Annotated in this window: 53 protein-coding genes and 1 pseudogene (1 of these 54 only partly in view); 26 read left to right on the forward strand and 28 right to left on the reverse strand. The window is 73.1% G+C overall.

Annotated elements, in window-relative coordinates; all coding sequences use genetic code 11:
- Window positions 1-126 precede the first annotated feature (126 nt).
- On the forward strand, window positions 127-750 hold the full coding sequence (gene idi / locus ACE1OA_RS05925) for an isopentenyl-diphosphate Delta-isomerase (protein WP_356600371.1): 624 nt from the start codon (window positions 127-129) through the stop codon (window positions 748-750).
- 112 nt (window positions 751-862) lie between these two features.
- Here the strand turns inward: idi and ACE1OA_RS05930 are convergent.
- Both ACE1OA_RS05930 and ACE1OA_RS05935 read right to left on the reverse strand, forming a co-directional pair.
- Window positions 863-1,351, reverse strand: a pseudogene (locus tag ACE1OA_RS05930) (ATP-binding protein); the annotation flags it as partial.
- A gap of 95 nt (window positions 1,352-1,446) precedes the next feature.
- Entirely contained in the window at window positions 1,447-2,094 is a 648-nt protein-coding gene (locus ACE1OA_RS05935; RefSeq protein ID WP_384866350.1) for an HdeD family acid-resistance protein, read from the reverse strand.
- A gap of 65 nt (window positions 2,095-2,159) precedes the next feature.
- Here ACE1OA_RS05935 and ACE1OA_RS05940 point away from each other — a divergent pair, with 65 nt between their 5' ends.
- Entirely contained in the window at window positions 2,160-2,903 is a 744-nt protein-coding gene (locus ACE1OA_RS05940; protein ID WP_386544676.1) for an enoyl-CoA hydratase/isomerase family protein, read from the forward strand.
- 174 nt (window positions 2,904-3,077) lie between these two features.
- On the opposite strand, the gene ACE1OA_RS05945 is transcribed toward ACE1OA_RS05940, so the two are convergent.
- The gene (locus ACE1OA_RS05945) at window positions 3,078-3,722 is read right to left on the reverse strand and encodes a DJ-1/PfpI family protein (protein WP_356600377.1); all 645 of its coding nucleotides are present in this window, start codon (window positions 3,720-3,722) and stop codon (window positions 3,078-3,080) included.
- Window positions 3,723-3,799: 77 nt separating this feature from the next.
- Complete coding sequence (locus tag ACE1OA_RS05950; protein ID WP_356600379.1) at window positions 3,800-4,774, reverse strand: GlxA family transcriptional regulator; 975 nt, start codon at window positions 4,772-4,774, stop codon at window positions 3,800-3,802.
- Between the two features lie 171 nt (window positions 4,775-4,945).
- On the opposite strand from ACE1OA_RS05950, the gene ACE1OA_RS05955 reads away from it, so the two are divergent.
- Both ACE1OA_RS05955 and ACE1OA_RS05960 read left to right on the forward strand, forming a co-directional pair.
- Entirely contained in the window at window positions 4,946-5,803 is an 858-nt protein-coding gene (locus ACE1OA_RS05955; protein ID WP_386544681.1) for an SCO6745 family protein, read from the forward strand.
- A 195-nt stretch (window positions 5,804-5,998) separates the two neighbouring features.
- Window positions 5,999-8,428 carry a Tex family protein gene (locus ACE1OA_RS05960; protein WP_432752417.1) on the forward strand — a complete coding sequence of 810 codons (2,430 nt, stop codon included), beginning with the start codon at window positions 5,999-6,001 and terminating at the stop codon, window positions 8,426-8,428.
- 79 nt (window positions 8,429-8,507) lie between these two features.
- Here the strand turns inward: ACE1OA_RS05960 and ACE1OA_RS05965 are convergent, their stop codons facing one another.
- The 3 genes from ACE1OA_RS05965 to ACE1OA_RS05975 are packed head-to-tail and all read right to left on the reverse strand — an operon-like array spanning window position 8,508 to window position 11,151.
- Window positions 8,508-8,915, reverse strand: coding sequence for a hypothetical protein (locus tag ACE1OA_RS05965; protein ID WP_386546169.1), 408 nt, complete (start codon window positions 8,913-8,915; stop codon window positions 8,508-8,510).
- Window positions 8,912-9,514, reverse strand: coding sequence for a 2-phosphosulfolactate phosphatase (locus ACE1OA_RS05970; RefSeq protein ID WP_432752418.1), 603 nt, complete (start codon window positions 9,512-9,514; stop codon window positions 8,912-8,914). Before ACE1OA_RS05970 ends, ACE1OA_RS05965 begins: the two co-directional genes overlap by 4 nt.
- Entirely contained in the window at window positions 9,514-11,151 is a 1,638-nt protein-coding gene (locus ACE1OA_RS05975; protein WP_356600389.1) for an ABC-F family ATP-binding cassette domain-containing protein, read from the reverse strand. Before ACE1OA_RS05975 ends, ACE1OA_RS05970 begins: the two co-directional genes overlap by 1 nt.
- 187 nt (window positions 11,152-11,338) lie before the next feature.
- Between ACE1OA_RS05975 and ACE1OA_RS05980 the strand changes: the two genes are divergently transcribed.
- Window positions 11,339-12,295, forward strand: coding sequence for an FAD-dependent oxidoreductase (locus ACE1OA_RS05980; protein ID WP_432752419.1), 957 nt, complete (start codon window positions 11,339-11,341; stop codon window positions 12,293-12,295).
- Between the two features lie 91 nt (window positions 12,296-12,386).
- Here ACE1OA_RS05980 and ACE1OA_RS05985 read toward each other — a convergent pair whose 3' ends face one another.
- From ACE1OA_RS05985 to ACE1OA_RS06000, 4 genes are all read right to left on the reverse strand, one after another.
- A complete protein-coding gene (locus ACE1OA_RS05985; RefSeq protein ID WP_356600393.1) occupies window positions 12,387-12,689 on the reverse strand; it encodes a hypothetical protein in 303 nt (100 codons plus the stop codon).
- 77 nt (window positions 12,690-12,766) lie between these two features.
- Complete coding sequence (locus ACE1OA_RS05990) at window positions 12,767-14,431, reverse strand: BCCT family transporter (RefSeq protein ID WP_356600396.1); 1,665 nt, start codon at window positions 14,429-14,431, stop codon at window positions 12,767-12,769.
- 216 nt (window positions 14,432-14,647) lie between these two features.
- Entirely contained in the window at window positions 14,648-15,946 is a 1,299-nt protein-coding gene (locus tag ACE1OA_RS05995) for a M14 family metallopeptidase (protein WP_432752420.1), read from the reverse strand.
- The gene (locus tag ACE1OA_RS06000; protein WP_432752421.1) at window positions 15,943-17,943 is read right to left on the reverse strand and encodes a Xaa-Pro dipeptidyl-peptidase; all 2,001 of its coding nucleotides are present in this window, start codon (window positions 17,941-17,943) and stop codon (window positions 15,943-15,945) included. Before ACE1OA_RS06000 ends, ACE1OA_RS05995 begins: the two co-directional genes overlap by 4 nt.
- A gap of 191 nt (window positions 17,944-18,134) precedes the next feature.
- Between ACE1OA_RS06000 and ACE1OA_RS06005 the strand changes: the two genes are divergently transcribed.
- The 7 genes from ACE1OA_RS06005 (at window position 18,135) to ACE1OA_RS06035 (ending at window position 27,959) form a co-directional block, all read left to right on the forward strand.
- Window positions 18,135-19,694, forward strand: coding sequence for a M1 family metallopeptidase (locus tag ACE1OA_RS06005; protein WP_432752422.1), 1,560 nt, complete (start codon window positions 18,135-18,137; stop codon window positions 19,692-19,694).
- Window positions 19,695-19,825: 131 nt separating this feature from the next.
- Window positions 19,826-20,800 carry a hypothetical protein gene (locus ACE1OA_RS06010; protein ID WP_386546181.1) on the forward strand — a complete coding sequence of 325 codons (975 nt, stop codon included), beginning with the start codon at window positions 19,826-19,828 and terminating at the stop codon, window positions 20,798-20,800.
- 1,259 nt (window positions 20,801-22,059) lie between these two features.
- Window positions 22,060-23,085, forward strand: a complete 1,026-nt coding sequence (locus ACE1OA_RS06015; protein WP_356776702.1) for a LacI family DNA-binding transcriptional regulator — start codon at window positions 22,060-22,062, stop codon at window positions 23,083-23,085.
- 253 nt (window positions 23,086-23,338) lie between these two features.
- The gene (locus ACE1OA_RS06020) at window positions 23,339-24,643 is read left to right on the forward strand and encodes an ABC transporter substrate-binding protein (RefSeq protein ID WP_432752423.1); all 1,305 of its coding nucleotides are present in this window, start codon (window positions 23,339-23,341) and stop codon (window positions 24,641-24,643) included.
- A 105-nt stretch (window positions 24,644-24,748) separates the two neighbouring features.
- Window positions 24,749-25,714, forward strand: coding sequence for a carbohydrate ABC transporter permease (locus tag ACE1OA_RS06025; protein ID WP_384866327.1), 966 nt, complete (start codon window positions 24,749-24,751; stop codon window positions 25,712-25,714).
- Window positions 25,711-26,550 carry a carbohydrate ABC transporter permease gene (locus ACE1OA_RS06030; protein ID WP_384866325.1) on the forward strand — a complete coding sequence of 280 codons (840 nt, stop codon included), beginning with the start codon at window positions 25,711-25,713 and terminating at the stop codon, window positions 26,548-26,550. Before ACE1OA_RS06025 ends, ACE1OA_RS06030 begins: the two co-directional genes overlap by 4 nt.
- A 41-nt stretch (window positions 26,551-26,591) precedes the next feature.
- Complete coding sequence (locus ACE1OA_RS06035) at window positions 26,592-27,959, forward strand: GH1 family beta-glucosidase (protein ID WP_432752424.1); 1,368 nt, start codon at window positions 26,592-26,594, stop codon at window positions 27,957-27,959.
- Here ACE1OA_RS06035 and ACE1OA_RS06040 read toward each other — a convergent pair.
- A complete protein-coding gene (locus tag ACE1OA_RS06040) occupies window positions 27,931-28,803 on the reverse strand; it encodes an oxygenase MpaB family protein (RefSeq protein WP_356600410.1) in 873 nt (290 codons plus the stop codon). The two genes, ACE1OA_RS06035 and ACE1OA_RS06040, sit on opposite strands and share 29 nt — an antisense overlap.
- 125 nt (window positions 28,804-28,928) lie before the next feature.
- Window positions 28,929-29,417: a hypothetical protein gene (locus ACE1OA_RS06045; RefSeq protein ID WP_356600412.1), complete on the reverse strand. Its 489-nt coding sequence runs from the start codon at window positions 29,415-29,417 to the stop codon at window positions 28,929-28,931.
- A 125-nt stretch (window positions 29,418-29,542) separates the two neighbouring features.
- On the opposite strand from ACE1OA_RS06045, the gene sph reads away from it, so the two are divergent.
- From sph to ACE1OA_RS06060, 3 genes are all read left to right on the forward strand, one after another.
- A complete protein-coding gene (gene sph / locus ACE1OA_RS06050) occupies window positions 29,543-30,580 on the forward strand; it encodes a sphingomyelin phosphodiesterase (RefSeq protein WP_432754036.1) in 1,038 nt (345 codons plus the stop codon).
- Between the two features lie 174 nt (window positions 30,581-30,754).
- Window positions 30,755-31,681, forward strand: a complete 927-nt coding sequence (locus ACE1OA_RS06055; protein ID WP_356600416.1) for a MurR/RpiR family transcriptional regulator — start codon at window positions 30,755-30,757, stop codon at window positions 31,679-31,681.
- 276 nt (window positions 31,682-31,957) lie between these two features.
- Window positions 31,958-32,350 (forward strand): hypothetical protein, encoded by a 393-nt coding sequence (locus tag ACE1OA_RS06060; protein ID WP_356776694.1) that lies wholly within the window; start codon window positions 31,958-31,960, stop codon window positions 32,348-32,350.
- A 75-nt stretch (window positions 32,351-32,425) separates the two neighbouring features.
- On the opposite strand, the gene ACE1OA_RS06065 is transcribed toward ACE1OA_RS06060, so the two are convergent.
- Both ACE1OA_RS06065 and ACE1OA_RS06070 read right to left on the reverse strand, forming a co-directional pair.
- Window positions 32,426-32,890, reverse strand: coding sequence for a hypothetical protein (locus ACE1OA_RS06065; RefSeq protein WP_356600420.1), 465 nt, complete (start codon window positions 32,888-32,890; stop codon window positions 32,426-32,428).
- A gap of 102 nt (window positions 32,891-32,992) precedes the next feature.
- The gene (locus ACE1OA_RS06070) at window positions 32,993-33,487 is read right to left on the reverse strand and encodes a macro domain-containing protein (RefSeq protein WP_432752425.1); all 495 of its coding nucleotides are present in this window, start codon (window positions 33,485-33,487) and stop codon (window positions 32,993-32,995) included.
- A gap of 110 nt (window positions 33,488-33,597) precedes the next feature.
- Here ACE1OA_RS06070 and ACE1OA_RS06075 point away from each other — a divergent pair, with 110 nt between their 5' ends.
- Entirely contained in the window at window positions 33,598-34,362 is a 765-nt protein-coding gene (locus ACE1OA_RS06075; RefSeq protein ID WP_356600424.1) for a MerR family transcriptional regulator, read from the forward strand.
- A gap of 54 nt (window positions 34,363-34,416) precedes the next feature.
- On the opposite strand, the gene ACE1OA_RS06080 is transcribed toward ACE1OA_RS06075, so the two are convergent.
- The 6 genes from ACE1OA_RS06080 to ACE1OA_RS06105 form a co-directional block, all read right to left on the reverse strand.
- Window positions 34,417-35,301 (reverse strand): hypothetical protein, encoded by an 885-nt coding sequence (locus ACE1OA_RS06080; RefSeq protein WP_384866316.1) that lies wholly within the window; start codon window positions 35,299-35,301, stop codon window positions 34,417-34,419.
- Window positions 35,298-35,666: a hypothetical protein gene (locus ACE1OA_RS06085; protein ID WP_384866314.1), complete on the reverse strand. Its 369-nt coding sequence runs from the start codon at window positions 35,664-35,666 to the stop codon at window positions 35,298-35,300. The genes ACE1OA_RS06080 and ACE1OA_RS06085 overlap by 4 nt, the downstream gene beginning before the upstream one ends.
- A 135-nt stretch (window positions 35,667-35,801) precedes the next feature.
- On the reverse strand, window positions 35,802-37,976 hold the full coding sequence (locus ACE1OA_RS06090) for a 3-hydroxyacyl-CoA dehydrogenase NAD-binding domain-containing protein (RefSeq protein WP_432752426.1): 2,175 nt from the start codon (window positions 37,974-37,976) through the stop codon (window positions 35,802-35,804).
- A gap of 38 nt (window positions 37,977-38,014) precedes the next feature.
- Window positions 38,015-39,232 (reverse strand): acetyl-CoA C-acetyltransferase, encoded by a 1,218-nt coding sequence (locus ACE1OA_RS06095; RefSeq protein ID WP_356600432.1) that lies wholly within the window; start codon window positions 39,230-39,232, stop codon window positions 38,015-38,017.
- Window positions 39,233-39,305: 73 nt separating this feature from the next.
- The gene (locus tag ACE1OA_RS06100) at window positions 39,306-40,448 is read right to left on the reverse strand and encodes an acyl-CoA dehydrogenase family protein (RefSeq protein ID WP_356600434.1); all 1,143 of its coding nucleotides are present in this window, start codon (window positions 40,446-40,448) and stop codon (window positions 39,306-39,308) included.
- Complete coding sequence (locus ACE1OA_RS06105) at window positions 40,445-41,605, reverse strand: CaiB/BaiF CoA transferase family protein (RefSeq protein ID WP_356776676.1); 1,161 nt, start codon at window positions 41,603-41,605, stop codon at window positions 40,445-40,447. Before ACE1OA_RS06105 ends, ACE1OA_RS06100 begins: the two co-directional genes overlap by 4 nt.
- Before the next feature lie 179 nt (window positions 41,606-41,784).
- On the opposite strand from ACE1OA_RS06105, the gene ACE1OA_RS06110 reads away from it, so the two are divergent.
- The gene (locus tag ACE1OA_RS06110) at window positions 41,785-42,990 is read left to right on the forward strand and encodes a saccharopine dehydrogenase family protein (RefSeq protein WP_356600438.1); all 1,206 of its coding nucleotides are present in this window, start codon (window positions 41,785-41,787) and stop codon (window positions 42,988-42,990) included.
- Between the two features lie 232 nt (window positions 42,991-43,222).
- Here the strand turns inward: ACE1OA_RS06110 and ACE1OA_RS06115 are convergent, their stop codons facing one another.
- Window positions 43,223-43,720 carry a YfbM family protein gene (locus tag ACE1OA_RS06115; RefSeq protein ID WP_386544868.1) on the reverse strand — a complete coding sequence of 166 codons (498 nt, stop codon included), beginning with the start codon at window positions 43,718-43,720 and terminating at the stop codon, window positions 43,223-43,225.
- 165 nt (window positions 43,721-43,885) lie between these two features.
- Here ACE1OA_RS06115 and ACE1OA_RS06120 point away from each other — a divergent pair, with 165 nt between their 5' ends.
- Together ACE1OA_RS06120 and ACE1OA_RS06125 are read left to right on the forward strand one after the other, a co-directional pair.
- Window positions 43,886-44,260 carry a PadR family transcriptional regulator gene (locus tag ACE1OA_RS06120; protein ID WP_356600444.1) on the forward strand — a complete coding sequence of 125 codons (375 nt, stop codon included), beginning with the start codon at window positions 43,886-43,888 and terminating at the stop codon, window positions 44,258-44,260.
- Window positions 44,257-44,853, forward strand: coding sequence for an HAAS signaling domain-containing protein (locus ACE1OA_RS06125; protein WP_384866304.1), 597 nt, complete (start codon window positions 44,257-44,259; stop codon window positions 44,851-44,853). Before ACE1OA_RS06120 ends, ACE1OA_RS06125 begins: the two co-directional genes overlap by 4 nt.
- A gap of 25 nt (window positions 44,854-44,878) precedes the next feature.
- Here ACE1OA_RS06125 and ACE1OA_RS06130 read toward each other — a convergent pair whose 3' ends face one another.
- From ACE1OA_RS06130 to ACE1OA_RS06145, 4 genes are read right to left on the reverse strand one after another with little or no spacing between them, the layout of a single operon-like run.
- Complete coding sequence (locus tag ACE1OA_RS06130) at window positions 44,879-45,262, reverse strand: VOC family protein (RefSeq protein WP_356600448.1); 384 nt, start codon at window positions 45,260-45,262, stop codon at window positions 44,879-44,881.
- A complete protein-coding gene (gene mmpA, locus ACE1OA_RS06135) occupies window positions 45,259-45,399 on the reverse strand; it encodes a morphogenic membrane protein MmpA (RefSeq protein WP_356600450.1) in 141 nt (46 codons plus the stop codon). The genes ACE1OA_RS06130 and mmpA overlap by 4 nt, the downstream gene beginning before the upstream one ends.
- Window positions 45,396-46,319 (reverse strand): hypothetical protein, encoded by a 924-nt coding sequence (locus ACE1OA_RS06140; RefSeq protein WP_432752427.1) that lies wholly within the window; start codon window positions 46,317-46,319, stop codon window positions 45,396-45,398. The genes mmpA and ACE1OA_RS06140 overlap by 4 nt, the downstream gene beginning before the upstream one ends.
- Window positions 46,316-47,014, reverse strand: coding sequence for an endonuclease V (locus tag ACE1OA_RS06145; protein WP_432752428.1), 699 nt, complete (start codon window positions 47,012-47,014; stop codon window positions 46,316-46,318). Before ACE1OA_RS06145 ends, ACE1OA_RS06140 begins: the two co-directional genes overlap by 4 nt.
- Before the next feature lie 160 nt (window positions 47,015-47,174).
- Here ACE1OA_RS06145 and ACE1OA_RS06150 point away from each other — a divergent pair, with 160 nt between their 5' ends.
- Window positions 47,175-47,474, forward strand: coding sequence for a YciI family protein (locus ACE1OA_RS06150; protein ID WP_432752429.1), 300 nt, complete (start codon window positions 47,175-47,177; stop codon window positions 47,472-47,474).
- 9 nt (window positions 47,475-47,483) lie between these two features.
- Here ACE1OA_RS06150 and ACE1OA_RS06155 read toward each other — a convergent pair whose 3' ends face one another.
- Window positions 47,484-48,566: a WD40/YVTN/BNR-like repeat-containing protein gene (locus tag ACE1OA_RS06155; protein ID WP_384866297.1), complete on the reverse strand. Its 1,083-nt coding sequence runs from the start codon at window positions 48,564-48,566 to the stop codon at window positions 47,484-47,486.
- 183 nt (window positions 48,567-48,749) lie between these two features.
- On the opposite strand from ACE1OA_RS06155, the gene ACE1OA_RS06160 reads away from it, so the two are divergent.
- The 3 genes from ACE1OA_RS06160 to ACE1OA_RS06170 all read left to right on the forward strand — a co-directional run bounded on the left by ACE1OA_RS06160 (window position 48,750) and on the right by ACE1OA_RS06170 (window position 52,457).
- Window positions 48,750-49,166 (forward strand): SsgA family sporulation/cell division regulator, encoded by a 417-nt coding sequence (locus ACE1OA_RS06160; protein ID WP_356600458.1) that lies wholly within the window; start codon window positions 48,750-48,752, stop codon window positions 49,164-49,166.
- Window positions 49,167-49,430: 264 nt separating this feature from the next.
- Window positions 49,431-51,074, forward strand: coding sequence for an ABC-F family ATP-binding cassette domain-containing protein (locus ACE1OA_RS06165; protein WP_384866295.1), 1,644 nt, complete (start codon window positions 49,431-49,433; stop codon window positions 51,072-51,074).
- A gap of 408 nt (window positions 51,075-51,482) precedes the next feature.
- The gene (locus tag ACE1OA_RS06170) at window positions 51,483-52,457 is read left to right on the forward strand and encodes an acyl-ACP desaturase (RefSeq protein ID WP_356600462.1); all 975 of its coding nucleotides are present in this window, start codon (window positions 51,483-51,485) and stop codon (window positions 52,455-52,457) included.
- A gap of 25 nt (window positions 52,458-52,482) precedes the next feature.
- Here the strand turns inward: ACE1OA_RS06170 and ACE1OA_RS06175 are convergent, their stop codons facing one another.
- Window positions 52,483-53,808 carry an SDR family oxidoreductase gene (locus ACE1OA_RS06175; protein ID WP_356600464.1) on the reverse strand — a complete coding sequence of 442 codons (1,326 nt, stop codon included), beginning with the start codon at window positions 53,806-53,808 and terminating at the stop codon, window positions 52,483-52,485.
- Between the two features lie 111 nt (window positions 53,809-53,919).
- Between ACE1OA_RS06175 and ACE1OA_RS06180 the strand changes: the two genes are divergently transcribed.
- The 3 genes in view from ACE1OA_RS06180 to ACE1OA_RS06190 are tightly spaced (at most 11 nt apart) and all read left to right on the forward strand, a layout consistent with a single transcriptional unit that may run on beyond the window.
- The gene (locus ACE1OA_RS06180; RefSeq protein WP_384866291.1) at window positions 53,920-54,219 is read left to right on the forward strand and encodes a hypothetical protein; all 300 of its coding nucleotides are present in this window, start codon (window positions 53,920-53,922) and stop codon (window positions 54,217-54,219) included.
- Window positions 54,212-55,414: a hypothetical protein gene (locus ACE1OA_RS06185; protein WP_432752430.1), complete on the forward strand. Its 1,203-nt coding sequence runs from the start codon at window positions 54,212-54,214 to the stop codon at window positions 55,412-55,414. Before ACE1OA_RS06180 ends, ACE1OA_RS06185 begins: the two co-directional genes overlap by 8 nt.
- A gap of 11 nt (window positions 55,415-55,425) precedes the next feature.
- Window positions 55,426-55,549, forward strand: partial view of a hypothetical protein gene (locus ACE1OA_RS06190; RefSeq protein ID WP_432752431.1) — the beginning only. Its footprint extends 584 nt past the window's final position; 124 of the gene's 708 nt are visible here — the first part of the coding sequence; the start codon lies at window positions 55,426-55,428; its stop codon lies off the right edge, out of view.

Raw genomic sequence — 55,549 nt, forward strand, 5'->3', positions numbered from 1 at the left:
GCCGCACCGGGTGTACTCCGGTGTGGTGGGAGCGGTGGTGTCCGGCCGCCGAAGTACGGACAAGCCGCTTTTGTACGGCAGACTGAAGGCGCCCCACCGGGCCGAGGACCGAAGCGAAGGATGGGTATGCCGACCACACCAGCGACCGCGGCGAAGAGCTCGCCGAACGGAGTCTCGTCGAACGCAGCGCCCGTGGGCGGCGCCCAGGCGTCGATCATGCTGGAGCTGGTCGACGAGGACGGCAACACCATCGGCACGGCGGAGAAGCTCGCCGCGCACCAGGCACCGGGGCAGCTGCACCGGGCCTTCTCCGTCTTCCTCTTCGACGAGTCCGGCCGGCTGCTGCTCCAGCGCCGGGCGCTGGGCAAGTACCACTCCCCCGGCGTCTGGTCGAACACCTGCTGCGGACACCCGTACCCGGGTGAGGCGCCGTTCGCGGCCGCCGCCCGGCGCACCTTCGAGGAGCTGGGCGTCTCGCCCTCGCTGCTCGCCGAGGCGGGCACCGTCCGCTACAACCACCCGGACCCGGCCTCGGGCCTGGTGGAGCAGGAGTACAACCACCTCTTCGTCGGGCTGGTGCAGGCCGAGCCGCGGCCGGACCCGGAGGAGATCGGGGAGACCGCCTTCGTGACCGCCGAGGAGCTGGCCGAGCGCCACGCGTCCGCGCCGTTCTCCGCCTGGTTCATGACGGTGCTGGACGCGGCGCGTCCGGCCGTCAAGGAGCTGACGGGTCCGGCCGGGGGCTGGTGAAGCCAGGCGGAACGTTTCCGGGAACGGGTCCCGGTCCGGGTGCCGGTACGGCCCCGTGCACCGGGACCGTACCGGCGAGCGGCAGTATCTCCGGCGCCGGCGCGGAGCCGGCCGGCGGCGCGGGCAGGGGCAGCGCGGCCCAGATGATCTTGCCGCCGCTCGCGGTGTGCTCCACGTCGCAGGCCCCGCCCGCCTCCAGCGCGATCTCCCGCACCAGGAGCAGGCCGCGGCCGCCCGTCTGACCCCAGTCCGCCTCCAGCGCCTTGGGCCGGTAGGGGTGGTTGTCCTCGACGGACACCCGGATCCACTCCGCGCCGATCGCCACCTCCACCGCGACCTCCGGGGAGAGCAGCGCCGCGTGCTTGACGGCGTTGGTGACCAGCTCCGAGATGATCAGGAGCAGGCCCTGCGCGGTATCCTCGTCGATGGGTACGCCCTGACGGACCAGCAGGTCGCGCACCGCGTGCCGGGCCTGCGGAACGGAGACGTCGACCGCGGGAGCGGTGAAGCGCCAGACACCTTCGTAGGACGGAGGCCGGGCGGGAACGCTTCCGCGGCTCCCCGTCGTCCGACTCCCACCCTCGTGCTCGATTGTCGCCACGAGGTCGAGTCTTGGGAACATAGGGGTCCGGACCGGCGTACTGACCAGAAGTCGACACTTATCGACCATCTTCTGATCGAGTGAGTATGCCAAAGTCAGTTTTTTGACTGCTCCTGATGTTCTTCTGACGCCTTCGGAGGGGTCTCTCCAGCGGGGGTCACCGGGACGACCATATCGACGATCCGCCGGCCCCCGACCCCGATGGCGATCAGGCCCAGTCCGTCGAAGAGCAGCGCCAGCGAGAAGAACACCCCGAGGACGTAGCGGCTGCTGTCGGGCCAGTCGAAGAGGACGAGCAGCCCGAGCAGCAGGCCGAAGGCTCCCTGCAGGAGGGTCCAGCCGAACTGCGGCCCGCGCACCACCACGCTGCCCACCAGCCGGAAGACCCCGCCGGTCAGGAAGAGGAGCGCGGCGAACATGGTCAACGCCTCGGCGGCCCCCTCCGGGTGGCGGATGACCACCACACCGGCCGCGATGTTCAGCGCCGCCACCACGACGGCGAGCCAGAAGTAGCTGGTGCCGCGCGACTCGATGGCGTGCAGCAGGCCCACGACACCGCCGATGAGCAGCAGCCAGCCGAACAGCAGCATCGAGGTGAGGGTGGCCAGCCCCGTGTAGACCAGGCCGACGATCCCACCGATGACGAGCAGGACGCCGAGGAAGGTGAGCCGGCCGAGGCTGCGGCTCAGCTTCTTCCCCTCGCGCACGGGATCGTGGTCGGGGCCGTACGGTTCCTGGACCATGCGCTCCTCCTCGTCGCGCCCCCTTCCTGATCGTACGTACGGGGTGCCCGGATAGCATCCGGCGCATGGAGCCGCAGTTGAAGCAGAGCGTCATCGACGGGGTCGCCACCGTCGTCATCTCGAACCCCGCGAAGCGGAACGCGATGACGGCGGCGATGTGGCGGGCGCTGCCCGGGCTGCTCGCCCCGCTCGCCGCCGACCGCGCCGTCCGCGCACTGGTCCTGACCGGCGAGGGCGGCACCTTCTGCGCCGGCGCGGACATCTCGACGCTCCGGGAGCCGGGCGACGAGCAGCAGACGCTCGCGGTCCGGGCCGAGGAGGCGCTGGCCGCCTTCCCCAAGCCGACGCTCGCCGCGGTCCGCGGCTACTGCGTGGGCGGCGGAAGCCAGCTCGCCGCGGCCTGCGACCTGCGCTTCGCCGAGGAGGGCGCGCAGTTCGGCGTCACCCCCGCGAAGCTCGGCATCGTCTACCCCGCCTCGTCCACCCGGCGCCTGGCCGCGCTCGTGGGACCGTCCGCCGCGAAGCACCTGCTGTTCTCCGGCGAGCTGATCGACACGGAGCGGGCCCTGCGGACCGGCCTGGTCGACGAGGTCCTGCCGACGGGCGAACTGGACAAGCGGGTGGCCGAGTTCGCCCGCGTCCTGGTCTCGCGCTCGCTGCTGACCCAGGCGGCGGCGAAGGAGTTCGCGAACGGCCGCACGGACCGGGACGCGCACTGGACGGAGCAGGCGCGCGGCAGCGGCGACACCGCCGAGGGGATCGCCGCCTTCCTGGAACGCCGCGCGCCCCGTTTCACCTACGGCGTCTGACGCATCCGCTCGCGGCCGGGCACTTCCGGGGTGTGCAGGACGCCGAGCACGCCTTCGAGTTCGGGCTCCCGCGCGTCCTCGACGGCATCGCGTCGTTCGTACGGGGCAGATAGCCGCGTCCCGTCGTCCGCATCCCGGCGGGCGGGGGCCGGCGCGGGCCCCCGCGGCGGCGGGTCAGTCGGCCTGGACGAGGACCTTCTCGGCCTGGCCTCGCCACAAGGCGACGATCTCGGCCGGGGCCTTGTCGGGCGAGCCGGCGTCGTACGGCGGCTGCGGGTCGTACTCGGTCAGCAGCTGGACCGTCTGCGCCGTCGCGTCGCCCGCGATCCGGCCGAGCAGGTGGAGGGCCATGTCGATGCCGGAGGAGACGCCGGCGGCGGTGACGTACTTGCCGTCGAAGACGACCCGCTCGCCGGTGGGCTCGGCGCCGAGGGGCACGAGCTCGTCGAGCGCGAGCCAGTGCGCGGTCGCCCGGCGTCCGGTCAGCAGGCCCGCGCCACCCAGGATCAGCGAGCCCGTGCAGACCGAGGTGGTCCAGGTGCTGGTGGCGTCGGCGGTACGGAGCCAGGCGAGGATCTCCGGGTCGTGCATCGCCTCGCGCGAGCCCGGCCCGCCGGGCACCAGCAGGATGTCCGGTCGGGGGACGTCGGCCAGGGCCCGGTCGGCGTGCAGGGCGAGCGTCCCCTGGTCGTTGCGGACCGGACCGGCCTCCTTGGCGACGAAGACGGTCTCGGACCCGGGGAGCCGGGCGAGGAGTTCGTAGGGGCCGACGGCGTCGAGGGACGTGAACCGGTCGTAGAGCAGGACGGCGATCTGCATGGTGCTGCCTTTCGGGCTCGGGACTTCGGGTCTCGGGACTTCGGGGTTCAGGACTTCGGGGTTCAGGGCGGTGCGGGTCAGCGGGCGGTGCCCACGGGCGCGTGGAACCGGCGGCGGTACTCCGCCGGTGTGCTCTCCAGGGTCTTGACGAAGGCGCGGCGCATCGCCTCGGGCGTGCCGTAGCCGGCCGCCCGGGCGACCTCCTGCACGCCGTCGGCGGTCTCCTCCAGGAGTCTGCGCGCGTGCTCGATCCGGACCCGGTCGACGTACCTGCCGGGCGTCGTGCCCGTCTCGGCCTGGAACGCGCGGGCGAAATGGCGCGGTGAGAGCCGGGCCCGGGCGGCCAGCGCCTCGACCGAGAGGTCGGCGTCGGGGTGCTCGGTGATCCACTGCTGGAGGTCGCGCAGGGGTTCGCGGCGGGCGGTCTGGGCGGCGAGCTGGGCGCTGAACTGCGCCTGGTTGCCCGGGCGGCGCAGGAAGACGACCAGATGGCGGGCGACGGTGAGCGCGGTGTCCCGCCCGAGGTCCTCCTCCACCAGGGCCAGCGCGAGGTCGATGCCCGCGGTGACGCCCGCCGAGGTGGCCAGCCGGCCGTCCCGGACGAAGATGGGGTCCGGGTCCACGTCGACCTCGGGGTAGCAGCGCGCGAGGTGGTCGCAGGCCACCCAGTGGGTGGTCGCCCGGTGGCCGTCGAGCAGCCCGGCCTCGGCGAGCAGCAGCGCCCCCGTGCACACCGAGACGAGCCGCTCGGCACGCGGGGCGTTCTCCCGCAGCCAGTCGACGAGGCGCGGGTCGGGCCGCCGCGTGCCCTCGCCGCCGGGGACGAGGAGGGTGTGCGGCGGGCCCGCGGCGACGGCCTCGGCGAGCGTGCCGTCCGGGAGGAGCCGCAGGCCGCTCTGGGTGCGGACGGGGCCGCCGTCGAGCGAGGCGGTGCGAATCGGATAGGCGCCCCGACCGGCGCGGCCGGCGCCGGCGAACACCTCCACCGGTCCGGTGACATCCAGGCTCTGCACGTCGTCGAAGAGGACGACGAGCACGGGTCGCTTCGTCATGGGTTCCATCCTTCGCGCGGCGGGAGAAGGCCGCAATGACGAAGAACCCACCTTTCCTGCCATGCGGAGGCCGGCTCCCGCCCCGCGGGGGCGACGCGGCCGGACCGGGCGGGAAGCCGCTCGCGGACCCCGGGGGTTCCAGTCATACCAACCAGTCGGTAACGTGCGGCCATGACCACTCTGCCGCCCCGCGCGGGACGCCGCTGCCACCACGTCATCAACCCGCTGCACTCGACGGTGTACTTCTCGCCGGACCTCGACACCGAGTTCAAGGCGCTCGGCTTCGAGGACGTGTCGGCCATGCGGCTCGCCTCGCGCAGCGCCGCGCTGGGCGCCGTCGGCGCCGGCACCGTCGCCGCGACCTTCTACAACTACAACGTCGAGCTGCTGGCACGGCACCTGCCGGCCGTCTGGGACATCGCCTCGCCGGAGGCGGTGATCGCGGCCCGGCTGCGGGCCGTCGACAGTACGCTGCGCCGGCTGCTGGGCGAGGAGGCGATCGCCTCGGCCGAGATGGCCGAGGCCGCCGAGCTCGCCCTGCGCGCCACCGAGGCGTGCACGCGGCACGGCCGGCCGCTCTACTCCGCCCACGCCGACCTGGCCGTGCCCGAGGAGCCCCACCTGAAGTACTGGCACGCCGCCACGCTGCTGCGCGAGCACCGCGGGGACGGCCACCTGGTGGCGCTGCTGAGCGCCGGGCTCGACCCGCTGGAGGCGCTGGTCAGCCACACCGCCACGGGCATGGGCATGAGCCCCCGCTGGGTCCTGGGCAGCCGCGGCTGGCGGCGCGCCGACTGGGACGCCGCGGTCGTCCGGCTGCGGGAGCGCGGCCACCTCGACGCGGACGGCGGGCTGACGGCCGAGGGCTCCGCGCTGCGGGACGCGGTGGAGGAGCACACCGACCGCCTGGACGCGGCGCCGTACGAGCACCTCGGCGCGGCCGGCGTCGAGCGCCTGACGACCCTCGGCAAGGAGTTCCGCAACGCGGCCTTCCTCGCCGGGGCCTTCCCGGCGGACCTGAACGGGTAGGGGCCTTCCCGTCGATCGGCCCGGACGCCCGGCACGATCGGCGTGACACCCGCGCGCGGGGGTACCCGGGCGGGACCGCCCGCCCGCGGTCCCGGGCGGCCGCCGCGCGGGGTGGGGTGTGTGCGGCATTCCGGCGGCGGACCCGGCAGAATGCAGACGCAAGCTTTGAGGCACGAGAAGGCGAGTCGGGACACCGTGACGACGTCCATCGAAAGCAGGATCGCCGAGGAGCTCGGCGTACGCGAGCGACAGGTGAGGGCGGCCGTCGAGCTGCTCGACGGCGGCTCGACCGTGCCGTTCATCGCGCGCTACCGCAAGGAAGCGACCGAGATGCTCGACGACGCGCAGCTGCGCACGCTCGAGGAGCGGCTGCGCTACCTGCGGGAGCTGGAGGACCGGCGGACCGCCATCCTCGACTCCGTGCGGGAGCAGGGCAAGCTGACGGCCGAGGTGGAGGCCCGCCTCCGGGCAGCCGACACCAAGGCGCGGCTGGAGGACATCTACCTGCCCTTCAAGCCGAAGCGCCGCACCAAGGCGCAGATCGCCCGCGAGGCCGGTCTGGAGCCGCTGGCGGAGGGGCTGCTCGCCGATCCGTCGGTGGAGCCGGCCGCCGCGGCGGCGGCCTTCGTCGACGCCGACAAGGGCGTGGCCGACCCGCAGGCGGCCCTGGACGGCGCGCGCGCCATCCTCACCGAGCGGTTCTCGGAGGACGCCGACCTGATCGGTGAGCTGCGCGAGCGGATGTGGGGCCGGGGCCGGCTGGCGGCCAAGGTGCGGGAGGGCAAGGAGGAGGCGGGAGCGAAGTTCGCCGACTACTTCGACTTCACCGAGCCGTTCACCGCGCTGCCCTCGCACCGGATCCTGGCGATGCTGCGGGGCGAGAAGGAGGACGTGCTCAGTCTGGAGCTGGAGCCCGAGGAGCCCTCCGAGGTGCCCGGGCCCTCCTCGTACGAGGGAATGGTCGCGCGCCGCTTCGGCGTGGCCGACCGCGGGCGGGCGGGCGACAAGTGGCTGCTCGACACGGTTCGCTGGGCCTGGCGGACCCGGATCCTGGTCCACCTCGGCATCGACCTGCGGCTGCGTCTGCGCACGGCGGCCGAGGACGAGGCGGTACGGGTCTTCGCGGCCAACCTGCGGGACCTGCTGCTCGCGGCCCCGGCCGGGACGCGGTCCACGCTGGGGCTCGACCCCGGCTTCCGTACGGGCGTGAAGGTCGCGGTCGTGGACGCCACCGGCAAGGTCGTGGCCACCGACGTCATCCACCCGCACGTCCCGGCCAACCGCTGGGACGAGGCGCTGGCCAAGCTGGCGCGGCTGGCGAAGGAGCACGCGGTCGAACTGGTCGCCATCGGCAACGGCACGGCCTCCCGCGAGACCGACAAGCTGGCGGGCGAACTCATCGCCAAGCACCCGGAGTTGAACCTCACCAAGGTGATGGTGTCGGAGGCGGGCGCGTCGGTGTACTCGGCGTCCGCCTTCGCCTCGCAGGAACTGCCGGACATGGACGTGTCGTTGCGCGGGGCGGTCTCGATCGCGCGACGGCTGCAGGACCCGCTGGCCGAGCTGGTGAAGATCGACCCGAAGTCGATCGGTGTCGGGCAGTACCAGCACGACCTGTCCGAGGTGAAGCTCTCCCGCTCGCTGGACGCGGTGGTCGAGGACTGCGTGAACGGCGTCGGCGTCGACGTCAACACGGCGTCCGCGCCGCTGCTCTCGCGGGTCTCGGGCATCAGCGCCGGCCTCGCCGAGAACATCGTGTCGCACCGGGACGCCAACGGCCCGTTCCGCTCCCGCCGGGCGCTCAAGGACGTCGCCCGGCTCGGCCCGAAGGCGTACGAGCAGTGCGCGGGCTTCCTGCGGATCCGGGGCGGCGAGGACCCGCTGGACGCCTCGTCGGTCCACCCGGAGGCGTACCCGGTGGTGCGCCGCATGGTGAAGTCGACGGGCGGGGAGGTCGCCGCGCTGATCGGCAACACCGGCGTGCTGCGGTCACTGCGGGCGGACGACTTCGTCGACGAGACCTTCGGTCTGCCGACGGTCACGGACATCCTGCGCGAGCTGGAGAAGCCGGGCCGCGACCCGCGGCCGGCGTTCCGGACGGCGACCTTCAAGGACGGCGTCGAGAAGATCGGCGATCTCGCCTCGGGGATGGTCCTGGAGGGCGTCGTCACGAACGTGGCGGCGTTCGGCGCCTTCGTGGACATCGGCGTCCACCAGGACGGCCTGGTGCACGTCTCGGCGATGTCGAAGACGTTCGTGAAGGACCCGCGCGACGTGGTCAAGCCCGGTGACGTGGTGAAGGTCAAGGTCCTGGACGTCGACATCCCGCGGAAGCGGATCTCGCTGACGCTGCGGCTGGAGGACGAGGCGGCGGCGGACACGGACGCGGGTGCCCCGAAGCGCGACCGCGGCGAACGGGGCGGCCGTCCGCCGCAGCAGCGCCGCGGGGGCGGCGGTGGCGGTGGCCGTCAGGGCGGCCAGGGTGGCCAGGGCCGTCAGGGCGGTCAGGGCGGTCAGGGTGGCCGCGCGGGTCAGGCACCGGCGCCGGCGAACAGCGCGATGGCGGACGCCCTGCGGAAGGCGGGTCTGCTGAACGACGGCGGCGGCAAGCGGCGCGGTCGCTGACGCCGAGACGGACACGGAGCGGGCCCGGCCGGAAGGCCGGGCCCGCTCCGTGCGTCCCGTCGACGCGGGGCGGCGCCCCTCAGGCGTTCGGCAGGAAGCGCAGCGCCCACTCGGCGCGGTTCGCGACCGTCAGGTCGTCGTCCTCGGTCAGGGGCTGGAGGACGGCGCGGGAGCGGTGCGGGTCGGACTGGACCAGCTCGACGATCTCCGTCGCGAGGGCGTCCTGGTCGTCGCCGAGGTCGACGGCCGAGGCCCGCAGCAGCGCGGGGAGGGCCTCCGGGCCGCCGATCGCGGCGAGGACGCCGCCGATGAGCTCACGGGCGTAGGCGTTCTGCTCGGCGAGGGCGCGGTCCAGTTCGGACTGGAGCCGGGGCAGCAGGGCGGCGTCCCCGGACGCGGCGATCTCGTCGGCCAGGTCGATCGTCGCGTCGACGTCCGCGTCCAGGTCGTCCAGCATCTCGGTCAGCCGGGTCAGTAGGTCGGTCATGCTGCTGCCTCCTGGAATGCGCCGTCCGTCAGGACGGGGACGGTGTGCGAGGTGTCGACCTCGTTGGCCACCGCCACATCCTGCGGGTAGCCGTACTCGTACAGTTCACGCCCCGAGCCGCGGTGGTGCACCACCGCGGCCGGGTCCTCGGTCGCCTCCCACAGCGCCGCCGCCCGTGCCTCAGGGGTGAGCACGGCGGCGCCGCCCTCGGCGCACAGGGCCGACAGGACCGCTCCGGCGCCCGGCAGGTCCTCCGGCGCCGGACGCAGCGAGCCGTCGGGCCGACGCTCGCCCGCGGCGGCGACGGCCAGGGGGCGGGAGGCGGTCCCGTAGCCCTGCCGGGCCGGCCGGCGGGCGACGGCCTTCCGGTTGCGCAGCGAGGCGGCGACGGAGCGTCCCACGGCCGCCGCGGCGTTGCGCTGTTCGGTGTACGCGCGCGCCGTCCCGTCCCGCCACCGGTACGGGTACACGGCGGTGCCGGCCTCCACGGCGACACCGACCGCGGCCGTGAAGGACAGCACGTCCACGACGACCGGGCAGGCGGCGGACGAGCCGAGGACGCGGGCCTCGGTCGGCCCCCATCCGAAGGAGGCGTCCATCAGAGCTCGGTCACCTTGCCGCCGGCCACCTCGATACGCCGGTCGATGTGCACGGCGTCCAGCATCCGGCGGTCGTGGGTGACCAGGAGCAGGGTGCCGGGGTAGCCGTCGAGGGCCTGCTCCAGCTGTTCGATGGCCACCAGGTCCAGGTGGTTGGTCGGCTCGTCGAGGACCAGCAGGTTGACGCCCCGGCCCTGGAGGAGCGCGAGGGCGGCGCGGGTCCGCTCGCCCGGGGAGAGCGTGGTCGCGGGGCGCAGCACGTGGTCGGCCTTCAGACCGAACTTGGCCAGCAGCGTGCGGACGTCCGCGGGCTCGGTCTCGGGGACGGCCGCGCAGAAGGCGTCGAGCAGCGACTCCGAGCCGTGGAAGAGCCTGCGCGCCTGGTCGACCTCGCCGACGACGACCCCCGAGCCGAGGACGGCGTCCCCGGAGTCGAGCGGGAGGCGGCCGAGGAGGGCGGCGAGCAGGGTGGACTTCCCGGCGCCGTTGGCGCCGGTGATGGCGACCCGGTCGGCCCAGTCGATCTGCAGCGTGGCCGGCCCGAAGCGGAAGTCGCCGCGCCGCACCTCCGCCTCGCGCAGGGTCGCCACGACGGACCCGGAGCGCGGGGCGGCGGCGATCTCCATCCGCAGCTCCCACTCCTTGCGGGGCTCCTCCACGACGTCGAGGCGCTCGATCATCCGCTGGGTCTGGCGCGCCTTGGCGGCCTGCTTCTCACTGGCCTCGCCGCGCAGCTTCCGGCCGATCTTGTCGTTGTCGGTCGCCTTGCGGCGGGCGTTGCGGACGCCCTTGTCCATCCAGTTGCGCTGCATCAGGGCGCGGCCTTCGAGGGCGGCCCGCTTGTCGGCGTACTCCTCGAAGTCCTCGCGGGCGTGCCGGCGGGCGGTGTCGCGCTCCTCCAGGTACGCCTCGTAGCCGCCGCCGTAGAGCGTGATCTGCTGCTGGGCGAGGTCGAGCTCGAGGACCTTGGTGACGGTGCGGGCGAGGAACTCGCGGTCGTGGCTGATGACGACCGTCCCGGCGCGCAGGCCCCGCACGAAGGACTCGAGCCGCTCCAGGCCGTCGAGGTCGAGGTCGTTGGTGGGCTCGTCGAGCAGGAAGACGTCGTAGCGGGAGAGCAGCAGGGAGGCGAGTCCGGCCCGGGCGGCCTGGCCGCCGGAGAGGGAGGTCATCGACTGGTCGAGGCCGACGGTCAGCCCGAGGGAGCCGGCGACCTCCTCCGCGCGCTCGTCGAGGTCGGCGCCGCCGAGGTCGAGCCAGCGCTCCAGGCTGACGGCGTACGCGTCGTCGGCGCCCGGCGTACCGTCGACCAGGCCCTGGGTGGCCTCGTCCATCGCGATCTGGGCTGCGGCGACACCGGTCCGGCGCGCGAGGAACTCCCGGACGGTCTCGCCGGTGCGCCGCTCGGGCTCCTGCGGGAGGTGGCCGACGGTGGCGGTGGGCGGGGAGAGCTTCAGCTCACCGTCCTCTGGGGTGTCGAGCCCGGCGAGCAGCCGCAGCAGCGTCGACTTGCCGGCGCCGTTGACACCGACGAGGCCGATGACGTCGCCGGGGGCGACGACGAGGTCGAGGCCGGCGAAGAGGGAGCGTTCGCCGTGGCCGGCGGCGAGGTCCTTGGCGACGAGAGTGGCAGTCATCAGGAGATGAATCCTAAGGGCTGTCCGGAAGACGGCCTGATGATCCGCCGCCCGAGATCATCCGGGGACACGGCCCGGGGGCGGGCCGGGCCGGGGTCGTGGCACGCCGAACCGGGGCCGGCGGGGCGGCCGGATCCGGTCCGGAGGCGGCATGGTCCCCGCTCGCGGGCCCCGGTAGCGTCCGGGCATGAGCGGCGATGTGATCGTGGTGGGCGGCGGGGTCGTGGGCCTGACGACGGCGGTGACGCTGGCGGAGCGCGGTAAGCGGGTGCGGGTGTGGTCGCGGGATCCGGCTGGGGAGACGACCTCGGCCGTGGCGGGGGCGCTGTGGTGGCCGTACCGGATCGAGCCGGTCGCGGACGCGGGCGCATGGGCGCTGGCCTCGCTGCGGGTCTACGAGGAGCTCGCGGCCGATCCGGAGTCGACGGGCGTACGGCTGGTGGCCGGGGTGCACGCGGACACGGTGCTCGACGGACTCGGGGCGTGGGCCGAGGAGGTCACCGGACTGCGGCAGTTGACGCCTGATCAGGTGCCGGGGCCGTACGAGGTGGGGCTGGCCGCCCGGCTCCCGCTGATCGACATGCCCGTGCATCTCGCCTGGCTGCGAAGGCGCCTGGAGGAGGCCGGCGGACGGTGGGAACGACGCTCGGTGGCGGCCTTCGAGGAGGCGGCCGCCGAGGCCCCGGTGGTGGTGGACTGCACGGGGCTCGGCGCGCGGGAGCTCGTACCGGACGGGCGACTGCTGCCGGTGCGCGGTCAGTTGGTGCTGGTGGAGAACCCCGGGATCACCGAGTGGTTCACGGCGGCGGACGCGGAGTCGAGCGAGACGACCTACTTCTTCCCGCAGCCCGGGCGGCTGGTTCTGGGCGGGACGGCGCAGGAGGGGGACGAGCGGCTCGACGCGGATCCCGCCACGGCGGCGCGGATCGTCGAGCGGTGCGCGCGGATCAGACCCGAGATCGCGGAGGCCAGGGTGCTGGGGCACCGGGTCGGGCTGCGTCCCGCCCGGTCGGGAGGGGTCCGGATCACGGCGGAACGACGTCCGGACGGCGCGCTCCTGGTGCACCACTACGGCCACGGTGGCGCCGGGGTGACGGTCGCCTGGGGCTGCGCCCGCAGGGCGGCGGACCTGGCCTGCGGCTGAGCATCCGGATCGCCGGACCCCCGGATCGAGGCGCCCGGACACACCTCCGGCCCGCCCCGGCGAGCGGGGCGGGCCGGAGGACCGAGGAACGTCAGTTCCAGGGCTTGTGGTTGTTGTCCGCGTCGATGCAGCTGCGGATCTGGCGGTCGAGCGCGTCCGCCTGGCCACGGGCCTTGCGGGCCTCGGCGGTGGCGCCGAGGTGCTGGAGCTTGTCCGCCTTCACGCGCAGGGCGTGCGAGTCCTTGCGCATCTTGTCGACGTTGCAGACGATCTTCTTGCCGGCCGCGGTCGCGGTCGGCGCCGTCACCGTCTGACCGAGCAGCAGGCCCCCGGCCAGCAGCGTGGTCGCGGTGAGGGCCGTCAGGGTGCGGCGCAGAGGCGTCGCATACATCATGGAGCACTCCAACTTCCGGGCCACGAAGGCCCGTTCGAGGCATGGTCAGTACCGGTCGGTAACCTTAGCAAACGCGATCAAGGCGCTTCGCCCGAGGTACCGGCACCGGGCCCGATGCGCAGTTCGAAGTCTCCGTCGTACTGTTTGTGACCTGCGATGACGGCGAGTTCGACGACCTCCACGCCGACCTCGCCGCGCACGATCAGCGGGTCTCTCCGCAAATCCCGCATGAGAGCGACGCACATGCCGATCATCACGAGGACGAACGGCGCCGCCGCCAGGATCGTGAGGTTCTGCAGGCCCGCCAGGGCGTCGCCCTGACCGTCGCCGATGAGCAGCATGATGGCGGCCACCGCTCCGGTCACCACCCCCCAGAACACGACGACGAGCCGGGCCGGTTCGAAGGTGCCGCGCTGCGAGAGCGTGCCCATGACGATCGAGGCGGCGTCCGCGCCCGAGACGAAGAAGATGCCGACGAGGATCATCACGAGCAGGCTCATCACCCCGGTGAGCGGGAATTCCTGGAGGACGCCGAAGAGCTGGCCCTCGGGCGTGCTCTCGTCGGGCAGGTCGCCCTGCTCGCTCAGCTTCATCGCGGTCCCGCCGAAGATCGCGAACCAGACGAGGCTGACCGTGCTGGGCACCAGGATCACGCCGCCCACGAACTGACGGATCGTCCGCCCCCGGCTGATCCGGGCGATGAACATGCCGACGAAGGGCGTCCAGGAGATCCACCAGGCCCAGTAGAAGACGGTCCAGCTTCCCAGCCAGTCGTGGATCATCTCGCCGCTGGTCGCCTCGGTGCGGCCGGCCAGCTGCGGCAGGTCGCCGATGTAGGCGGCGATCGAGGTGGGCAGCAGGTCCAGCACGATGATGGTCGGGCCGGCGACGAAGACGAAGACGGCCAGCAGCAGGGCCAGCACCATGTTGATGTTGGAGAGCCACTGGATGCCCTTCTCCACACCGGAGACGGCCGACAGGACGAAGGCGACGGTCAGGACGGCGATGATGCCGACGAGCAGAGCGGTCCCCGTCTTCTCCATCCACCCGAGCTCCTCGAATCCGCTGCCGATCTGGAGCGCGCCGAGGCCCAGCGAGGCCGCCGAGCCGAACAGCGTGGCGAAGATGGCCAGGATGTCGATGAACCGGCCCAGCCCCCCGTAGGCCAGCCGCTCCCCCAGCAGCGGGACGAAGACCGCGCTGACGGTCTGGCGGCGCCGTCTGCGGAAGGTGGAGTACGCGATGGCGAGGCCCACGACGGCGTAGATCGCCCAGGGATGGAGGGTCCAGTGGAAGAGGGTGGTGGCCATCGCGGTCTCCATCCGCTCGGCCGAGTCGAGCGGATGGGTCCCGGGCGGCGGGGTTCCGTAGTGGGCCAGCGGCTCGCTCACGCCGTAGAACATCAGGCCGATGCCCATGCCGGCGCTGAACATCATGGCGATCCAGGACACCGTGCGGAACTCCGGGCCCTCGTCCTCCTGGCCCAGGGTGATCCGGCCGTAGCGGCTGATGGCCAGCCACAGCGCGAACACGACGAAGCCGGAGGCGGCCAGCATGAACGCCCAGCCGCCGTTGCGGATCAACCCGTCCAGCAGCGAGCTGCTGACGCTCTCCAGGCTGTCCGTGGCGAGGGCGCCCCACAGGACGAACGCCACGGTCAGCACGGCGCTGACGCCGAACACGATCCGGTCGGTACGGGCACGGTGGTGGTGCGCGGGCAGGCCGGGGAGGTCCGCCGTCACCGCGCGCCCGTCCCGGCCGTCCCGGCCTCCCCGCGCCGGATCGCCCTGGCGGAACCCCCCGGGCCCCGGGCCTCCCGGGCCGTCCCCGTCGGCCCCTTCTCCGCGACCGTCCGGTCTCTGCTTGTCCTGCGACACAGGTGGCACCTTTCACGGCATTACGGGGCGAAAAGGATCCCCCGGTAATGCAGTACCACAGGTGACGCCGAAGTCAGCGGATCAACAGGCCTCCACCGCCTGACCGGTGGTGAGACGGAAGGCGGCCCGTCCGTCCAGCAGCAACGGGACCAGGGCCCGCTGCGACTGCCGCAACGGAACGAACCAGCCGTCCCCGTCCCGGCGCACGACGATCCCGTGCAGGGCCAACTCGTCGCCGAACCGGGCGTACTGGGCCCCGTCGAGGCGGTAGCCGCAGGGCGGGTCCGGGAGCACCTCGGCCGGCTCGGCGGGGTCGTTGTCGGCACCGCCGAGGAGGACCGGGCCGCGGTCGGCGAAGCCGGTGTGCCGGGCCGTCGCGGCGGCCGCCCCGATCGGCCCGCGCCGTTCGTCCGTGTACGCGAAGGAACCCTTCAGCGCCGCGAGTTGGGAGGCGACCCGGCGCCGCCGGTTGAGCGCCTCGTCGTCCTTCTCGGCGTCCGTCAGCGCGTCGACCCGGGTCTCGACGAGCAGGCCGACGGAGTGCTTGACGCCGGCCGTGTTCCGCAGGATCCGTTCCTGCCCGTCGCCCGCGACCTGCCGGATCGGCTGCCCGGTGAGGGGGTCCGTCCAGATCCCGTAGACGCCGGTGCCGAAGCCGGCGATCTCGGCGGCGGGCCGGACGTACGACTCCGCGAGCGTGCGGGCCTCGCCGTGGACCCGGGCGTCGGTGTTGAGGTTGCGCGGCCAGAGCGCGAGCAGGTCCCGGTCGTAGTACGGGGAGGTGGCGCCGTACTCGTGGAGGTCGTGGATCACCTCCGGGCGGCGGTCGCGGATCACGGCCGCCAGCGCCCGTCCCTCGGCCGACCGCAGCGCGAGGTGGTCGCGGTTGACGTCGATCCCGTCGGTGTTGCCCCGCGTGTCGGCCTCCCGGCCGTCCGGGTTCGCCGTGGGCACGACGAGGACGGTGGTGCGGGCGAGGAAGCGGAGGGTCGCCGGGTCCTTCGCGTAGGCCAGGTCGCGCACCGTGGTCAGGCACGCCTCCCGGCCCGACGGCTCGTCACCGTGCTGGCTGCAGACCAGGAGCACGGTCAGGCCGGTACGGTGCGCGCCGACCGTGGCGAGCCGCAATGGCCGGCCCTGTCTCGTCGTGCCGATCGTGCGCACCGAGACCCGGTCGCTGCCCCGGTCGACGGCGGCAAGGAAGTCCCGCTCCTCCGCCTCGGTCGTCCAGGTCCCGCCGCGGCTCGCCTCGAAGCCGGTCCGGGGCGGCGGGGCGGCGGCCGCTCCGCCGGCGGCCTCGGCGGGAACGGTGACGAGGGGCAGACCGACCGCGGCGGCGGTCACGGCGAGGCCGATGCTGCGACGGGTCCGGCCGTTCATCGTGCGGCGCCTCCGGGGATCGGGTGGCCCGCGCGGGGCGGGGCGGCCGGACCGGCCGACGGGGCTTCACCCCGCACCGGCCACACGGGGGCGGCGGCGCCGGCCGTGGCCCGGGCGAAGGCCCCGGCGCCGCCGACCAGCGGCAGCCTCGCCGTGGTCCGGGCGAGGTCGAGGGTGAGCGTCGGCCTGGTGGAGGGCGGGTCGAGCAGGTCCTTGTCGGTGCCGCCGACGATCAGCGCGAGCCGGTGCCCGGCGGGGACGACGTGGTCGGCCGAGGCCAGCTCCAGGGTGATCGTGTACGCCCGTCCCGGGGTCAGCGGGCGGCCCTCGCCGGGGTCCGCCCAGGTGCCGAGGTCGGCCCAGCCGCGGCTGACGACGGTGTGGGCGACGTCCGCCGTCCGCGCCCGGGTCTCCTTGAAGCAGGCGCTGTCCCCGCTCGTGCTCGCGCCCCAGCAGCTGCGCTCGGCAAGCGTGGTGATGCCCTCGCCGGCCGCCGCGTAGTCCCGGATCGTGTCGGGGCCGAGGTCGACGAGGACGGCCGTCAGATGCGCGGTCCCCGTCGTCGGGGTGGCGGTGACGGTGACCCTCGACGAGCCGGACAGCCGGAGGTCGCGGGTGAGCGGGCGGGTGACGAACCCGGCCTTGGACGGGGTGGGGGTGTCGATCCGCGCGGCCCAGTCGGTCTCGCCGAGGCCCGGGTCGTCGGTGAAGGTCGCCGTGCTGCCCGGCGCGGCCGGGGTGCGGCCGAGGGTGCCGACACCGGGTGCGGCGCCGGGACCGGGGCGCAGGGTGGTGGTCGCGGTGGCGCGCGGCGGCCAGACGCGGTCGGTGCTCCAGCGGTCCGGGGCGCGCTCGATGTCGGCCATCGGCTCACGGTCGATGCCGTTGTCGTAGCCGAGGAGGTAGTGGTCGAACCAGCGGTGCAGGGTGCGCACCCAGTCGGCGCGCCGGAAGTCGAAGGGGTCGACGTGGCCGGTCTGCGAGAGCCAGATCTTGCGCTCCACGCCGTGGGCGGCGAGGGCGTCCCACCACTGGCCGAACTGGTTGGCCCGGACGTTGAGGTCCTGCTGCCCGTGCACGACGAAGACGCTGGCCCGCACCTTCGACGCGTCCGGGACGTAGTCGCGTTCGCTCCACGCGGGGGTCCGGTCGCCGCTGTACGGCGTCCCGGCGGTGATGCGCTCCTGGACGGCCGCGCAGCGGCCCTTGGCCTCGGCGCTGCCCACGTAGTCCGAGAGCCAGCTGGGGTTGGCGTCGTAGAGCGGGGCGCCCTGGGAGTGGAAGTAGTCGTACCAGGAGGAGATCGCGCCGATCGGGACGATCGTCTCCAGGCCCTCGACGCCGGTGGCGGCGACCCCGTTGGCGATGGTGCCGTCCCAGCTCTTGCCGATCATCCCGACCTTGCCGGTGGACCAGGCGGTGGCGCGGGAACGGGTTTCGCCGGTGCGGGTGGTGTAGCCGCGGGCACGGCCGTTCAGCCAGTCGACGACCGCCTTGGCGGACTGGATGTCGGAGCGGCCGCCGACGTCGTCGCAGCCGTCGGAGCGGTTGGTGCCGGCGAGGTCGACGGCGACGAAGGCGTAGCCGCGCGGGACGAACCAGTTGTCGTAGAAGAGCGGGAACTGGACGGGGTTCCCGTCGGCGTCGTAGGTCTTCTTCTGGCCTTCGTTGCCGCGTCCGCAGCAGGAGTAGTACGGGCTGGCGTCCATCACGACCGGGATCCGCCGGCCGGCCGCGGCGGTCTCCCGGGGGCGGACGATGTCGACGGCGACCCGGTCCGCCCGGCCGTCCCCGTCGCCGTCGAGTCCGGTGTCGACCCACACCGACTCGCGGATGGCGTCGCCGTAGGAGTACACGGGCTGCGACTCCCGTGCGGGGGTGCCCGCACGGGCGCCGGCGGCCGGGACGAGCAAGGTCATCAGGGCGGCCGCGGTGGCCACGACCAGGGTTCTGCGCGACGAACGGTTCCGACGGGGTCTCCGCACACGTATCGGCATGGGGCGGAACGTACCCCGGTCAACTCCTGAGCAAAAGAGTGCAGTCGAGGACAGGAGGGTTCATGTCGGCCGAATGGCGATCGTGTGACGGGAGGTCCCGTGGACAGGACGGCGCGTCGGGGGTCTGATTACTGTCGCTAAGGACCGACGACCACCCGCGCGTCTTACGCTTCGTCACGTTTGGAGCTCCTGTGCACCGCAGAATCATCGTTCCGAGTGCCCTCGCGGCCTCGCTGCTGCTGGCGATCCCGGCATCCGCGGCCGACTACGTTCCGGGCGCCCCGGGCATCGGCGACTCCTACTACCCGGCCAGTGGGAACGGGGGCTACGACGTCTCCCACTACGACCTGCGCCTGACCTACCAGCCCGCCACGGACGTCCTGGAGGGCACGGCGACCATCCTCGCCACCACCCGGCAGAACCTCTCCCGCTTCAACCTCGACCTCGGACTGAAGGTCAGCGAGGTGCGGGTGAACGGGAAGAAGGCGGCGTTCACCACCTCCGGCGAGCAGGAGCTGGAGATCACTCCTGCCGCGCCTCTGGAGAAGAACCGGACGATCTCGGTCGTCGTGCGCTACGCGGGCAAGCCCTCCGAGGTGAAGATCGGCGGCTGGACCGCCTGGCACCGCACGCCCGACGGCGGTGTCGCCGCCCAGGAGCCCGACTCGGCGGCCTGGTGGTTCCCCTCCAACGACCACCCCCTGGACAAGGCCACCTTCGACGTCTCGGTCGCGGTGCCGGACGGCACGCAGGCCATCAGCAACGGCGTGCTGCAGTCGCAGTCCTCCAAGCTCGGCTGGACCCGGTACAACTGGCGGTCCAACAAGCCGCAGGCGACGTATCTGGCCACTCTCGCCGTCGGCAAGTTCGACATCACGACCGACAGGACGGCGGGCGGACTGCCCGTGCTCAACGCCTACAGCCGGGACCTCGGCGACAACGCGGGTGCGGCGCGGGCCAGCGTCGAGCGGACGGCCGAGGTCGCGGAGTGGCTGGAAGGGGTCTTCGGGCCGTACCCCTTCAACGCGCTCGGCGGCTACGTGCCGAACGTGACGAGCGGCTACGCGCTGGAGACCCAGACCCGGCCCTTCTACAGCCCGCGGCAGTTCGCGAACGGCTCGAACGTGTCCGTGGTCGTGCACGAGCTGGCCCACCAGTGGTACGGCGACAGCGTCTCGGTCGACAACTGGAAGGACATCTGGGTCAACGAGGGCTTCGCCCGGTACAGCCAGTGGCTGTGGTCGGAGAAGGAGGGCGAGGGCACCGCCCAGGAGCTGGCGGACTACGTCTACGCGACCCGGTCCGCCGAGGACCCCTTCTGGACGGTCAAGCCCGGCGATCCGGGCCCGGACAACCAGTTCCACATCGCCGTCTACGACCGGGGGGCGCTGGCACTGCAGGCGCTGCGCAACGAGATCGGTGACGAGGACTTCTTCGCCGTGCTCAAGGGCTGGCCGACGGAGTTCGCCTACGGCAACGCGGAGGTCGCGGACTTCGTGGCGTATGCGGAGCGGATCTCGGGCAAGCCGCTCGCGGCACTCTTCGACACCTGGCTGTACCAGCCGGTGAAGCCGGCCGCCCCGGCCGCGACCGGCGCCGGGGCGACGCGGCAGACCGCGGGCGCCGACGCGGACGCGCGGACGAGCGGGCGGTCCGCCGCGGCGGCACCGAAGCCGGTGCAGCCCCGGTCGTGGAAGAAGATCGCGGAGACCAACACGATCCACGCGCACGAGGAGCACGCGGGACGCTAGCCGCGTCACTCCGAAGTCCGGATCACCGCGCGCCCCGCCGTCGCCCCTCGTGGGGCGGGGGCGGGGCGCTCGCGGTCCGGACAGGACCTAAGGTCTCCACCGGACGCGAGATCAACGAGGACGGTGGTGTGATGACCCGGGAGCGATACGGCGATCCGGACGTACGGGAGGCCGCCGTGCGGCGGGTCCAGGCGGAGTGGGGGCTCGAACTGCCGGACTCCTTCCTTCTCTTCCTGGACTTCCTCGACGGCCTCGACGACACGGAGCGGCAGGCCCTCCGGGACCTGGACGTCACTCCGTGCGGAGTGAGCGACCTGTTCAGGGACCCCGGCGCCCGGCCGCGTGAGGGTGTCGACATCCGCGCGCACGGGCGGTACTACCGGGATCCGCCGGAGTTCCTCACCTTCCTGCACGGCGGGTCCGACGGCCTCCACTTCGGCCTCTGGTCGGACGACGGCCGCGGCTGCGCCGGCGTCGCCTCGTACTGGACGCACGACGGCGGCGGCATCGAGCGGCGGCACGCCACGCCCCTGGAGGCGGTGCGGTCCCGTATCGAGGGCGCGCACCGGGACCTCGCGGACTACGCGGCGGACGGCGACCCGGAGGAGGAGGCACGGCTCGCGGCGCTGGCGGGACTGCGCACCGCGCTGACCCGGCACGAGACCGGGGAGCGCACCGAGACGGGGCTCGCCTACGCCCAGGCGTACGAGTACCGCCGGCCGTCCGTGGACACCGCGCGGGTGACGACCCTGGACGAGGCGGGCGCTCTGGTGTCCGGGGAGACGGCGCCCGGCCGTCCACCGCATCCGGCGGCCGACCCCCACCGGTTCGAGACGTTCATGGACGAGCTGTTCGAGGATCCGGCGGCCCTGCGGGCCGCGCACGCGGAGGCGCTGCGCCGGGCCGCGGCCGGTGACCCTGCGGAGGCCCTGGTGCTCGGCCGGGACCTGCACTGGGCCTCGTACGGCGTGCCGGAGCGCGAGGAGTACGCCCGCGAACTCCTCGCCGTCGCCTACCGGGAGCTCGACCGCCCCGCGCTCGCGGACATCGCCGCGGCCCACCACCGCCACCGGGATCTGCCGGACGTGGACGTCTTGGGGGGCTGAGGGGGGCGGAGGGTGCGGGCTTGGCGCTGGGCGGCTTGTCGGGTGCGGGTCCCTGGGCTCTTGCCGGCTTCTGGTGGTTGGCCGCCCTCTCTCCGAGAGTGGCAGCCGGGTCCGTGCCCTCAAGGGCGCTCCTTCGTCGCGTCGGTGCGCGATGGCCTTCGGCCACCCTTGACCGCCCGGCCCCGGCTGCCTTCTCACACTCGGAGGGCGGCCCGGGGAGGGGCATCCGCTCCGGGGCCCGGTGCCTCTGGGGCGCCGTAGGCGGCCGAAGGCTTTCGGGGTGGTTCAGCGCGGCCATTGAATGGGGCGGCTGGGCCTTGCTTAGCGGCAATCCGTCGTGTCTTGGCGGGGATTCATGCCCCGCTGGTCATTCTCCGGTGGTGGGTGAAGCCGAATCCGGAGCCGTCATCGCCGGCTCGGGTCAGGGGGCGCGGGTCGCGTGGGGCGGCGGGTCGCGCGGATCCCATCCGCCCCAGCAGTCCCATCGGCAATCCGGGATCGGCCACTCAATGACGTTACGACGTACATTAAGCCTCCCGAGAGTCCGATACGCCCCGTGAAGTCCCATATCCCGCCCGGTTACCGCGCGTAATGTACGCGCTAGCGTCATTCGGGATGACTCCGCCTGCCGAGATATACCGGGCCGGGTGGAGGAGGCCCGCCCGGGTCGGCAACCATCCCAAGGGCTCTTGGATTCGGCTTCACCCACCACCGGAGAATGACCAGCGGGGCATGAATCCCAGCCAGGAATCGAGCAGCACCCGCTAAGCCATGCCCGACCGCCCCATTCAATGGCCGCGCTGAACCACCCCCGGGCCCGACGGCCGCCGACGGCGCCCGAGAGGCACCGGCCCCCCGCCTGGGCCCATCCCCCCGGGCCGCCCTCCGAGTGTGAAAAGGCGGGTGGAGGCGACGGGTCAAGGGTGGCCGAAGGCCATCGCGCAGCGACGCGACGAAGGAGCGCCCTTGATGCGGCGCCGTAACCCGCCACACTCGGAGAGAGGGCGGCCAACCACCAGAAGCAAACGGGGACCCAGCAGCCCAAGAGCCAGGACCCGCACGGGCAAGCCCCCTGCCCCGTCGCCACCACGGCGGAACCAGCCATCCCACCAGCAGGCGGAGCATCGATGGGGCCACCGGTGCGGAGCGGCGCGCCCCGCTCCTTGAGAGCGCTTTCGCCGGGTGCCCTGCGCGCCCCGGTCACCCGTTACCCTCATCCCTGTCAGCACCGTCCTGCCTTGTGCCCGTGAGGAGCCACCGTGAGCGAATCGACGTCCGGGACGCGCCCCACCCTGGAAGCCGTCGCCGCGCGCGCCGGAGTCTCCCGGGCGACGGTCTCCCGCGTCGTCAACGGCGGGGCGGGGGTCCGCGCGCCGCTCGTGGAGAAGGTCCGCAAGGCCGTCGAGGAGCTCGGCTACATCCCCAACCACGCCGCCCGCAGCCTGGTGACCCGGCGCAACGGGGCCGTGGCCGTGATCATCGCCGAGCCCGAGTTCCGGATCTTCTCGGACCCCTTCTTCGAGCAGCAGGTGCGCGGCATCAGCCGGGAACTCACGGCGTACGACGCCCAGTTGGTGCTCCTCTGGGTCGAGGGACCGGGCGACCACGACCGGATCGCGCGTTATCTGGGCGGCGGCCACGTCGACGGGGCGCTCGCCTTCTCCCTGCACAACGACGACGACCTGCCCGCGATCGTGCGGCGCGCCCAGGTCCCGACGGTGTACGGCGGGCGGCCGGGGTGGACCGGTCCGGCCGACGAGCCGGCGGTCGCGTACGTGGACTGCGACAACCGCGGCGGCGCGCGCAGCGCGGTGGAGCACCTCCGCTCGCTGGGCCGCCGCCGCATCGCCCACATCACCGGTCCCCTCGACCAGACCTCGGCCATGGACCGGCTCGACGGCTACCGGGACGAACTGCCCGACGGCGACCCGGCCCTGGTGGCCGACGGGGCCTTCACCGAGGAGAGCGGCGCACGGGCGATGGCCACGCTGCTGCTGCGCCGGCCCGACCTGGACGCGGTGTTCGCCGCCAACGACCTGATGGCCGCGGGCGCGCTGCGGGTCCTGCGCGAACAGGGCCGGCGGGTGCCCGAGGACGTGGCGCTGGTCGGTTTCGACGACATGCTCTCGGTGGTCGAGGGGACCGATCCGGCCCTCACGACGGTGCACCAGGACATCGAGGGCATGGGCCGGCTGATGGTCCGGCTCCTCATGCGCACGCTCGACGGCGAGGCGGCCGCTCCGGTGATCACGCCGACCGAGCTGATCCGCCGCGCCTCCGCGTAGGAGCCGCACCCGCACCGCGCGGGATCCGCTCGTCCGGACGGGAACCGCTCCTCCGTACCGTCGTCCAGGAGCCGCGCCTCCGCGTAAGAAGGGTGAATCCCGGGCCGAACCGCCCGGGTACATCGAGCTGTTACGCGTTCGACTCTTGACGGGAACCACACCGGGGAGGCACGCTCCTGACGCATTCCTGAGAGCGCTCTCAGAACGCTCTCCGGGCGCTCTCGACGGACCCCGAAGCCAAGGGAGGCTTCTCATGCCCACTGCCCAAGCCGCCAGCAGGGCCGCAGTCCGACTCGGTGCGGTCGTCCTCACCGGGGCGCTCCTCGCCGCCTGCGGATCCGGGGGATCCGACAGCGCCTCCGACGACGCGGGCGGCAAGGTGACGATCACCGTCGACCTGTTCGGCTCGTTCGGCTACAAGGAGGCCGGACTCTACGCCGCGTACGAGAAGGCGCACCCCGGCGTCACCATCAAGCAGACCGACACCGAGGACGAGCAGGACTACTGGAAGTCGCTGCAGACCCGGCTGGCCGGCGGCGGCGGACTCGCCGACGTCCAGGGCATCGAGGTGGGCCGGATCGCCTCCGTCACCCAGCAGCAGGCCGACAAGTTCGAGGACCTGAAGAAGTACGGCGCCGACAAGCTCCAGGGCGAGTTCGCCGGTGCCACCTGGTCCGCGGCGACCACCAAGGACGGCAAGGTCCTCGGTCTGGGCACCGACGTCGGCCCCGAGGCCATGTGCTACCGCAGCGACCTGTTCAAGCAGGCCGGTCTGCCGACCGACCGCGCGGAGCTGGCGCAGAAGTGGTCCACGTGGGAGGGCTACCTGGCGCTCGGCAAGCAGTACCGGGCCAAGGCTCCGGCGAAGAGCGCCTGGCTGGACAGCGTAGGCAGCCTCTACACCGTCATGGTGGGGCAGGAGAAGGAGCGGTACTACGACGCCTCCGGCAAGCTGATCTACGCGGACAACCCGGCCGTCAAGACGGCCTGGGAGACCGCGACCGGAGCGGCGAAGGACGGCCTCAGCGCCAAGCTCGACCAGTGGTCGCCGCAGTGGAACCAGGCGTTTTCCGCCGGTTCGTTCGCCACGCTGCCCTGCCCCGCGTGGATGCTCGGCTACATCAAGGGCCAGGCCGGTGACGCCGGCAAGGGCAAGTGGGACATCGCCGCGCTGCCCGGTGGCGCTGGCAACTGGGGCGGCTCCTTCCTGGCCGTCCCGCGCGCGGCGAAGCACAAGAAGGAGGCGTACGAGCTGATCCAGTGGCTCACCGCCCCCGCCCAGCAGGCCGCGCTCTTCAAGAAGCAGGGCAACTTCCCGTCCTCCACCGGCGCCATCGCCGAGGTCTCGACGGCGACGGACCCCTACTTCTCGGGCGCGCCCATCGGCCAGATCTTCGGCGACGCCGCGAAGGCCGCCCCGGTGCAGGTGCTCGGCGTCCACGACAAGAACGTCGCCGACCAGATCACCAACGCGCTGAGCGAGGTGGAGCGCAAGGGCGTCAGCCCCGAGAAGGCGTGGTCGAACGCCCAGAAGGGCGTGGACAACGCGATCGGCTGACCGCGGCCGGAGGCCGGGACGGCGGAATCCGGTCCGTCCCTCTCCGTCCCGGCCCCGCACCGCCCGACCCACCCCTCCTCCCCCGATCGATCGAAGGGCCGCACCGTGACCCTCACCGCCTCCGGGGCGACGACGGCGCCCGTCCCGCCGTCGCCGCCCCGGACCACCGGCCGCCCGGCCCGCCGCCGATGGGCCGACCTCGCCCCGTACGTCTACGTCGCTCCGTTCTTCACGCTGTTCGCCGCCTTCGGCCTGTTCCCGCTGCTGTACACGGCCTTCGTCTCGCTCTACCGGGTCGAGCTCCAGACGCCCGGTGACATGGAGTGGCGCGGGTTCGGCAACTACACGGCGCTGCTGACCGACGAGTTCTTCTGGACCGCGCTGCGCAACACCTTCACCATCGGGGTGCTGTCCACCGTCCCGCAGCTCGCCATGGCCCTCGGTCTGGCCCACCTGCTGCACTACAAGCTGCGCGGCCGCACCTTCTTCCGCACGGCGATGCTGCTGCCGTACGCCACCTCCGTGGCCGCCGCGACGCTGGTCTTCGCGCAGCTCTTCGGGCGGGACTTCGGTCTGGTCAACTACGCCCTCTCGCTGGTCGGCATGGACCCGGTCGACTGGCAGAACGACACGTTCGCCTCGCAGGTCGCCGTCTCCTCGATCGTCGTCTGGCGCTGGACCGGCTACAACGCGCTGATCTACCTCGCGGGCATGCAGTCCATCCCCGGCGAGCTCTACGAGGCCGCCGAGATGGACGGTGCCTCCCGGCTGCGCCAGTTCTTCCACGTCACGCTGCCCGGGCTGCGCCCGACGATCGTGTTCACCACCGTCGTCTCGACGATCGGCGCGACCCAGCTGTTCGGCGAGCCGCTGCTCTTCGAGGGATCGGTCTCGGGCGGCATCTCGCACCAGTACCAGACCCTCGGGCTCTACCTGTACGAGCAGGGCTGGGGCTTCTTCCATCTGGGCCGGGCCGCCGCGATCGCCTGGCTGATGTTCCTGCTCATCCTGCTGCTGGTCGGGGTCAACGCCCTGATCGTGCGCCGACGTTCACGCAAGGGGGCCCGGTGAAGACCGCGCGCGCCGCCCGTACGGGCCACGGCGGAAGGATCACGTACGCGATCCTGGTCCTGGCCGTCCTCGTCTCCGCCTTCCCCTTCTACTGGACGATCGTCGCCGCCAGCCGGTCGAACGCGGAGCTGGCCCAGGTCCCGCCCACGCTGCTGCCGGGGCCGAACCTGTTCCGCAACTTCGAGGCGGTGCTGGAGGAGGCGGACATCGGGAAGGCGCTCCTCAACTCGCTGATCGTCTCGGGCTCCATCACCGTGGGGACGGTGCTGTGCTGCACCCTGGCCGGCTTCGCGTTCGCCAAACTCCGCTTCCGCGGCCGGGGCGCGCTGCTCGCGCTCACGGTCGGCACGATGATGATCCCGCCGCAGCTCGGCGTGATCCCGCTCTTCATGCTGATCGCCGAGCTGGGCTGGGTGAACCAGCTGCAGTCCGTGATCCTGCCGGGTCTCGTGTCGGCCTTCGGCGTCTTCTTCATGCGCCAGTTCCTGGTGCAGGCGCTGCCCGACGAACTGATCGAGGCGGCCCGGGTGGACGGGGCGTCCTCCGCCCGGATCTTCTGGTCGATCGTGGTGCCCATCGCACGGCCGGGGATGGCCGTGCTCGGTCTGCTCACCTTCATGGCGGCCTGGAACGACTTCTTCTGGCCCGTCGTCGCCCTGTCCTCGCAGGAGCCGACCGTGCAGGTCGCGCTCCGCCAGCTCGGCGGCGGCTACGTCCACGACCAGTCCGTGATCATGGCGGGCACCCTGCTCGGCACGCTCCCCGTGCTGCTCGTCTTCGGCCTGCTCGGCCGGCAGATCGTCGGCGGCATCATGCAGGGCGCCGTCAAGGGCTGACCCCCCGTTCCCTCCTTTCTCCTCACGGGAGTTCCTTCCTCATGAACGCTCTCTTCCCTGCCGGTTTCCGCTGGGGCTCGGCCACCGCCGCATACCAGATCGAGGGCGCGGCGGCCGAGGACGGCCGTACCCCCTCCATCTGGGACACCTTCAGCCGGCTGCCGGGCAAGGTCCGCAACGGCGACACCGGGGACATCGCGGCCGACCACTACCACCGGGTGCGCGAGGACGTCGCGCTGATGAAGGCGGTGGGTCTGACCGACTACCGCTTCTCGCTGGCCTGGCCGCGGATCCAGCCGACGGGGCGGGGGCCGGCCGTCCAGAAGGGCCTGGACTTCTACCGCGCCCTCGCCGACGAGCTGCTGGAGGCCGGGATCCGGCCGGTCGTCACCCTGTACCACTGGGACCTGCCGCAGGAGCTGGAGGACGCGGGAGGCTGGCCGGAGCGGGCGACGGCCGAGCGGTTCGCCGAGTACGCCGGGCTCGCCGCCGAGGCGCTCGGCGACCGGATCGACACCTGGACGACGCTCAACGAGCCCTGGTGCGCCGCCTTTCTGGGGTACGGCTCCGGTGTGCACGCCCCGGGCCGCACCGACGACCGGGCCGCGCTGCGCGCCGCGCACCACCTCAACCTGGCGCACGGTCTGGCGGCCCGGGTCCTGCGGGACACCCTGCCGGCCACGGCGGAGCTGTCGCTGACCCTGAACCTGCACGTGGCCCGGCCGCTCACGGACGCCCCGGAGGACGTGGACGCGGCGCGGCGGATCGACGCCGTGGGCAACCGGATCTTCCTGGACCCGGTCTTCCACGGCCGGCTGCCCGCCGACCTGGTGGCGGACACGGCGCACCTCACGGACTGGTCCTTCGTGCGCGACGGCGACCTGGCGGCGATCTCCACCCCGATCGACTCGCTCGGCATCAACTACTACTCCCCGGCCGTCGTCGCCGCCGGCACGTCGGAGTCACCCTCGCCGTGGCCGGGCGCGCCGGAGCGGGTGCGTTTCCTGCCCGCGCCGGGCCCCCGGACGGCGATGGACTGGCCGGTCGACGCGAGCGGTCTGCACGAGCTGCTGGTCCGGCTGCGGGACGAGCTGCCCGGGGTGCCGTTGCTGATCACCGAGAACGGCGCCGCCTACGACGACTACGCCGACCCGGAGGGCGCGGTCCACGACCCCGAGCGGGTGGAGTACCTGGACGCCCACCTGGAGGCTGTGCACCGGGCGATCGCCGACGGCGCGGACGTGCGCGGCTACTTCCTGTGGTCGCTGCTGGACAACTTCGAGTGGGCGTACGGGTACGGCAAGCGCTTCGGGATCGTCCACGTGGACTTCGCGAGCCAGCGCCGTACGCCGAAGGACAGCGCCCGCTGGTACGCGGAGGTCATCGGGCGCGGCGGACTGCTCCGGTGAGCCGGGCCCGGCGGCGCGCCTCGCGGGCCGCCGGGAGGTAGCGCAGCCGTTCGGGGAGCACGGGCACCACGGTTCGTACGACCCGGGTGAAGCGGCGCAGCCGGCGTTCCTGGGCGTCGGTCCACGGCAGGCCCAGGGCCTCCCGGGCGTCCGGTGGCATCAGGCCGACGGTGACGAAGGCGCGGAAGCGGGCGAGCGGCGGCAGGAGCACCGGCCACAGCGCCGCCAGGAGCAGCCGCACGGGCAGCGGGCCGCGGTCGGGCGGCGGTACGGGCTGGTCGGTGGCGACCAGTTCCCGGACGACGACCGTGGCCTCCAGCTCGTCGGCGAGCATCTTGCGCCAGTAGGGCCAGAACTCCTCGATCGTCTGCGGCATGTCCCGGTCGTGGATGCCGAGGATCCGGCCGACCTGGAGCCACTCGGCGTAGAGCCGCCGGTCCTGGGCCTCGGTGAGCGGGCGGGCGAGGTAGCGCAGGCCGTGCCGGTAGACGGGGTAGCCGGTGGCGTGGACCCAGGCGTAGTTCGCGGGGGTGAGGGCGTGGTACCGGCGGCCGTGGGCGTCGGTGCCGCGGATGGTCCTGTGGAGTTCCCGGAGCCGGCGGCCCTCCTCGGCCGCGGCCTCGCCCCCGTACACCCAGAGCTGGACCGAGCGCAGGGAGCGCTCGCCGCGGCCCCAGGGGTCGGTGCGGAAGACGGAGTGCTCGTCGACGCCGGCGCCGACGGCGGGGTGCGCGACCTGCAGGGTGAGTGCCGCGGGGAGCATGAGCAGTCCGCGGACGTCGCCGGCGATGCTCCACAGCACGCCGCCGGGCGGGGGCGGCGCGGGGTCCTTCGGGCGGGTCACGCGGGCACGCTCCTCATGCTTTCCAGCCTGCTCCGGCCGGAGGTCTCGGGCAAAGGCCGCACATGGCTCGGGGCCGCCGCCCGGGGTGTGACCCCGGGGCGGCGGCCCCGTCCTCGCGGTGGGCGTCAGGCGCGGTCGGCGCCGACCGGCTCGCCGACGATGCGGCCGGCCAGGGCGTGGGCCCAGGCGTCGACGTCGGCGTTGAGCTCGCGCTCGGCGGCGGAACGCTCGGCGGCGATACGGGCGGCACCCTCGGCGAGGATGGCCTCGCGCTCGCGGACGCCCTCGGCGCGCGCGGCGGCGATGGCGGCGGCACCCTCCTCGGTGGCGCGGGAGCGGATGCGGGCCGCCTCGTGGCGGGCCTCGGCGAGCTCCGCCTCGTACTGCGCACGGATCTGCGTGGCCTCGGCACGCAGGTCGTCGGCGCGCTCGGTGCCGCCGGCGATGGCGTCCTCGCGCTCGGCGAGGGTGCGGTTGATCTTCGGCAGGATCCCCTTGGCCAGGATGAGGAAGGTGATGCCGAACACCACGAGGCCGAGGATCAGCTCGGCCGTCACGGGGTTGAGCGGACCGAGGTCCATGTCGAAGATCGTCGAATTCTGCGCGAGGGTCATGCGCGCATGATACCTGGTCCGGATTCCGACAATTCGCGCACCCCGTCGACTGTTGGCGCGCTTGTGCGGAGCACGCAAGATTCCCGGCACCGAATGGCTACCGAAAGGTAACTACGGCTGCTTTGATGTGGCGCGCCGGTTCAACCCCCCACCCTCACTTGGGAGTTCCTGTGCAGCTTGTCGCGCTCCGCCGTATTCCAGGCGCCGCTCTCTCACTGGCGCTCGCCGCCGCCACCCTGGCCGCGACCGCGCCCGGCGCCTCGGCCGCCCCCGCCGAGGGGACCCCGGGCCTGAAGGTGCTCACGTACAACGCCTTCCTCTTCAGCAAGACCCTCTACCCGAACTGGGGACAGGACCACCGGGCCAAGGAGATCCCCGCCGCCTCCTTCTTCCGCGGCAACGACGTCGTCGTGCTCCAGGAGGCCTTCGACAACGCGTCCTCGGACGCCCTCAAGGCGAACGCCGCCGGCCAGTACCCGTACCAGACCCCGGTCATGGGCCGCAGCAAGAACGGCTGGGACGCCACCGGCGGCTCCTACTCCGCGACGACGCCGGAGGACGGCGGCGTGACGATCCTCAGCAAGTGGCCGATCGTCCGCAAGGAGCAGTACGTCTACAAGGACGCCTGCGGCGCCGACTGGTACTCGAACAAGGGGTTCGTCTACACGGTCCTCGACGTCGGCGGCACGCGGGTCCACGTCGTCGGCACCCACGCCCAGTCCACCGACCCGGGCTGCTCGGCGGGCGAGGCGGCCCAGATGCGCGGCCGCCAGTTCAAGGCCATGGACGCCTTCCTGGACGCCAAGAACATCCCGGCGGGCGAGCAGGTCCTGGTCGCCGGGGACTTCAACGTCGACTCGCGGACGCCGGAGTACGGCACGATGCTCGCCGACGCCGGTCTCGCCGGCGCGGACGCGCGCACCGGGCACCCGTACTCCTTCGACACCGCGCAGAACTCGATCGCCTCGGAGCGCTACCCCGACGACCCGCGCGAGGACCTCGACTACGTACTCCACCGCGCCGGCCACGCCCGGCCCGCCGGCTGGACGAACAACGTGATCCAGGAGCAGAGCGCGCCCTGGACGGTGTCCAGCTGGGGCACCCGGTACACCTACACGAACCTGAGCGACCACTACCCGGTCACGGCCTACCCGGCCGGCTGACCGGAGCGGCCTCCCGCCGGGGCTCCGGGCGACACCCGTCGCCCGGAGCCCCGGCGGGGCGCGCCGCCGGCCTCCCCGGCCCGTCCGGCCGTCCCCTCCGCCCGCAGACCGCACCCGGTGGCGACCCCGGGTGAACTAGATTGGGCCGCAGTGGGACGAACAGGGAGGCACCCCGTGCCATCAGGGCAGCAGGCGCGCGCACAGGCCGCGGCGATCACCCCCGGCAAACGCTCCCCGGAGACGGCGGAGGCGACTCCCGTCGACCGGGTCCGCGCGCTCTTCGGCGGCCACCGCCTCTCCCCCGGGCAGCGGCGGATCGCCCAGTTCCTGATCGACCACCTCACCGAGGCCGCGTTCCTGTCGATCACGGAGCTCGCGGAACGGGTGGGGGTGAGCCAGCCGTCCGTGACCCGTTTCGCGTCCTCCCTCGGATTCAGCGGGTACCCCGCGCTCCGCGAGGCCCTCCAGCCCATCGCGCTCAGCGCCGTCGCCGGAGCGCCCGAGGGCCGGGAGGCGCAGCGCCGCAACGAGCTCCAGGAGGCGGTCGACCACGAGATCGAGAACCTGGCGTCACTGCGCCGCACCCTCGCGGACGCCGACCGGATCCTGGAGATCGGCGGCGAGCTGGCCCGGTCCGTCCCGCTCACCGTGCTCGGCCTGCGGATCTCGGTCTCGCTCGCCGAGTACTTCGCCTACGCGGCCCGGCGCATCCACCCCGACGTCCGGGTGGTGACCCGCGGCGGCAGCGTCGCCTACGACGCGCTGCTCCAGTCGCGCGAGGCGGGCGGCACCTGGGTGCTTGCCTTCGCGATGCCCCGGCACGCCAACGAGACCCTGGCCGCCGTGCGGGCGGCCCGCAGCACCGGACTGCGCGTCGCCATGATCACGGACCTGGCGCTCGGACCGCTGGCCCACGAGGCCGACGTGGCCTTCACGGCGGGCACCGGCTCCCGGCTCGTCTTCGACTCGTACGCGGCGCCCGGGGTGCTGTCCGCGGCGATCCTCCAGGCGATGGCGGACGCCGATCCCGAACGCACCCAGGCCCGGCTGGAGAAGTACGAGCAGGCCTCGGAGCAGTACGACTTCTTCCTGGAGGACTGAGCCGGTCCCGCGGCGGGAGGGACCGGCGTTTTCATACCCCCGGGGCGCATGAATTTTTTCATGCCCTTGCGTACTCGACGGTATATATATTTACTACGTGTGCCCCCGAGGGCTCGGACAGAACACCGAACGGGTCGCCCCCTCCTCCTCGCGACCCCTGGCTGTTCCCCCGGGGCACTCCGCGTTCGCGCGGGTCCCCACCGCGGCGGCTCCGGCCAACCCCTGGGCCGGAGCCGCCGCACCCCTGTGAACAGGCCCCTTCCGAAGGCGACAACGATGTCCCATCACCGCACACAGATCAGCGACGACTGGCCGTACTCGGTCCTGACCCCGGTCAGTCACAACTGGGAGGGCACCGCCGTCCGCTGGCTGCGCGAGCTGCTGCCGGCCCGGTACGCCGGCTACGCGACCCTGACACGCCATCCCGTGCTGCTGGCCCGCCACACCCGGCTGCAGATAGAGCACGAGATACGTGCGGTGCGGGTGGCGATGCAGACCTGCCGGGCGGAGCTGCCGCCGATGGGCGTGGCCGACCCGACGATCGAGTGCGCGATCAGGATGTACGCCGCCGAGCTGGAGCAGCTGAGCCGGCTCGCCCGGGGCGTGCGCCTGGTGTCGGAGGCGCTCCAGGCGAGCACCGACGGCGCCCGTCGGCGGGCCAGGGTCTGACGGACCGGGCCCGACGGAAGCACTCCGGGGGCCGCGAGCCCCCACCCGTGGCCCGCCTCCCGCCCCCCGAGTGGATCAGTGGGTCCCGAAATTGCTGTAGACCCACAGGCCCACGACGCCGGCCACGCAGAGCAGGACCACCCAGGAGCCGATGCCCGTGTGGCGTCCGCGGGCGGTCTCCGCCGGCCTGGCCGCCCGGGCCTTCCGGCCCGGACGGCGGGCGGCGCCGACCGGTTCCGCGGCCGCCTCGGCGGCCGTGACGTCCGCGAGGAGGCGGCGGCAGACCGCGGCCAGCTCCCCCGTCCCGGCGGACAGGTCGACCACGGCCTCCGATCGGGCCGGAGCCGTGGTGCCGCCGTCGAGCAGTCGCCCGGCCCGGACCCGCGCCTGGTCCTTCCCCCCGGTGGGGGCCAGGCTGATCCAGCGGCCCACGTGCTCACCCCGGATCACCACGCCGCCGCCCCGCTCGCGGTACACGGTGTGCTCCCGCCACAGAAGCCCGGCCAACTCGGCTGCCGTGTCCCTGAGTTCCGCGTACATGCCGTACCCCTCCCCTGACCCCCGATTCGAACAAGCACGTGACTCTAGCGGCAGGTACACGCCACCTCGCACGCCGGGTCCGCCCCCGTCCCGGCCGGTCCGCTACGCATCGACGTCGTACACCGTGACCGGGATCCCCCGCGTCACCAGACGGGCGGTGACCAGCGGTTCCACCCGCGCCCACGTGCCGCCGGCCAGGCCGCAGCCGATCCGCGGCATGTGCACGGAGGCACCCAGCTCGACCGCCCGGTCGGCGAGCAGCCCGAGCGCCGCGTCGATCGCCTCGTAGCGCACCGGGACACCACTGCTCCGGCTGGTCCGGATCCCTCGCTGCCCCACCAGGTTCGCCACCCAGACGTACGGTCCGACCTGGACGAACTGCGCCGCGCCCAGACCGAAGTCGTTTCCCGCCCGCCCCCGGTGCCAGCGCCGGTAGGCCGCCTCCGGTGCGGGCCAACGGCGCGAGAGCGCCAGGACGAAACCCCTCCCCCAGCCGCCCCGGTCGTTGCAGACATGGGCGATGATCTTGACGCCCTTCCCCTGCGGAGCGGTCGCGTCGCCCCGTACGTACGTGATGGCCGGCTCGTTCCCCGTCATGCCGTCACCGTACGGCCCGCCACCGACAACGTCGCGGCTCTTTTACAACGCCGGTGAGACAGCAATACTGTTGCACTGACCGGCGACACACGGGAAACGAGGCACCTCAGATGGCCACCGAGACCGAGGAGCAGCCGCCGACGTTCACCGTCGACGAGCTGGCCGCCCGGGCCGGCGTCACCGTGCGCACGGTGCGGTTCTACGGGACGCGCGGGCTGCTGCCGCCGCCCGTGATCGGCCCGCGCCGGGTCGGCCACTACGGACCCGAGCACCTCTCGCGCCTGGCCCTGATCGAGGAGCTCCAGCGCCAGGGCATGACCCTGGCCGCGATCGAACGGTACCTGGAGCAGCTCCCGCCCGATCTGAGCGCCCAGGATCTGGCCATCCACCGCGCGCTCGTGGCCTCCTGGGCGCCGGAGTCGGCCGAGGAGATCACGCACCGCGAGCTCGAACGACGGGCCGGCCGGGCCCTGGACGACGAGGACATCGACCGGCTCGCGGCGATGGGCGTGCTCGACCGGGGCCCGGATCCGGAGGTCTTCCGGCTCGACGGCACGCTCCTGCGGCTGGGAGTGGAGCTGCTCGACGTCCCCATCGCCCACGAGACGATCCTCGCCTCGCGCACGGTGCTGCTGGAGCACGCCCGCGCGGCGGCGCAGGAGCTCTCCCGGCTGTTCCGCGAGCAGGTGTGGAACCCGTACCGGGAACGGGAGTCGGACCCCGATCACGTGGCCGCCATGAAATCGCTCTCGGCGCACATGCAACCGATGGTGGTGCAGGCGCTGGTGACGGCGTTCCAGCGGTCGCTGAGGGAGGAGCTGCGGGCCGCGTTCGGCGCGGGGGGGCCGGCGGAGGACGGGGCGGCGGCGGACTAACGCGGCCCGGGGACGGCGGGAACCGGCGGCTGAACGTCGGCGGGTGCCGGCCGTTCAGGGCGTCAGGCCGACCCAGGTGGACTCGCTCTCCCGGACGACGTAGATGGCTCCGGTCTCGGGGGTCCAGCCGAGCGGGACGATGTAGTAGCGACCGTCTCGTTCGAGCAGGAGCCGCAGGCCGGTGTACCGGTAGGGGTGGAGCAGGTCGCTCGACAGCGGCTCCTTCCGGACCTCGGTGTCCGGGAGGGACAGCGGGCGGCTGCTGAGCACCACCACGCCGGTCCAGTCGACGACGTGGCGGGCATGGGACCTGGCGTCGCGCTGGGCGGTGTCGACCGTGACCCGGGTGAGGCCCCAGAAGAGGAAGACCGCCGCGGCGAAGACCGGGAGGGCCCGACGCCGGAATCCGTGCGGCCGGCGGCCCTGTGCGTCGCGGCACTGCGTCAGCAGCAGTCCGGCGCCGATGACGAACGGGGCGGTCCAGCCGTAGGGCTGGATCTGCGTCCACAGGGCGAGCAGCAGGACGCCGAGGGCCACGACCGGCAGGGAGAGGCGGGCCCCGAGCGCCTCGGCCCGCCCGCCGGCGCGCGGCGCCTGCGGGTGGCTCCCGGCCCGCAGCGAGGGTGCGATCACGGCGAGCACGATCAGCCCGGCGGCCACCAGCACCTCCAGCTTCAGCAGATGCAGGCTCTGTGTCGCGAGCTCGCCGAAGCTCAGGTCGAGGGTGCCGAGGGAGATGTGGAAGTAGCCGTAGTACGAACTGGTGTACATCGCCCCCAGATAGAAGAGGAGTCCGGCGATGAAGGTCCCCTGGGCGATGACCAGCTTGAGGAGCAGGGTGGGACTCGCGGAGTCGTCGCCCGGTCCCTCGCGCGCCGGCCCCCGCTCGGGCTCCGGGCGCGGGTCCCGCGCCGGTTCGTCCGGCGGCGGCATCGTCACGTGCCGTCTGGTGCGGGGGTCACGGGTCCTTCCGGGGGCGTCCGGTTCTCCGCGGGCTTCGTGAAGCTGGGTGCCGAGGTCGGGCGGCCGTTGCCGCCGGGACTCTTCGACGGGCCGGTCGGCAGCGGGGGCACCGACGGCCCGCCGTCGGTGCTCCGCCGACCGGCGGGCGTCGACGGCCCGGGCGGAGGCGTGTACGCCGGCGGGGACGACTCCTGAGACGGCCCGGAGACCGTCTCGGAGGGCGACGGGCCGTCCCCCGGGTCGGCCGAATCGGAGCCGCACGCGGCCAGCGCGGCGGCGCCGCACAGGCCGAGGGTGACGAACAGGGTGGCCCGCAGCCGGCGGACGGTCTTCTCGCGCATCCGACCTCCTTGATCGTCCGCGAGCATAGGCGGCCGTCCCCCGGGTCGCCCCGACCCGCGCGAAGCGGCCCCGGCGCACCGCTCGATCGGACGATCGGGCCGTGGCGCGCGGGGCCGCTCGCTCCCGTGGGGAGGTCAGGCGTCGGTGAAGACCTCGCCGCGCTCGGCCTTCTCGACCAGCAGGGCCGGCGGGGTGAAGCGGTCGCCGTACTTCTCCGCCAGCTCGCGCGCCCGCGCCACGAAGCCGGGCAGGCCGCCCTCGTAGCCGTTGATGTACTGCAGGACGCCGCCGGTCCAGGCCGGGAAGCCGATGCCCATGATGGAGCCGATGTTGGCGTCTGCGACCGACGTGAGGACGTTCTCCTCCAGGCAGCGCACGGAGTCGAGCGCCTCGGAGAAGAGCATCCGCTCCTTCATGTCCTCGAACGGGATCGTGACGTCCGGGCGGGTGAAGTGCTCGCGCAGGCCCGGCCACAGGCGCGTGCGCCCGCCGTCCTCGCCGTACTCGTAGAAGCCGCCGCCGCCGCTGCGGCCGGGGCGGCCGAACTCGTCGACCATACGGTCGATCACCGCGTCGGAGGGGTGACCGACCCAGGTGCCGCCGGCCTCCTCCACCGCGCGCCGCGTCTCGTTGCGGATCTTGCGGGGCAGGGTGAGGGTCAGCTCGTCCATCAGCGAGAGGACCTTGGCCGGGTAGCCGGCCTGGGCCGCCGCCTGCTCGACGGAGACCGGGTCCGCGCCCTCGCCGACCATCGCCACGCCCTCGTTGATGAACTGGCCGATCACCCGGGAGGTGAAGAACCCGCGCGAGTCGTTGACGACGATCGGGGTCTTGCTGATCTGGCGCACCAGGTCGAAGGCGCGGGCGAGTGCCTCGTCGCCGGTCTGCTCGCCCTTGATGATCTCGACGAGCGGCATCTTGTCGACGGGCGAGAAGAAGTGCAGACCGATGAAGTCGACGGGCCGCGAGACGCCCTCGGCGAGGACCGTGATGGGCAGCGTGGACGTGTTGGAGCAGAGCAGCGCGTCCGGCTCGATGACGTCCTGGATCTCCTGGAACACCTTGTGCTTCAGGGCGGTGTCCTCGAAGACGGCCTCGATGACGGCGTCGCAGCCGGCCAGGTCGGCCGGGTCGGCGGTCGGCCTGATCCGGGCGAGCAGCGCGTCGCGCTTGGCCTCGGTGGTGCGGCCCCGGGAGAGCGCCTTGGCGAGCAGCTTCTCGGAGTACTCCTTGCCGCGCTGCGCGGCCTCCGCGGTGACGTCCTTGAGGACGACGTCGATGCCCGCGCGGGCGCAGGAGTACGCGATGCCGGCGCCCATCATGCCGGCGCCGAGCACGGCGACCTTGCGGACCGGACGGGGCTCGATGCCCTGCGGGCGGTTGGCGCCGGAGTTGACGGCCTGGAGGTCGAAGAAGAAGGCCTGGATCATGTTCTTCGCGGTCTGGCCGGTCACCAGCTCGGTGAAGTAGCGGGCCTCGATGACCAGGGCGGTCTCGAAGTCGACCTGTGCGCCCTCGACGGCGCACGCCAGGATGTTGCGGGGTGCGGGGTAGGGGGCGCCGTTCAGCTGCTTCCTCAGGTTGGCCGGGAAGGCCGGGAGGTTGGCGGCGAACCGCGGGTTCGACGGCGTGCCGCCGGGGATCTTGTAGCCCTTGACGTCCCAGGGCTGGTGCGACTCGGGGTGGGTGTCGATGAAGGCGCGCGCCTTCGCGAGCATCTCCTCCGGCGTGGCGGCCACCTCGTGGACCAGGCCGTTCTCGAGCGCCCGCTGCGGCGTGTACTGGGTGCCCTGGAGCAGGACCTTGAGGAGCGCGTCGGCGATGCCCATCAGGCGTACGGTGCGGGTGACGCCGCCGCCGGCCGGGAGGAGGCCGAGGGTGACCTCGGGCAGGCCGATCTTGGAGCCGGGGGCGTCGAGGGCGATGCGGTGGTGCGAGGCGAGGGCGATCTCGTAACCGCCGCCGAGGGCCGCGCCGTTGACGGCGGCGACGACCGGCTTGCCGATCGTCTCGATGGCGCGGAGCGAGGCCTTGATGGCGGTGCCGGTGTCGAAGGCCTGCTGGGCCTGCTCGGGCCCGACCTTCATCATGTCCTTGAGGTCGCCGCCCGCGAAGAAGGTCTTCTTGGCGGAGGTGTAGATGATGCCGCGGATGGAGTCGCGTTCCGCGACGACCCGCGCGGCGATCGCCGCGATGGAGTCCTTGAACGCCTGGTTCATGGTGTTCGCGGACTGGTCGGGGTCGTCCAGGACGAGGGTGACGATCCCGGTGTCGTCCTGCTCCCAGCGGATGGTGGTGCTCTCGGTCATTGCGATGTCTCCGAAGTTGGGAAGGGAGGGACGGACGGTCAGACGCGCTCGACGATCGTGGCGATGCCCATGCCGCCGCCGACGCACAGCGTGGCCAGGCCGTAGCGCTTGTCCTGGCGCTCCAGCTCGTCGATCAGGGTTCCGAGGATCATCGCGCCGGTGGCGCCCAGCGGGTGGCCGAGCGCGATCGCGCCGCCGTTGACGTTCACCTTGTCCAGGCTGATGCCCATGTCCTTGACGAAGCGGAGCACGACGCCGGCGAAGGCCTCGTTGATCTCGACCAGGTCGATGTCGTCCATCGTCAGGCCGGCCTTCGCGAGCGCCTTGCGGGTGGCGGGCGCGGGACCGGTGAGCATGATGGTCGGCTCGGAGCCGGAGACCGCCGCGGCCACGATCCGGGCCCGGGGCGTGAGTCCGTAGCGCTCGCCGACCTCCTTGGAGCCGATCGCGACCAGCGAGGCGCCGTCGACGATGCCGGAGGAGTTGCCCGCGTGGTGGACGTGGTCGATCTTCTCGACCCAGTGGTACTTCTGCAGCGCGACCGCGTCGAATCCGCCCATGTCGCCGATCGCGGCGAAGGAGGGCTTGAGCGAGGCCAGCGAGTCGGCCGTGGTGCCCGGCCGCATGTGCTCGTCGTGGTCGAGGACGACCAGGCCGCTGTGCCGGTCGGTGACCGGGACGACGGAACGGTCGAAGCGGCCGTCCTTCCACGCCGCCGCCGCCCGCTCCTGGGAGAGCGCCGCGTACTCGTCGACGTCGCGGCGGGTGAAGCCCTCGATGGTGGCGATGAGGTCGGCGCCGATTCCCTGCGGGACGAAGCCGGTCTCGTAGTTGGTCATCGGGTCGGCGAACCAGGCGCCGCCGTCGGAGGCCATCGGGACCCGCGACATCGACTCGACGCCGCCGGCCAGGACCAGGTCCTCCCAGCCCGAGCGGACCTTCATCGCGGCCATGTTGACGGCTTCGAGGCCGGAGGCACAGAAGCGGTTCTCCTGGACGCCGGCGACGGTGTCGGGCAGTCCGGCGGCGATGGCGGCGATCCGGGCGATGTCGGAGCCCTGGTCGCCGACCGGGCCGACCACGCCCAGGACGATGTCGTCGACGGCGGCCGGGTCCAGGGTGGGGAAGCGGCGCCGGATCTCGTGGATGAGCCCGACGACCAGGTCGATGGGCTTGGTGCCGTGCAGGGCGCCGTTGGCCTTGCCGCGCCCGCGCGGGGTGCGGATCGCGTCGTACACGTACGCTTCGGTGCTCACGGGAAGCCTTTCGGGAGGAACGGGAGGTGCGTGAGGGTGGGTGATCGGGAGGGTGCCGGGTCCGGCGGGTCCGTCAGCCGAGCAGGGACCGGCCGATGATCTCCTTCATGATCTCGGTCGTGCCGCCGTAGATCGTCTGGATGCGGCCGTCCGTGAACGCGCGTGCCACCGGGAACTCGGCCATGTAGCCGTATCCGCCGTGCAGTTGCAGACAGCGGTCGGCGACCCGCTTCTGCAGTTCGGTCGCCCACCACTTGGCCATGGAGGCGTGGACGGCGTCGAGCCGTCCTTCGGCGTGGTCGGCGATGCACCGGTCGAGGAAGGTGCGGGTGACGGCGCACTCGGTGGCCATCTCCGCGATCTCGAAGCGGACGTGCTGGAGACGGGAGAGCGGCCGGCCGAAGGCCTCGCGCTCCTTGACGTAGGTCGTCGTGATCTCCAGGAGGTGTTCGGCGGCGGCGATGCCGGCCACCGCGATGGCCATCCGCTCCTGGGCGAGGTTGGTCATCAGGTGGACGAAGGCGCCGTCGAGCTCGCCGAGCAGGTTCTCCTTGGGGACGCGGACGTCGTGGAAGAACAGTTCGGCGGTGTCCTGGGACTTCTGGCCGATCTTGTCGAGGTTCCGGCCGCGCTCGAAACCTTCCATGCCCCGCTCGACGACGAGCAGCGAGAGCCCGTGCGCGCCGCCCTCGGGGGTCGTCTTCGCGACGACGATCACCAGGTCGGCGAGGATGCCGTTCGAGATGAAGGTCTTGGAGCCGTTGAGGACCCAGTGGTCGCCCCGGTCCTCGGCGGAGGTGCGGATGCCCTGGAGGTCGGAGCCCGCGCCCGGCTCGGTCATGGCGATGGCGGTGATCAGCTCGCCCGAGCAGAATCCCGGCAGCCAGCGCCGCTTCTGCTCCTCGGTGGCCAGCGAGGTGAGGTACGGACCGATGATGTCGTTGTGCAGCCCGAGCGCGATGCCGGGGGCGCCGGCCCGGGTGAACTCCTCCGCGAGGACGGCGCTGTAGCGGAAGTCGGGGTTCCCGCCGCCGCCGTACTCCTCCTCCACGGCGAGGCCGAGCAGGCCCTGCCGGCCGGCCGCGCGCCAGGCGTCGCGCGAGACGATCCCGTCCTTCTCCCACTGCTCGTAGTGCGGGATCACCTCCTTGGCGAGGAAGGTGCGGACGGTCTCGCGGAACGCCTCGTGGTCGGCGGTGTAGAGCTGGCGCTTCATGCCTGCGGCTCCTGCGGTGCGTCGGTGCGGGTGGTCAGGGAGGGTACGGCCCAGTCGCGGGCGACCTCGCCGGTGTCGGCGCCGGGCATCGCCGGGCCGCCGCGGACGGTGCCGGGTGTGGCCGAGAACCGGGGGGCGGGTGCGGGCTGGGTGAGTCCGCCGTGCTCGACGAAGGTGCCGCGGGCGGCGAGGTGGGGGTGGGCCGGCGCCTCGCGCATCGAGAGGACGGGCGCCACGCAGGCGTCGGTCCCGGCGAAGACCGCCGTCCACTCCTCACCGGTGCGGGTGCGGAAGCGGGCGGCCACGGCGGCACGCAGTTCGTCCCAGCGGCCGGGGTCCTTGCGGGCGGGCGCGACGTCCTCGATGCCGAGCAGCCGCACGAACTCGTCGTAGAAGGGCTGCTCCAGCGCGCCGACGGCCATGTGGCGGCCGTCGGCGGTCTCGTAGACGCCGTAGAAGGGACAGCCTCCGTCGAGCAGGTTGACGCCGCGGCGGTCCTGCCAGCCGCCGGCGGCCAGCATGCCGTGGATCATGGTGGCGAGATGGGCGGCCCCGTCCACGATCGCCGCGTCGACGACCTGGCCCTCGCCGTGCTCGCCGGCGTGCCGGAGCGCGGCGAGCACGCCGACGACGAGGTAGAGCGAGCCGCCCGCGTAGTCGCCGACGAGGTTGGCGGGCACGGTGGGCGGGCCGTCCGGGTCGGGGCCGATCATGCCGAGGGTGCCCGTGACGGCGAGGTAGGCGATGTCGTGACCGGCGGTCGACGCCAGCGGTCCGTCCTGGCCCCAGCCGGTCATCCGGCCGTAGACCAGTCGCGGATTGCGGGCGAGACAGGCGTCGGGCCCGACGCCGAGGCGCTCCGCGACGCCGGGCCGGTAGCCCTCGATGAGGATGTCGGCCCGTTCGACCAGGTCGAGCACGGTCGCAGCGCCGCCCTCGGCCTTGAGGTCGACGAGGACGGAGCGCTTGTTGCGGTTGGTGAGGTCGTACGCGGGATCGATGCCGAGCCCCGGACCGCCCGGGCGGTCGACGCGGACGACGTCGGCGCCGAGGTCGGCGAGGAGCATGGCGGCGAACGGGCCCGGCCCGATCCCCGCGAGTTCGACCACGCGCACCCCGGAGAGCGGGCCGTTCCGGGTGTTCCGCGTCCCTGCCATGAAGCCCCCAGCGCCGTGTGACACCAATGATGTAACACCGGTGATGCTAGGAACGTGTTCCACTCCGCACAAGACCCCGGGCCGAGCAAGCGCTTGGAAATTGTGCTTCGGCCGAGTTCCGCTAGGCTCCGCCGACGACAAGCGCCCGGACGGGGGCGCGAGTGAAGGCGAGGGGCTGGATGGAGACAGGGGCCGGCACGGGGCGGGACGACGCGGCGCGGCCGTACGACCTGGTGCTCTTCGGGGCGACCGGGTTCGTGGGCGAGCTCACCGCGGAGTATCTGGCCGAACACGCTCCCGCCGGGTGCCGCTGGGCACTCGCCGGGCGCAGCCGCGCGAAACTGGAGGCCCTGCGCGAACGGCTCGCGGTCGGCCGCCCGCACTGCGCGGAGCTGCCGCTCGTGGTGGCGGACTCCGCCGATCCGGAGGCGGTGCGCGCGCTCGCCGAGTCCGCCCGGGTCGTGGCGACCACGGTCGGCCCGTACGTCTGGTACGGCGAGGGCCTGGTGGCGGCGTGCGCGGAGGCGGGCACCGACTACGTGGACCTGACCGGCGAGACCGAGTTCATCGACCTGACGTACGTGCGGCACGACGCGCGGGCCCGGGAGACCGGGGCCCGTCTGGTGCACGCCTGCGGCTTCGACTCGGTGCCGCACGACCTCGGGGTGTACTACACCGTCGGGCAGCTCCCGAAGGACGTGCCGCTGCGGATCGACGGCTTCGTCCGGGCCGGCGCCGTCTTCTCCGGCGGCACGTTCGCCTCCGCGCTGACGGCGATGGGGCGCGGGCGCGAGATCCTGCGGGCCGCGCACGAGCGGCGGCTGCACGAGCCCCGGCTGGTGGGCCGGCGGGCCCACGCGCCGCTGGCGGGGCCGCGGTTCAGCCGGGAGACGGGCACCTGGGCACTGCCCCTGCCCACCCTCGACCCGCAGGTCATCGCGCGCTCGGCGGCGGCGCTGGAGCGCTACGGCCCCGACTTCCGCTACCGCCACTACGCGTCGGTCAAGACCCTGCCGATGGCGCTGGGCGGCGCCGCGGCCGTGGGTACGGGCCTGCTTGCGGCCCAGCTGCCGCCGCTGCGGCGCTGGATGATGGACCGTTACGAGGCCGGCCAGGGACCCAGCGCCGAGCGGCGGGCGCGGAGCTGGTTCTCGGTGCGCTTCGTGGGCGAGGGCGGCGGCCGGCGGGTCTTCACGGAGGTCTCGGGCGGCGACCCGGGCTACGACGAGACGGCGAAGATGCTGGCCGAGTCCGCGCTCTGCCTCGCCTTCGACACCCTGCCCAAGACGTCCGGGCAGGTCACGACGGCCGTCGCGATGGGCGACGCGCTGCTCGACCGGCTGCAGGCGGCGGGCATCCGCTTCCGGGTGGCCGACGCGCGCTAAAGGGCGTTGCGAAAGTGGCGCCGGTGGGCCTCGCGGCGACCGGCGCCGTGCAGCGCAAGACGAAGGAGCGCCCGCGTACCTGAGGTACGCGGGCGCTCCCGTGTCGCGGCGTGGCGCGCATGCCGTGGCCGGACGAAGGCCCACGGGGGCACGCCGGGCGACGCGGGCCTCGGGGGGCTTCCCGGACAGGCCCCGAGCCTGCCGTTCAACCCCCGGGCCCGCCCCTGAGGGATCAGTCGATCCAGATCAGCATCGCGTGGCCGGTGGATGCGGCGCCCCCGAAGAACTCCGTCAGGGGGGTGAACAGGTCGCCGGCCCACTCCAGTGAGGCAGGCGTGTCCCAGATCTGGGGGTAGATCTCGGCCTTGGTGAGTTCGGAGGGGTCGACGCCCTGGATGAGTTGTTCGTACGTCGTCCGGTGCAGGATGTCAGCGGCCAGCCGTACTCGCTCCGGAGTCAGGTACTGCGGCGGTCCGTAACCCCAGTCCTCGGGGGCGAGCGGTTCCTCCCCGTGGACGATGTCGACGGGGAAGGCCGAGCGCTGCAGGAGGAACCCGAGCAGGTGCCATGTCTGGTGTGTGGTGAAGAGCCGCGCCTCGGCCGGCGCGGGCTCGCCCTCCTCCTGCGCGTCCTGAACCGCCTCGACGAGCTCCCAGGCCCACTCGGGATCCTTCAGGGCACGGTCGAGTTCAGCGGGTGTGACGCGCAGGTACTCGCCGTTCATACTCATGGGCGGCAGCATACGGAGCGTGCCCGACAGCGGCGTCGGTCCACCGACTCCAGGCCGCGACGTGCGGGACGGCCGGCTCGCCGCCGGCGGCGGTCGCCCCCCTCTTTCCCGTCTCCCTGACCCACCCGTTCCCATCGCCTTGCCCGACCAGGTATCTTGCATCGCATGGAACCAGGCGATTCGACCAAGCAGGCCCGGGCGGCCGCCCAGCTGCGCAAGGGGGTGCTGGAGTACTGCGTCCTCGCCCTGATGCGGGACCGCCCCCGCTACGGCGTGGAACTCCTCCACGCCCTGGAGGAGTCCGGTGCCCTGGCCACCGGCCAGGGCACGGTCTACCCGCTGCTCTCCCGGCTACGCCGCGACGACCTGGTCACCACCACCTGGCAGGAGTCCGCTTCCGGACCACCCCGTCGCTACTACGCGCTCACCGACAGCGGCCGGGCCGCGCTCGACGAGTTCACCCGCGTCTGGCCCGCCTTCCGCGACGCCGTCGACACCTTCCTGACCGCCCCGCACCCCTCTGCCGGAGACCTCTCATGAAGACCCCCGCCGACCCCGTACGCGACTACCTCGCCGCCGTCGAGCGCGAGGCCTCCGCGCTCCCCGCCGACCGTCGCCACGAGCTCCTGGCCGACCTCGCCGAACACATCGAGGTGACCCGCGCCGAACGCCCCGACACCGCGACCGGCGAGGTCCTGGCGGCGCTGGGCGACCCCCGCGCCATCGCCGCCACGGCACTGGCCGAGGCGGGGAACGGGGACGCCGAGGCTCCGGCCCGGGGCGGTGCCGGCGCACCCGCCCGGCGCGGCAAGGTGCACCCCCTGGTGCCGCTCCTGATGCTCACCCTGTCGCTGCCGTTCATGATGGTCTTCCCGGACCACCCCGGCCCCCTGTTCGGCGTCCTGTTCCGCGTCACCGGCGCGGTACTCCTGTGCACCTCGGTGCACTGGACCCCCGTCCGGAAGACCACCGGCGTCCTGCTCGCCGCCGTCCTGCCGACCGCCGTCATCGCCGCCTGGAACCTGTCCGGCGGCGGCCCCGCGGGCGACACTCCGGCTCTCTGGGCCAACCTGGCGACGCTCGCCCTGCTGAGCGGCACCGCGGCATGGCTCTGGCGGGTCCGCCGCGTCTGAGACGCCGCGGAAGGGGCCGGGCGCCTCAGTGCGCCGCGTGGCGCACGAGGCAGAACGGGTGGCCGGCCGGGTCCGCGTAGGTACGCCAGGCCCGGTCGTCTCCCCCGTCGTCGAGCTGCCACGCGCCGAGCGCGAGGACCGCGTCGTGCGCCTCGTCCAGGTCGTCGACCTGCACGTCGAGGTGGAACTGCTGCTCGGGCGCTCCCCAGACGGGCGGGCGGTGGTCGGCCACGCCCTGGAAGGCGAGCACCGGTGCGCCGGCGGCGTCGTGCAGGGTGGCCCAGCCGTCCCCGAGGGCCCACGGGGAGCCGCTGCGGTTGATCTCGCCGCCGAGCAACCGCTGGTAGAACTCGGCCAGTTCCAGCACGTCGGGGCAGTCGAGCACGACGCACTGCAGGGTGCCGATCACGCGGCCGCCACCACCCAGGCGAAGACGACGTAGAGCATGGCGCAGACCCAGGCCAGGGAGACGAGCCCGGCTACGGCGAGGACCGCGGTCAGGCCGCGTTCGACCGGACGCAGTGGGGTGGGAACGGGGGTTGTCATGTGCCCCACTGTGCCGCCCAAGATCGAAGCCCGGTATCCGTACTCGTACTCAGGTCGTCCACGATCCGTTGCCACTCGTGCTCACCTCCGGGCAACGGCCAGGCCCAGGTGGGCCGGTTGCCCGTGCGCAGCTCCTCCAGGCGGCGGGCGAGGGCGGCGCCCGCCGACTCGGCGCCGTCGGGGACCCCGGGCCCGTGCCGGGCCATGAGGGCGCGGTGGCGGGCGAGTTCGCCCTCGTACGCCTCCGCGGCCTCGGCCTCTCCCCGGGCGCGCTCGTCGTGGGGCGTCGTCCGCCGCAAAACGACCACCGACGGCTCGACGTCCTCGGCGACGGCCGCGGCGAGCCGCGCGTGCCCGTCGAGAACGACGTAGCAGTCGAGGCCGCTCACCCACCACAGCAGGAGCGGAGGCAGGATCCCGGCGCGTGCCTGGCCGCGGTACGCCTTGACGCGGGCGTCGTCGGCAGCGGGCAGCGGCCGCAGGGGGAACAGCTCCCAGTCGGTGCTGTGGAGGAACCAGTCGACGTATCCGTCCGGATCACCGCCGACGACGCGCTCGCCCCAGTGGTCGGCCGGGCCGGCGTCGTGCCTGTTCCAGTGCCGCTGCCGCTCCATGACGGTCGTGAGAACCCAACGGCCGTCGTGCAGCGGTCCGTCCGGGTCGGCGGCGAGCAGCCGTGCCACTCGGTGGAGCCAGCGCTCGGGCCGGCCGGCGTACGCCCGCGCCTCGGCGGCGCGCAGGGGTGGCAGCAGCGGGCGGGGCACGGCCGTGCGGTAGAAGTCGACCCCCTGGTCGTACGGGTCCGCGACCGCGAACAGGAGGGGGTGGCCGCCCTGATCCAGGATCAGACGCCGGCCGGCGGTCCGGAGTCGGAGTCCGGGGCGCGGCCGGTCCGCGACGTCGAGGACCAGCTCGGTCACGGGGCGGCCCCGAGGGCGTCCCGGAGCGCGCGGCGGCACAGGGAGTCGGCGCGCCGGGTCGTCTCGGGGATGCGGTAGCGCGGGGCGAGGAGCAGGGTGTGCGCGCACGCCGCCTCCAGGGACACCCGGTGCCCCACGGAGACGAAGACGGGCTTCACCCCCGCCTGGGTGCGCAGGGCGCGCCCCACCTCCTCGCCGTCGGCGAGGAGCGGGCTGAAGTCGCCGCGGTCGGGGCCCGGCGGGTCGTAGGCGAAGGTGAACGGGTTCTTCGCGACGCCGATCGCGGGCAGCCCGGTCAGGACGCCGAGGTGGCTCGCCAGCCCGAAGCGGCGCGGATGGGCCAGCCCGTACCCGTCGCAGACGAGGAGGCCCGGGTCGGCGGAGAGCGAGTCGAGCGCGGCGCGGACGGTCGGGATCTCCCGGAAGGCGAGCAGGCCGGGAACGTACGGGAAGGAGACCCGGCCGACCGCCGTGGCCTCCTCCACCACCTCCAGGGTGGCCGCGTCGAGGACCACGGCGGCGGCCGCGACGAGGTCCCGCTCGTCGTCGTAGGCGACGTCGAGCCCCGTGACGTGCCCGGTGCCGGGCAGGGGTCCCGCCTCGTCGAGCACGAGCCGCGCGCGCAGCTCCCGCTGGAGGTTCCGGGCGGCGGGCTCGTCGGCGGGCCAGCCCGCGGGGATGTCGAGGATCGTCATGGTGACGGCCACCCTACGACCCGCGCCGGGGACGGCGGGCGGGAGTTTCCGTCCGGGCGGGGGCCGGGGGCGGGGGGGACGGGCCATCCGGCCGTTCACGTCCGGGTGGGGGCGGCCCTCGGGCCGGACGGCGTTCCCCGGTCCCGGTAGCCTGGCGATCATGTTCGTACTGGAATTGACCTACACCGCGCCCGTCGAGCGGGTCGACGCACTGCTGGACGCGCACGTCGAGTGGCTCGACGCGCAGTACGCCGCGGGCGTGTTCGTCGCCTCCGGGCGGAAGAACCCGCGCGACGGGGGCGTCATCCTGGCCGCCGGGGTCGACCGCGGGACGATCGAGAGGATCGCCGCGGCCGACCCGTTCGCCGTCGAAGGGGTGTGCGCGTATCGGATCACGGAGTTCTACGCCACGAAGACGGCGACGGAACTCGCTTCGTACCGGGAGCAGTTGCCCTCTTGACGACAGCCCTCAGCGGCGCGCCAGACGGGCGATCCTGCCCTTCTCGCCGGAGGCCCAGCAGGCGCCGTCGCGGGTGCAGTCGACGGTGTCGTACGAGCCGGTGTCGACCGTGCGCCAGGTGCGGCCGCCGTCCGTCGTCAGGTCCGTGCCCGTGGGGCCGACGGCGAGCGCGGCCGACTTGGTGTGCGGGAGCCAGGCGACGCCGGAGCGGTACGCGGGCGGCGGCGTGGCGGCCTGCCGCCACGTGCGGCCGGCGTTCCCGGTGACCGCCGCGGCCTGCGGGGAGGGCTGGTCCTTGCGGTAGTCGCCGCCGACCGCCAGGCCGTGCGCGCGGTCGCGGAAGGCGAGCGCGAAGACGCCCCGCGCCGGGTCCCCCGCCGGGATCGTCGACTCGGCGGCGGTCCAGGTGAGGCCGCGGTCGGCGGAGTGCAGGACCCGGGCGGTGGCCCCGCCGCCGGTCGCCAGCCAGACGTCTCTCGGCCCCGAGGAGACCAGGCACTGGCCGCTCGCCGCGAAGCCCGCCTCGCCGGCCTGTGCGGCCGGCATCCCCTTGTCCGGCAGCACCTGCCACGACCGGCCGCCGTCGCGGGTGGACAGGATGCGGTACTTCCCGTCGACCGGGTCGCTCATGGCGAGGCCGTGCCGGTGGTCGAAGAAGGTCATGCAGTCGTAGAAGGCACGCGGGTCGGGGTTGCGGAAGGACTCGGTCCAGGTGGCGCCGCCGTCCTCGGTGCGCAGGACCCGGGACGCCTCGCCCTCGCCGATCGCCAGGACCACCGCGCGCCTGCCGTCGAAGGCCTCGACGTCGCGGAACTCCAGCTCCCCCGCACCCGGGGGCGACACGTCGCGCCAGGTGCGGCCCCCGTCGCCGGTGCGCAGCACCGTGCCCTTCGATCCCGCGGCCCAGGCGGTGTCGCGGTCGACCGCCGCGAGGCCCCGGAAGCGTGCGTCCGTACCCGTGGTCGTGAGCTGCCAGCCGGCCGCGGCCGTGGGGGTCTCCCCGGCCCGCGCGGGCGCTGCCAGGGTCAGCGCGAGCGCCGCCCCGATCAGTCCCACCGACATCATTCGTCTCGTCTTCCCCTTGGACGTCATGGCGCCGGAAGCTAGCCGACCTCGCGGACCCCGTCCAGGGTGCCTGGCCCGCCACACCTACCCTCCAGGGGCCGGTGACACAGCTCACGTACCCGCGGAGTGCACGTTCCGGTTCGATCGTTCGTCTTCCCTGATGTCAGGGAAGACGACAGGAACCCGTAGCCGCGAGACAGGAGCTGGCACTTGTCCACCGTCATAGAGCAGGCCGTCCAGGCCCGACTGGTCGCCTCCGCCCCGCGGATGGAGACCGTCCCCGCCACGCTCCGGTACGACCGCGGCGACCCGTACGCGGTCAGCATGGCCTTCCCGCCGCCCGCGACGCTGGAGGGGGTCGAGGTCTCGTGGGCCTTCTCCCGCGAGCTGCTGGCGCAGGGTGTGGACGGACCGGCCGGGGTCGGGGACGTGCGCGTGCGCCCCTACGGCTACGACCGCACCGTCGTCGAGTTCCACGCCACCGAGGGGGTGGCCGTGGTGCACATCCGTACGGAGGAGCTGCGGCGCTTCCTGGAGCGCTCGCAGCATCTGGTCCCCGCCGGCCGGGAGCACCACTACCTGGACTGGGACCAGGACCTGGCGCAGCTCCTCGACGACTACACGTGACGGGCACGGCCCGCCGCGCCTCCCGTTAATTCGATTGCCCGCCCTCCGCGCCCGGCGTACGGTCGGTTCTGGCCCTGTTGTCACCCGATCGGAGATAGGCCGTTGCTCGTCTGAGGTTCGAGACACCGAGCCGCGCGTGCCCTGAGCGCCGCGTGTGCCGTCTTCGATCCTCGGCGTACGAGTACGAGCCTTCCGCTCGACTGCCCGCGCCTCCGGTGTCTCACCCGTTGCCCCAGCCCACGCTCTTGCAACAGGGAGGCCCTCGTGGCAGTCCGCCCCACTTTCATCACCTGCTCGTCCCTCTTCTTCTCCTGGCCGGACGGCACCCCCGTCCTGGACGACTTCCGGCTCGCCGTCGGCCCCGGCCGGACCGGCTTGATCGGGCTCAACGGCTCCGGCAAGTCGACGCTCCTCAAGCTGATCGCCGGTGAACTGTCCCCGGCGTCCGGCACGATCCGCACGCTCGGCGAGGTCGGCCACCTTCCGCAGAACGTGGTGCTGGACACCGCGATGCGGGTCGACGAGGCACTCGGCATCGCCGGTGTCCGGGCCGCTCTGCACGCCATCGAGGCAGGCGATCCCGCCGAGGAGCACTTCGCGGCGGTCGGCGACGACTGGGACGTCGAGGAACGCGCCCAGGCCACGCTCGACCAGCTGGGTCTCGGCCACGTCGGCCTCGACCGCACGATCGGCGAGGTGTCGGGCGGCGAGTCCGTCCTGCTCCGGCTCGCGGCACTGCTGCTCGCCCGGCCCGAGATCCTGCTGCTCGACGAGCCGACGAACAACCTCGACCTGCACGCGCGGCAGCGGCTGTACGAGGCCGTGGACGCCTGGTCGGGCGTCCTGGTCGTGGTCAGCCACGACCGTGAACTCCTGGAGCGTGTCGACCAGATCGCCGACCTGCGGGAGGGCGAGGTCACCTGGTACGGCGGCGCCTACTCCGCGTACGAGGAGGCCCTGGCGGCCGAACAGGACGCGGCGCAGCGGATGGTGCGGGTCGCCGAGGCCGACGTCCAGCGACAGAAGCGCGAACTGTCGGACGCACACATGAAGTTGGCGCGGCGCAAGCGGTTCGCGCAGAAGAGCGCCCAGAACAAGGTGGTGCCGAAGATCGTCGCCAACAACCGCAGGAGCGAGGCGCAGGTGTCGGCGGGCAAGCACCGCGCCCTGCACGCCGAGCGGCTCGACGCGGCGCGCGAGCGTCTCGACGCGGCCGTGGAGGCGGTACGGGACGACGACGAGATCCGGATCGAGCTGCCGCGCACGGTCGTCCATCCGGGCCGCGGCGTGCTGGAGCTGCGCGACCTGGAGCTGCGGTACGGGGCCCGGGTGAGCGGTGAGTTCGAGCTGCGGGGCCCGGAGCGGATCGCCCTGGTGGGCCGGAACGGAGCGGGCAAGACGACGCTGCTGCGGACGATCGCCGGGGAGCTGGAGCCGCTGGCGGGCGAGGCGCTGGCGCAGGTCCCGCTGCGCTTCCTGCCGCAGCGGCTCGACGTGCTCGACGAGGACCGGAGCGTGGTGGACAACGTCGCCCGCTTCGCGCCCGACGCGACGCCGAACGAGATCCGGGCGAGGCTCGCGCGGTTCCTCTTCCGAGGAGCACGGGCGGATCAGCCGGCCGGGACGCTGTCGGGCGGCGAGCGGTTCCGCGCGACGCTGGCGGCCCTGCTGCTGGCCGACCCGGCGCCGCAGCTGCTGATGCTGGACGAGCCGACGAACAACCTGGACATGGCGAGCGTCGCCAAGCTGACGGCAGCGCTGGAGGCGTACGAGGGGGCGCTGATCGTGGCGAGCCACGACGTGCCCTTCCTGGAGTCGCTGGGGATCACCCGGTGGCTGCTGCTCGACGGCGAGCTGCGGCCGACGACGGCGGAGGCGGTGCGGGAGGGCCTGACGGCGACCCGCTGAGCCCGGGGCGGCCCTCGCCCCGTGCCGGCGGCACCGGCCACCCCGCCCGCGCCCCGTGCCGGCGCCACCGGCCACCCCGCCCGCGCGTCCCAGGTTCCTCCTGGGTCACGACCGGGGCGTGCGTTCCGGATCAAGCCCGCTCCCCCGCGACCCACGCGGGCGGAGCGGGCCGTCTGCTCTGCGTAGCCGTGATCGACGCCTCCCGGACGCCCCGGCGGCGGCTCAGGGGCGTGACCTGGGTCTCCGTCGCTCCTCACAACCGCCCACGAGCAGTGCACATAACACAACGTAATCGGACATCGCCAAGCCGGGCTTGGCCCAGCCCTCACGCGGCCTTTAACCTACGGTTTCGTAACCTACGAGTGCGTAAGTAATTCCGCTTCCCCTCCTCCGTCCCCAGGAGTCCCCGTGACGCTCACCTCTCCCCACCTCGGCAGCCCGACCGGGTGGACCGACGCCCGGTTGCTCTACGCGCTGGAAGAAGTGGTGGAGAAGGAACTCAACCGGCACCTCAAGGTCACCAAGGACTGGATGCCGCACGAGTACGTCCCGTGGTCGGACGCCCGGAACTTCCCCGGCTTCTTCGAGGACGGCGAGGCGTGGGACCCGTCCCAGTCCAAGGTCACCGACATCGGCAAGATCGCCCTCGTGGTGAACCTGCTCACCGAGGACAACCTGCCCAGCTACCACCACGAGATCGCCTCGCTCTTCGGCCGCGACGGCGCCTGGGGCACCTGGGTGCACCGCTGGACCGCGGAGGAGGGCCGCCACGGCATCGTCATGCGCGACTACCTGCTGGCCTCGCGCGCGGTCGACCCGGACAAGCTGGAGCAGTTCCGGATGGCCCACATGAGCGAGGGCTTCGAGTCCGACAACCGGCACTCGATGCTGCACTCGGTCGCGTACGTCTCCTTCCAGGAGCTCGCCACCCGGATCTCGCACCGCAACACCGGCCACCAGTCGGGCGACCCCGTCTGCGACCGGATGCTGGCGCGCATCGCGACCGACGAGAACCTGCACATGGTCTTCTACCGCAACCTGCTGAGCGCGGCCTTCGAGCTCGCCCCCGACCTGACCATGCAGGCCGTGCGGGACGTCGTCGTGAACTTCCGGATGCCCGGACACGGCATGCCCGGCTTCGAGCGGGCGGCGGCGCAGATGGCGATCGGCGAGATCTACAACATGCGCATCCACCACGACGACGTGCTGCAGCCGGTGCTGCGCTTCCTCAAGGTCCTGGAGATCGACGGCCTCGGCCCGGAGGGCCTGAAGGCCCAGGAGGAGCTGGGGCTCTACATGACGGGCCTGGACAACGAGGCCAGCAAGTTCGACGAGAAGCTCGCGGCCCGCAAGGCCCGCATGGCGGCCCGCGCGGCGGGCTGACCCATCGGCCGGGCGGCCGAGCGGACTACCAGGCCGCCTCCTGGTAGTCCTTGAGGAACACGCCCGAGGACGGCTCACCCGCCTCGCCGCGCACGATCGGGTCGTAGACCCGGGCCGCGCCGTCGACGACGTCCAGCGGCGTGCGGGTCCCGACGGCCGCTATCCGCGCCTTGCGGGGCGCCGGGTTCTCGTCGGTGATCCAGCCCGTGTCCACACTGCACATGTGAACCCCCTGCGCGGCCAGTTCGGCCCCGCTGGTGCGGGTGAGCATGTTGAGGGCGGCTTTCGCCATGTTGGTGTGGGGGTGGCCGCCCGTCTTGTTCCGCACGGTGAAGCGGCCCTCCACGGCCGACACGTTGACGATGTAGCGGCGCGGTCTCGGTGACGCCAGGAGCAGCGGCAGCAGCCGGTCGCAGAGCAGCGTCGGCGCGAGGGCGTTGACCAGCTGGGCCTCCAGCACCTCGGCCGGGTCGAGCTCCCCGAGCCGTACGGACCACGAGTTGTGCGGCGAGGCGTCCGGGAGCAGCCCGGCCTCGTCCGGCTCCAGCCCGGCGAGGACGGGGACGCGGTCGGCCCGCTCGTACCCCGGCGCCGGGATCACCCCCGGCGGCAGCTCCCCGCGCTCCCCCGCCGCGAGCAGGGCGTACGACTCCGGGGGGCGGCGTATCGTCTGGGCCGCGTTGTTGACGAGGATGTCCAGCGGCCGCCCCTCCGCGTTCAGCCGCTCGCACAGTCCGAGCACCTGACGGGGGTCGCGCAGGTCGATGGCGACGACGCGGAGCCGGTCCCTCCACCGCTCGCTGCCCTCGACGGCGTGGAAGCGGCGCAGCGTGTCGTGCGGGAAGCGGCTGGTGACGAGGAGTTCGGCCCCGTCGCGCAGCATCATCAGCGCCAGCTGGAACCCGATCTTCACCCGGCCGCCGGTGAGCAGCGCACGGCGGCCGGTGAGGTCCGTGCTCAGGGCGCGCCGGGCCGTGTTGTCGACGGCGCAGGGCGGGCAGAGCCGGTGGTAGAAGGCGTCCGCCCGTCGATAGGACGACTTGCAGACATAGCAGTGCCGCGTCCGGACGTAGTTCCCCGGGGAGCCGGCTCCGGTGGCCGCCAGCGGCGCGTCCTCGCGCCGTTCGAGCGCCCCGGTCATGGTGCGCGCGTCGAGCGCGGCGTCGGCGGCGGCCCGCTCGGCGCGGCGGGCCTTGCGGCGCTTGTTGCGGCTCTCGCGGCTGAAGGTCGCGGCGATCTCCTCGCCGCGCATCCGGGCGGGATCTTCCAGCGGCAGGCTCCGCAGCCTGTCGATCGTGCGGCCGAAGGCGGCCAGCTCCTCGTCCGTGACGCGCGTGTGGTGGGGCTCCATGGACACGTGATCGTAGTGAGGCGGCACGTCGTCAGCATCCGGTTATCGCCTCACCCGCCGGTGTGACCAGCATTTCTCCGCCGCGCCGATGATCTGCCAGGGTGGTCGCCCATGGATCGTGATCTTCAGGTGGACACCGATCAGTTGGGCCGCTTCTCGCATGCCCTCGACTCCTCGCTGACGTCGCTCGCCGCGGCGAGACGGGCCTTGGAACACGCCCGGGCCGACCAGTTGGGGACGAAGGAGCTCGACGAGGCGTGCGACGGCTTCCAGCGGCGCTGGAAGTTCGGGGCGGAGCAGCTGGGTGCCCGGATCGGCGAGGTGCGCACGGGAGTGCGCCTCAGTCACGCCGGCTACACCGAGCTGAACCGCGCGATCGAGGCCGCCTTCCGGGCGGTGGAACGTGGCTGACCGGGACTTCCCGCACCTCGGCTGGGACCCGGCCCCGGGCAGCCCGCCGGAGATCGCCGCCCTGCGGGCGAAGCTGTCGGCGTCGGCCGGGTCGCTCGGCACGGCGCACCGCCTGGTGGACCGACTGTTGTCGGAGAGCGCCGGGTGGCGGGGCGGGGCGGCGGACGCGTTCCGCGACGCACTCGCCGGCGACCTGCCCCGCCATCTGGGGAACGCCCACCGGTCGTTGACGAAGGCGGCCGGCCGGCTGGGGGCCTGGCACGACGCGCTGGTGGGCTACCAGTCGACCGCCCGCTCCTACGAGACCCGGGCCGCCGTCGACGCGGACGCGGTCCGCGCGTCCGAGGCGGCCTGGCGGGCGGCCTCCGCCCCGGGCGCGGACACCCCCGAGCCGGAGCTGAAGCGCGCCTCCGCGGACCTGACCAAGGCGCGGCAGGCACTGGACCACGTCCGGCGCAAGGCCCGTGAGCTGGAGGAGACCCACCGGACGGAGGCCGGCGCGATCGCGAAGTCCCTGAACGAGGCGACGGACAAGCTGGCCCCGAAGGAGCCCGGCTGGCTGGACAAGGGCCTGGACTGGCTCGACGACAACCTGGGCGACACCCTCAGCCTCACCTCGGCGCTGCTCGGCCTGGTCGCGGTCTTCGCCACCGGAGGGCTCGCCGTCCCACTGCTGTTCGCCGCCGCCGGGCTCAGTCTGGCCGCGCTGGCACTGCACGCCGGGGACCCGAAGATCCGGTCCGCGCTGAAGGGCGGCTTCACCGAAGGCCGCTTCGACAGCCGGTTCTTCAGCGCCACGGCCACCCTCGCCGGCGACGCGGTGGGCGCGGTGCCGGGCCTCGGCGCGGTGGCCCAGGGCGCCAAGGGCGCCCGGGCGGCGACCGGGTTCGGCGAGGGGGTCCGCACCTTCGGCCGGTCCTCCACGACGGCCCTGCGGGAGTTCGACGCCGCGCCCAGGCCGGTGACGGAGTGGGCCGTCCGGCGCGTGGGCCCGGGCGCCCGGACGCCGGTCAACGCCGCCTTCGCGGGCACCGGGACGCTGACGGCCGCGAGCAGCGTCGCGGCGTCCGACGACGACCGCCTCGCGCGCGACGGGGCCACCGGTGTCGACGCCGCGCGGCTCGGGAGCTCCGAGATCCCCGCCTACTGGACCCACGCCCGCGACATGGGCCGCGCGGCCGGGACCGTCCGTTGAGGAGGAACGCCGTGCGGGACCCGGACGCCGTCTGGTTCCGTCTGCCGCCGGGCTACGTCGACCTCGACCTCGACGCGCTGGAGCCGCTCCGGGACGGGCTGCTCGCCGACTGGGCGACGCTGTGCGCCGACCCGG

Source organism: Streptomyces sp. JL2001, from assembly GCF_050917515.1.
Lineage (GTDB): Bacteria > Actinomycetota > Actinomycetes > Streptomycetales > Streptomycetaceae > Streptomyces.

Coding starts and splice junctions, on each gene's coding strand:
- ACE1OA_RS05950 (WP_356600379.1), bottom strand. CDS start 4,774: ATGACGAAGCGACCCGTGCTCGTCGTCCTCTTCGACGACGTGCAGAGC.
- ACE1OA_RS05970 (WP_432752418.1), bottom strand. CDS start 9,514: ATGGACGCCTCCTTCGGATGGGGGCCGACCGAGGCCCGCGTCCTCGGC.
- ACE1OA_RS06085 (WP_384866314.1), bottom strand. CDS start 35,666: ATGCGCGAGAAGACCGTCCGCCGGCTGCGGGCCACCCTGTTCGTCACC.
- ACE1OA_RS06145 (WP_432752428.1), bottom strand. CDS start 47,014: ATGACGATCCTCGACATCCCCGCGGGCTGGCCCGCCGACGAGCCCGCC.
- sph (WP_432754036.1), top strand. CDS start 29,543: ATGTGGCGCGCCGGTTCAACCCCCCACCCTCACTTGGGAGTTCCTGTG.
- ACE1OA_RS06020 (WP_432752423.1), top strand. CDS start 23,339: ATGCCCACTGCCCAAGCCGCCAGCAGGGCCGCAGTCCGACTCGGTGCG.
- ACE1OA_RS06045 (WP_356600412.1), bottom strand. CDS start 29,417: ATGACCCTCGCGCAGAATTCGACGATCTTCGACATGGACCTCGGTCCG.
- ACE1OA_RS05985 (WP_356600393.1), bottom strand. CDS start 12,689: ATGATGTATGCGACGCCTCTGCGCCGCACCCTGACGGCCCTCACCGCG.
- ACE1OA_RS05940 (WP_386544676.1), top strand. CDS start 2,160: ATGGAGCCGCAGTTGAAGCAGAGCGTCATCGACGGGGTCGCCACCGTC.
- ACE1OA_RS05980 (WP_432752419.1), top strand. CDS start 11,339: ATGAGCGGCGATGTGATCGTGGTGGGCGGCGGGGTCGTGGGCCTGACG.
- ACE1OA_RS06110 (WP_356600438.1), top strand. CDS start 41,785: ATGGAGACAGGGGCCGGCACGGGGCGGGACGACGCGGCGCGGCCGTAC.
- ACE1OA_RS06155 (WP_384866297.1), bottom strand. CDS start 48,566: ATGACGTCCAAGGGGAAGACGAGACGAATGATGTCGGTGGGACTGATC.
- ACE1OA_RS06150 (WP_432752429.1), top strand. CDS start 47,175: ATGTTCGTACTGGAATTGACCTACACCGCGCCCGTCGAGCGGGTCGAC.
- ACE1OA_RS06175 (WP_356600464.1), bottom strand. CDS start 53,808: ATGGAGCCCCACCACACGCGCGTCACGGACGAGGAGCTGGCCGCCTTC.
- ACE1OA_RS06035 (WP_432752424.1), top strand. CDS start 26,592: ATGAACGCTCTCTTCCCTGCCGGTTTCCGCTGGGGCTCGGCCACCGCC.
- ACE1OA_RS06075 (WP_356600424.1), top strand. CDS start 33,598: ATGGCCACCGAGACCGAGGAGCAGCCGCCGACGTTCACCGTCGACGAG.
- ACE1OA_RS06070 (WP_432752425.1), bottom strand. CDS start 33,487: ATGACGGGGAACGAGCCGGCCATCACGTACGTACGGGGCGACGCGACC.
- ACE1OA_RS05975 (WP_356600389.1), bottom strand. CDS start 11,151: ATGACTGCCACTCTCGTCGCCAAGGACCTCGCCGCCGGCCACGGCGAA.
- ACE1OA_RS06115 (WP_386544868.1), bottom strand. CDS start 43,720: ATGAGTATGAACGGCGAGTACCTGCGCGTCACACCCGCTGAACTCGAC.
- mmpA (WP_356600450.1), bottom strand. CDS start 45,399: ATGACAACCCCCGTTCCCACCCCACTGCGTCCGGTCGAACGCGGCCTG.
- ACE1OA_RS06105 (WP_356776676.1), bottom strand. CDS start 41,605: ATGGCAGGGACGCGGAACACCCGGAACGGCCCGCTCTCCGGGGTGCGC.
- ACE1OA_RS05935 (WP_384866350.1), bottom strand. CDS start 2,094: ATGGTCCAGGAACCGTACGGCCCCGACCACGATCCCGTGCGCGAGGGG.
- ACE1OA_RS06125 (WP_384866304.1), top strand. CDS start 44,257: ATGAAGACCCCCGCCGACCCCGTACGCGACTACCTCGCCGCCGTCGAG.
- ACE1OA_RS06000 (WP_432752421.1), bottom strand. CDS start 17,943: ATGCCGATACGTGTGCGGAGACCCCGTCGGAACCGTTCGTCGCGCAGA.
- ACE1OA_RS05995 (WP_432752420.1), bottom strand. CDS start 15,946: ATGAACGGCCGGACCCGTCGCAGCATCGGCCTCGCCGTGACCGCCGCC.
- idi (WP_356600371.1), top strand. CDS start 127: ATGCCGACCACACCAGCGACCGCGGCGAAGAGCTCGCCGAACGGAGTC.
- ACE1OA_RS05965 (WP_386546169.1), bottom strand. CDS start 8,915: ATGACCGACCTACTGACCCGGCTGACCGAGATGCTGGACGACCTGGAC.
- ACE1OA_RS05955 (WP_386544681.1), top strand. CDS start 4,946: ATGACCACTCTGCCGCCCCGCGCGGGACGCCGCTGCCACCACGTCATC.
- ACE1OA_RS06065 (WP_356600420.1), bottom strand. CDS start 32,890: ATGTACGCGGAACTCAGGGACACGGCAGCCGAGTTGGCCGGGCTTCTG.
- ACE1OA_RS06120 (WP_356600444.1), top strand. CDS start 43,886: ATGGAACCAGGCGATTCGACCAAGCAGGCCCGGGCGGCCGCCCAGCTG.
- ACE1OA_RS06180 (WP_384866291.1), top strand. CDS start 53,920: ATGGATCGTGATCTTCAGGTGGACACCGATCAGTTGGGCCGCTTCTCG.
- ACE1OA_RS06090 (WP_432752426.1), bottom strand. CDS start 37,976: ATGACCGAGAGCACCACCATCCGCTGGGAGCAGGACGACACCGGGATC.
- ACE1OA_RS05945 (WP_356600377.1), bottom strand. CDS start 3,722: ATGCAGATCGCCGTCCTGCTCTACGACCGGTTCACGTCCCTCGACGCC.
- ACE1OA_RS06010 (WP_386546181.1), top strand. CDS start 19,826: ATGACCCGGGAGCGATACGGCGATCCGGACGTACGGGAGGCCGCCGTG.
- ACE1OA_RS06060 (WP_356776694.1), top strand. CDS start 31,958: ATGTCCCATCACCGCACACAGATCAGCGACGACTGGCCGTACTCGGTC.
- ACE1OA_RS06100 (WP_356600434.1), bottom strand. CDS start 40,448: ATGAAGCGCCAGCTCTACACCGCCGACCACGAGGCGTTCCGCGAGACC.